Here is a 57,671-nt window from a genome sequence, read left to right on the forward strand (position 1 = left end):
CGACTGGCCAATCTGGAGGGAAATGTTTCCGAACTATATCGCGCAGTTATAGGTTCAAAAAGCCGGTAAAACAAATAACCGTTTAAGCAGTTACTCCATTAACACATAGCACCTTTAAAAACAAAACTGATGAAAAAAATAGGCATTTTGTATGGCCAGGAACGTTCTTTTCCTGAAGCACTAGTAGCGCGAATTAACGAAAAAGCAGAAAAAGACATCACAGCTGAACCAGTCAAAATAGAAAAGATCCTCCAAAACCAGCCCCTGGATTATGCGGTAATCATCGATCGTATTTCTCAGGATGTTCCATTTTACCGTGCATCGTTAAAAAATGCTGCAATTACCGGGACGGCAATCATTAACAATCCTTTTTGGTGGAGTGCAGATGAAAAATTCTTTAACAATGTACTTGCCGAACAAATTGGTGTTCCTGTCCCTAAAACTGCGCTGATTCCATCACGTCAGCATCCTACAGGTACAACTTCAGAATCATTTTCTAACCTGGCCATGCCGTTAAACTGGGATGAAATTTTCGAATACGTGGGATTTCCTGCCTATATGAAGCCTTATGATGGTGGCGGCTGGAGAGATGTTTATAAGCTGCATGATAAAGAGGATTTCTTTGATAAGCATAGCGGAACCGATCAACTGGTAATGCTGCTGCAGGAGGAGATTATTTTTGATGAGTATTTCAGGTGCTATTGTATTGGCGGCAAGCATGTACGCATTATGCAATATGAACCACGCAACCCACACCATCTGCGTTATGCAACAGATGGCAAAACCCCTGATGCCAAATTGCTTAAAACTGTTGAAGAGTACACCATAAAACTTTGCACTTATCTGGGTTATGATTTTAATACCGTAGAATTTGCAGTAAGAGATGGTATACCCATTGCAATTGATTTTTGCAACCCGGCCCCCGATGCGGATATTAAAAGTGTGGGTGCAGAGAATTTCGAATGGGTAGTGGAAACGACTGCGAACTATGCTATTGAACGTGCAAAAGCACAAAAACCTGGACAGGATAACCTTACCTGGGGCGAATATATCAGAGCTTCAGTTGCTGGCACCCCTTTAGTAAGTAAAAGTGTAATAAAAAAATCAGCCAAAGCTGTTGCCCCAGCGAAAGCAAAACCAGCAGCGAAAGCTAAGAAGGCGGCTCCTGAAAAATAACGGGATTAAAATAAATACGATGAAGATGAATGAATTTACCTTGGGTGTAGAGGAAGAGTATATGGTAGTTGATCCCGTGACCAGAGAACTTACCTCGCATGATCAGAAAATTGTTGAAGCAGCCCAAAAAATCCACAAAGATCAGGTAAAGGCAGAAATGCACCAGGCTGTTGTAGAAGTAGGCACTGGTATTTGCAGAACCACAACTGAGGCTAGAAAAGAGATCTCGCAGTTGCGATATACCGTATCGCAACTTGCAGGAGAACAGGGTTTAAGAATTGGTGCAGCCGGTACACATCCTTTTTCACACTGGGAAAAGCAACTGATCACAGAGCATCCACGCTACAATGAAATTGTTAATGAATTACAGGAAGCAGCCCGGTCTAACCTCATTTTCGGATTACACGTTCATGTAGGCTTTCAATCCAGGGAACTGGCCATTCACATCGCAAATCAGGTGAGGTATTTTCTGCCCCATGTATTTGCCTTGTCAACCAATTCACCTTTTTGGGAGGGAAGAAATACAGGTTATAAGTCTTTTCGTACGAAAATCTTTGATAAATTCCCCAGAACGGGGATTCCTGACATCTTTAATAGTATTGAAGATTACGACAGCTACGTAAAGCTGCTCATCAAAACAAACTGCATGGATAATGCAAAAAAAATCTGGTGGGACATCCGCGTACATCCGTTTTTTGATACTGTAGAATTTCGCATCTGTGATTGCCCGATGTTAATTGATGAAACCATGGCCTTTACAGCGCTTTTTCAGGCACTTTGTGCAAAACTTTATAAACTGAGGCTTCAAAATATGACCTTCATCAGCTATTCAAGAGCACTTATCAATGAAAATAAATGGCGGGCAGCCCGTTATGGCATTGACGGGAACCTGATTGACTTTGGAAAAGAAATGGAAGTAAACTGCCGCAACCTTGTGTTGGAGTTACTTGATTTTGTAGATGATGTAGTTGACGAACTTGGATGCCGGGAAGACATTAACTATGTTCATAAGATATTGGAACATGGCACAGGTGCCGACCGGCAACTGGCGGTTTACCAGCAAACCGGCAGCTTTGAATCGGTAATTGATTATATTACCACCCAAACGCTGATAGGCGCAAAGTAATTAGGAATGGATAAAAAAAGAGATTTAAGAGTAGCTGTTATTGACCTGAACAATGGTGCACCCAATCAGGGCATGCGGGGCATTGGGGAAATTTTACTACGTTTCAAAAATGACCATAACATCAACCTGAGCTTTGATATTTTTGATTTGAGACAGAAGGGAGAAATACCCGACTTATCTTATCACGCCTATATCTCAAGCGGTGGCCCTGGTAGCCCTATTGAAAGTGAAGGAGAGAAATGGGAAAACGACTTTTACAACCTGCTGGATCAAATTGAAATTTTCAACACATCTCACGAAGTAGAGAAAAAATATGCCTTTCTGATTTGCCATTCTTTTCAATTGGCTTGCAGAAAGTACAAACTGGGCAATGTAACCGAACGGCGGTCTAACGCGTTTGGAATTTTTCCTATTACATTAACCGGTGATGGCGAGACAGATGAGATTTTTTCCGGAATACGCAACCCGTTCTTTTCTGTAGATAGCAGGGACTGGCAAGTCATAGAACCGGATCCTGATGCCTTTGCAGCCAAAGGAGCAAAGCTGCTGGCCATTGAGAAAGAACGCAAGCATGTAAACCTGGAGCGCTGTATGATGTCTATCCGCTTTTCTCCCGAAATTATTGGTACCCAATTCCATCCGGAGGCAGATCCAGTAGGAATGAAGATGTACTTACTTCAGGAGGAAAAGAAAAAGGTGATTATTGATACACACGGCGAACAGAAATATTCTGATATGCTTAATAGTCTGGACGATCCAGCGAGGATTGTGTTGACTCAAAGTGTGATTCTTCCCAATTTCCTGAAACAGGCTTTAGGATATTTGTAAAAAATTCTGACAAATGATACTAGCATTCAGGGAGAAATTTAATAAGCAATTTAGCAAGGAACAATACGAAAATTTCCTGGCTGAATTGCAAAAAGGCTATCCGGAAATTCCTTTTCGGGTAGCAGAGACGCCAATTTTTGTACCCGCGGCTTTGAAAGAAAAACTCATCGCCGCGGGTGAAGAGATTATCAATGTGATTAAGCAGCCGGATTTTAAGCAACTCACTGAAGCATCCATTCCTCCTGAATGGAACGTGCCAAATGAAAATAAGCAGCCACATTTTTTAACTTTTGATTTCGGCATTTGCAAAAATGAGGATGGTGAATTGTCGCCCATGCTTATTGAAATGCAGGGCTTTCCTTCCCTTTACGGCTTCCAGCATCACCTGGCTGACACATTTAAAAAAAGCTATGATATTGATCCCAAGGTTGACTATTTTTTAAATGGATTTGATCAGGAACAATATGTTACCCTTCTGAAAACAGTGATTATTGGTGATCATGAAGTACATGAGGTAGCCCTGATGGACGTGGATGCACCTAACCAGAAAACGGCTATCGACTTTCTTGTGACTCAAAAACTACTGGGTATTAAAATTTTAGCATTAGAAGATATTAAACGGGTTGGACGCCAACTGTTCTATGAAGAAAACGGTAAACAGATTCAACTCAAAAGAATTTACAACCGGTTAATTTTCGATGAGGTTGCCAATAGGACTGACCTTTTCGGTAGCAGCTTTGATCCCAGAGCTGAGCTTGATGTGGAATGGGTAACACATCCAAACTGGTTCTATAGGATCAGTAAATACACCATACCCTTTTTAAAAAGTGAATTTGTTCCTGAAACGCATTTTTTACACGAGCTAAAATCTATACCGGCTGATTTAGAACACTACGTGCTGAAGCCCTTGTTTTCGTTTGCTGGAATGGGCGTAATTATTGATGTAACTAAAAAGGATATCGAAAACGTTACCGATCCACACAACTGGATTTTACAACGAAAAGTACAATATGAACCTGCGGTACAATCTCCAACCGGAGGTGTAAAGGCAGAAATCAGAATGATGTACTTATGGCCTGATGATGGAGAACCTCAACTTTGCATGAATCTGGCCCGATTAAGCAGGGGCAAAATGATTGGTGTTCGCTACAATGCCGACTTCGACTGGGTTGGGGGTACGGTTGCATTTATGGAAAAATAGTATGTAGTTTAAAGAGCAGAAAAACGATACATTAAATGAAAGCCTTTTTACATTAAACTGAAGCCCTCACGGCAAAACCTGCTTATATTTGTATTATGGATACTCAAACGATTTTAGTCTTTCTACTTTTTGCGGTTGCATTGGTATATGTTGGCCGTTTGGTTTTTAAATCTTTACAGGTGAAAAAGGATGGCTGTGGAGGTAATTGCAAGTGTGGTGTTGATTTTTCCGACATTTCTGCCAAAAAGTAACCCGCTCATCTTATGAATGATCAGTTCAAAAATTATCTTAAAGAAAAAATACAAATCACGGATGAGCAATTCGATAGTATTTCGGGTAACTTAAAAATCAAAAAGTTCGACAAGAACGAAATCATTCAATATACAGGAGATATCTCTAAACATGGCTTTTTTGTTTGCAAAGGACTATTAAGGGCCTACTCTATAGATTCAAAAGGTAAAGAACACATCCTGCAGTTTGCACCAGAAAACTGGTTAATTTCTGACAGAAACAATATGAACAATGAGGCGTCTGTATTTTTTATAGATGCCATTGAAGCTACCGAGGTTGTTTTGATGCCGAACGATTTCATGGAACAGGCTGCGATACAAGTGCCATGTTTACAGCCTATGCACACCCGGCTGCTTAATAATTCTATCCGCTTTATGCAGAAAAGGATTAATATGCTTTTAAGCGCTACAGCAGAAGAGCGGTATCTCGACTTCATCAAACTTTACCCTAATCTCACTTTGCGCGTGCCGCAATGGATGATCGCATCATACCTTGGAATTACCCCTGAGTCACTTAGTCGCGTGAGAAAAGAACTGGCCAATAAACATTTTAAACCAAATTAATGTAAGCCCCACATTAATTATCATACATCAATTCTCATTCTAAACCAGCGAGTTACTTTTGTGTTGTAAATATTAAAAATCAAAACACAAAAGATATGGCAACTACAAAATGGACTTTAGATCCAACCCACAGCGAATTGCAGTTTAAAGTAAAACACTTAATGATCACTACCGTTACTGGTAGCTTGAAATCTTTCTCAGCAGAACTTTCATCTGAAGGTGATGAGTTTGAAAACGCAGAAATTTCTTTCAAAGGAGATATCTCTTCCATTGATACGGGAAATACTGATCGTGATAACCACTTAAAAAGCGGCGACTTTTTCGATGCAGAGAAATTTGCTCACATTGAATTCAAATCTTCGTCAGTTGAAAAAGACGGAGGTGATTATATTGTGAAAGGTGACCTAACCATTAAAGGAGAAACTAAACCGGTAAAATTGACTGCAGAATTTGGTGGCATTGCGACCGATCCATGGGGTAACACCAAAGCTGGTTTTACTTTAAGTGGTAAAATTAACCGCTCTGAATTTGGCTTAACCTGGAATGCAGCATTGGAAACTGGTGGTGTAATGGTAAGTGAAGAAGTTCGATTATTGGGCGAATTGCAGTTCGTTAAACAAGCATAATTTCGCCGAGCGCTTTGAGCTTTGGGTATAAAAATGTTATGCCCAAAGTCCCATGCCTCAATTAATTTAAAGGTAATGGAAACAAAACAAGTATCAGCTGTGCTAAAATCACCTGCACCGCATATGGTTGGCGACGGCTTTAGGGTACATAACTTTTTCCCTGGCGGATATACCATAAATATGAGTCCGTTCTTTTTACTGGACTATGGTTCAAAAATTCAATTCTCTGCCAGGAGAATCCCCCGTGGTGTTGGGATTCATCCACACAGGGGTTTCGAAACGGTTACTATAGCCTACCACGGCGCCGTCGCGCATCATGATAGTTCAGGAAATAGCGGCGTAATTTATCCTGGCGATGTACAATGGATGACAGCAGCTGCGGGAATACTCCATAAAGAGTACCATGAAGAGAATTACAGCCTTAGAGGGGGACCATTTCAAATGGTACAGTTATGGGTAAACCTTCCTGCAAAAGATAAAATGGGTAAACCAGGATATCAGGCCATTAAACAACAAGCCATGGCCTTTGTTAACCTGCCAGACAATGGAGGGAAAATTGAAATCATTGCCGGAAATTACAAAGGACAAAATGGAAATGCCCAAACATTTACGCCAATACACCTGTATAATGTAAGATTAAATAAGCAAGGCAAGGCAAACTTTAGCTTCCCTGCCAACTACAATACTGGTTTCATGGTTATTGAAGGGGCAGTGAAAATTAATCAGAAAGAAATTGCACCCGTCGATAGTTTCGTACACTTTAAAAACCAGGGAGAGCAGATTGACGTAGAAGCGTTGGAAGACAGCATTATACTCGTACTGAGCGGAGAGCCAATTGATGAACCCGTTGTTCAGTATGGTCCTTTTTTGATGAACACCCAGGAAGAAATAAACCAGGCACTGGAAGATTATAACCAGGGAAGATTTGGTTACATAGAAGAATAGAACAGCTTCAATACATAAATCCTGAAGCCGGCAGATGTAAAACCTGCCGGCTTTCTATATGTAGATTTTCATCCAATCTTCACCTTCGTTACTGACATTTGATTAAAAATCAGAACAGAAAAATGTCCGGAAAACAAATATTTCAAACTGAGACTAAAAAACGCTGGTATACTTTTACCTGGGTTAGCCGAACCTTATTTTTAGTTTTCATTGTAGCAATCCTTTGCGTGGCTTATACTTTATCATCGGTTCAGGAGCCAGATTTACCTTTCCTAAACACCAACTCGCCCCTTACGCAAAAGCAGTTGGATAAGCTAAAAAAATCTCAGCAGTACAAAGCATTCGTAATCGAAAAATCCCGGCTTGAGAAAATCAGAAAAGACAGAGCGCTACGTATTTTAACCAAACATGGAGATAAAAAACGCATCAACATGGCCTTTTATGTAAGCTGGGCTGCAACTAAAGATAAATCACTCGCAGATTTAAAAAGGAATATTGGCCATTTAGATATGGTTGCCACTGAATCTTTCTTTTTAAATGGCGACTCAATAGTTGATAAGGCAGATACCGCGGCTTTAAATGTTATACATGCAGGAAAAAAATCTGCTATTGCAGTAGTATCCAACTTCAACAAAGATCACTGGGATGGTAATGCGGTAAAGCGGCTACTTGATGACCACCCTGCTCAACAGAAACTGATTTACAACTTAATATCAATCACAAAAAAACATGGCTATAAAGGGATAAACATCGACTTCGAAGAATTGAATCTGGAAAACAATCAAAGTTTCAATGCTTTCATGAAAAATCTATATGATCAGTTTCATGCAGATAACCTGATCATCTCTCAGGATATTTCTCCGGAAAATGACGACTATCAACCGGAGGTACTCCAGAAATATAACGACTATATAGTTTTAATGGCCTATGATCAGCATACTGATCAAAGTAATGCCGGCGATATTTCCCATCAGGAATGGGTAGAAGAAAAATTAGATGACATCTGTGCAAAAGTAGATCCTGGAAAAGTAATTCTGGCTTTAGCCTGTTATGGATATGACTGGCCCGATAAAAGTATTGGAAAATCGGTAACTTACGAGGAGGCCATGACTACTGCGGTTACCTTCAAAAGTAAGGTAAACTACGATCCCAACTCGGCCAATTTAAATTACAGTTATAATGATGGTAGCGGTATTAAACATGAAGTTTATTTTACAGATGCTGCAACTTATTTCAACCTGATCCGCAAGGCGGATGACTGGAATATTGCCGGGGTAGCACTGTGGAGATTAGGCTCAGAAGATAAACGCTTATGGTCTTTCATCTCAAATGATTTAAGTCTGGATACGCTTCAAAAAAAACCATTCGACCTGCGTAAAATCTCTTTCCTCAACATGGGCGGGATTTCATACATAGGGGATGGGGAAATTCTGGACCTGGTTTCAACACCGCGGCTTGGGGCGGTTAGATTTACCCTTAACAAGGACAACTTTACCATTGCCGATCAAAAGTACATGCGCTTACCGGAACAATATGTGATTAAACGTTTTGGCGAAGCTGATAAAAAAATTGCGTTGACATTTGATGACGGACCAGATCCGGTTTATACCCCACAGGTACTGAATATTCTTAAACAGGAACAGGTACCCGGATGCTTTTTTGTTGTAGGCATCATGGCCGAAAAAAACATGGAGTTGCTGAGACAGGAGTATGACTCCGGATACGAAATTGGCAATCATACTTTTTTTCATCCTGATATGTCTGCTATAGGCCCCCGGAGGGTGAAATTCGAGTTGAACGCCACGAGAAGGCTCATCGAAGCCGTAACAGGACACAGTACCATTCTGTTCCGTGCCCCTTTTAATGCTGATGCCGAGCCTCAGAATATTTCGGAAATCTTGCCAGTGGCACAAAGCCGCAAAGAAAACTATATTAACATTGGTGAATACATTGATCCTGAGGACTGGGAACCAGGCAAAACGGCAGATCAGATTTTTAATGAGGTAGTGAAACAGCACGAAAACGGTAATATCCTCTTGTTGCACGATGCCGGAGGAAACCGTGAAGCAACTGTTGCTGCGCTACCCAGAATTATTAAGTACTTTAAATCACAGGGATATACTTTTACAACAGTAGGAGATTTGATGGGCAAAAAAAGAGCTGAACTGATGCCTGCTGTAAAATCTGATGCGAACAGCGGGTTCAGCGGATCTGGAGATTATTTTTTCATCAGCTTCTTCTATTATGCCAATATTGTTTTAGATATCGTATTCACAGTGGCCATTGTGCTGGCGATCTTAAGAACAATCTTCATTGCCTATCTGGCAATTAAACAGCGCAAAAAGGCAAAGAAATACGCACATCAGCTCATTGAAAACCCATCGGTAAAAGTGAGCGTTATTATTCCAGCATACAATGAAGAGGTAACAGCGGTACAAACCATTAATAGCCTGCTTAAAACTACCTATCCTGATTTTGAGCTGATATTCATTGATGACGGATCGAAGGACAAAACATTTGACATGGTTCAATCCAGATTCGGCGACCATCCTCAGGTAAAAGTTTACCGGAAAGAAAATGGTGGAAAAGCTTCAGCATTGAACTATGGTATCGCAAAGGCCGCTTCAGATTTTGTAATCTGCATAGATGCCGATACGCAGCTTAAAACGGATGCGGTTAATGAACTGATGCGCTATTTTTATAGCGATAAGGTAGCAGCTGTTGCAGGCACAGTTAAAGTAGGAAACGCCAATAACATCATTACAAAATGGCAGTCTATTGAGTATATAACGGCTCAAAATATGGATCGGAGAGCATTTGATTTACTCAATACCATTACTGTTGTACCCGGAGCTATCGGCGCATTCAGAAAATCAGTAATCCTCGAGGTTGGTGGCTTTACCATCGACACCCTTGCTGAAGACTGTGATCTGACTATGCGGATCCTAAGAGCGGGTTATCGGGTAAAAAATTGCGACACCGCAATTGCTTACACTGAAGCTCCTGAGACAGTTAACATGCTTTTAAAACAACGTTTTCGCTGGAGCTTTGGCGTATTACAAAGTTTCTGGAAAAACCGTAAAACACTTCTGAATAAAAAATACGGGTATTTTGGAATGGTGGGAATGCCGAACATTTTGGTCTATCAAATCATTTTGCCACTCTTTTCGCCGCTTGCAGATTTCTTTATGTTTTTATCCCTTATCAGCGGACTATTTTCCTTAAGTACCATAAACAATCTGACCCTTACCGGTTTTTCAGGAATACTGAGCCTGCACAATGGTTTCGGTCAGGTATTATTTTACTACATTATTTTTATTCTGGTAGATATGCTTTTCGCTGGTATCGCGTTCAGAATGGAAAATGAAAAACTAAAAAACCTGCTATACATTTTTCCGCAAAGGTTTTTCTGGAGACAATTAATGTATATCGTATTATTTCGCTCATTTAGAAAAGCCATTAAAGGTGAACTTGAAACATGGGGAACTTTAAAAAGGACAGGAAATGTTAAAGAAGCTAATGCCTAGCTACATAAAAAAGCCCGCTCACCATTTAAAATGTTGAGCGGGCTTTTTTAATTTATTCGGTCAAATACGCTGCAGATATTAAACTACCTCATTCTTTTCAATCAGGCAAACTGCATAGGCAACTACGCCCTCTTCCCGCCCCACAAAACCCATTGTTTCATTTGTGGTGGCCTTGATGGAGATGTCTTCAACAGAGATACCGATAGCATGAGCAATATTCTCCTGCATAGCAGGAATATGAGGATTGATCTTTGGTGCTTCCAGACATAACATTGCATCGATGTTTCCAATCTGCCAGCCTTTTTCCGACAACAGTTTTACCGTTTCTTTAAGCAATATTAAACTGCTGATTCCGCGCCATCTTTCATCCGTATTTTTAAAGTGGAAACCAATGTCACGAAGATTGGCAGCTCCCAGCAGCGCATCACAAATCGCATGAAGCAATACATCCGCGTCTGAATGCCCAAAGGCACCTTTATGGTGTTCAAGATTTACCCCACCTACTACAAAAGGGTGCTGGTCTTTCAACTGGTGTACGTCGAAGCCAAAGCCTACTCTGATTTTCATGAAAAATGTGTTTTATGAGTTGCAAACAAAACTGCAAGTTAATTCTTTACGATTTTCTTGTCGCCAAAGTTAAACAAAAGACCGAACCGCAAGGTATTGGCAAGGGGACTGGTTTGAGCATTAGCCAGTAAATAAGAGAAATCAATATTAAAAACATTGTATTTTAGTCCTAAACCCATTGTAAAATAACGGCTGTCACCCTTCATCGGACTTTGATAGTTATAGCCTGCTCTAACGGCAAACTGCTGATTGTACCAATACTCTACACCTGTTGAAATGCCAACCTCTTTCAATTCCTCACTAAAGCCCCCTGGTGCATCGCTAAACGACCCGAATATTCCCGCAGGAACTGATCGGTTAGGATCCTTGCCGCTGATAATCTGACCATTTGAATCATAAATAGGCTGAGTTGGAACCAATAGTTTATTAAAGTCAAGGGCTAAAGTAAAAGTACTGAACTCATCCACAATTATGGTTGACGCCCCGCCCAGTTTAAAATTTGTTGGCAGGAAATAATTTACCCCGCCATCACTGTAACTCATTTTTGTACCAATGTTGGATATATTTGCTCCAGCTGATAAAACAGCGTCTTTTCCAAACATGTGTGTATTGGTTTTATACAAACCAGATATGTCTACCGCAACCGCATTGCCACTTTTTACCTGCCCTGAAGAAACAAACTGACCGGATGCCAGATTGGAATAAACATACCTAAGAGACGACCCCAGTGAAAACTCTTCTCCAAACTTTCTGGCAAAGGTAAAATCGAGCGCAAATTCGTTCGGGTTTGAAATTCCCAGGTCTTGTTGATTAATGTCTGTTAGCTGAATTGAACCCAAAGAAAAGTAACGTAAGGAAGCACCAATGACATTACGATTATCTAAACGATAAAATCCACTCAGGTAAGCAAGGTTGATATCAGGCACCAGACTTTTCAACCAGGGACTGTAGGACACTGAAAAGCCATAAGGCTTATCTAAAAAAGCAAGTTTAGATGCATTAATACTGGATGAATTCACATCACCCGAAACAGCAACCCCTGCATCTCCCATAGATCCGGAACGTGCATCGGGAGTAATTAAAAGAAACGGAACTGAAGTAACAACGTTATTAGATTCACTGCCGTTTGTTTGAGTATTGCCTATAGTAACCTGTGCATTTGTTTTAGCAAACACAAAGGCCAAAATTGATACAGAAAAAACAAGCTTACTAATATACTTGGGATTCATTCTTTAAAGGTACGTAATTTTAGAACTTCAGGAACTTAATTCGAAGAGATTAACGTCTTAACGTAAAACCCAAAGTTATATTTTACCAAATTACGAATAAACTAATAATTTACTAAGTAAACCTACAGTTTTTACATATGAATGTAATACACAAAATTTTAATGATATAGATACTAGGCATTTACGTAAACGTTTCTCTGATAAAATTTTCCGGACAGCATCATACAACTTGATGTTCCACCCGGAAGTCGACACCATATTACTCATTAATTTGGGATTAAATTCTGTATATTGGAAATCGTTAAGCATCATTTACTGTGCATTAGTTTTTACGCAAAGAAAAAACTAGGGGCTTAATTTATAGCGTTTTACCAAAAAACAATAATAAAAATTAAACAGACACAATACGACATAAAATAATACGTTATGGCTTAAAAATATATTCAGTATTTTATTGTCACAATATTTATATATTCATTTAAATTTGTTTAATTTTATCGGTTGAAACCCCATTGGGCGGCAATCCCTAAGTATTTATATGAAAAAACTTATACTATATTCTTTAACTTGTTTGTCTTTAGCCGTTATTTTCACCGGTTGCAGTTCCAAAGGCGGAAACAGTTCCAGCAAAACAGGTATCCCTTATGCAGATAGGAAGAGCAAGAAGAACCAGTCTGGTGCATTCGCTGTTGCATCCCAATATAAGAGAGCACCTGGCCCTGGCTTAATCCCAATTGAAGGTGGTGTTTTAGTTGTTGGGGGTAGCGCCATTGAGGTACCCGGTGTTGAACCTAATATCTACAATTACAAAAGACAAGTAACGGTTCCATCATTTTATATGGATGAGACTGAAGTGTCTAACACCGATTGGTTAGAATACTTACACTGGATCAGATATAATTTTCCTGAAGACCAGGAGTTTTATTACAATGAACTTCCTGATACGCTGGTTTGGCGCCGTGCTTTATCGTATAACGAACCATATGTAGATAACTACCTCCGTCACCCTGCCTACCGCGATTATCCGGTAGTTGGTGTTTCCTGGGAGCAAGCTTCCCGTTATTGCGAATGGAGAACTTCCCGTGCAAACGAATTCATATTACGTGAAAAAGGAATCTTGACTGATTATAAAACACTAGCAGGCGGTGGCAGTGGCAGAAACAATAACACAACAGCTGCGGCAACACCAAAACCAACCAATCCATTTAATACTGACGCTTATTTAAACGGTCAGTATGATGATAAAGGTAAAAATGCTCCTGTTGATTATAACACTAAATCTGGTGCAGCAACTACAACCGCTGGTGCAGCAGCAGGTGGCAGGGGAAATGCTCAGCCAAGAAGAACAGCAACTTTGGAAGATGGTGTAATTATGCAGCCATACCGTTTGCCAACAGAGGCAGAGTGGGAATACGCAGCATTGGGCTTAATTGGAAATACCGAATACGAGAATATTAATCAGAATAAAATTTATCCATGGAACGGCCTTGGTGTAAGTTCAGCCAAAAAGAAAACCAGGGGTATGATTCAGGCCAACTTTAAAAGAGCGCCTGGTGATTACATGGGAGTTGGTGGTTCACTGAACGATAAAGGAGATTTAACCGTCCCTGTTATTCAGTATACACCTAACGACTTTGGCTTATACAATATGGCGGGTAACGTTAACGAGTGGGTAAATGATGTTTACAGAACCGGAACTTTTACTGATGCTGATGCCTTTAATCCTTACCGCGGTAACTACTTCACCAATAAAAAACTTGAAGACAGCCAGAGTGGTAAAATTTCCTTAGATAAGTATGGTAATCCAATTAAGGAAAATGCTTATTCAGGAAGAAAACAAACATGGGCTGAAAAACAGGCACAGGCGAAACGTAGTGATTCCATTTCTAAATCGACTGATCCTCAGGCGCCGATTGCAGCAGCTGCTTATCAGGCAGATCAGCGGGGTTATCGCGACAGACAAAATACCATTCTTAACGAAGAAGGTGTAACCCTGGTAAATGATAAATCAAGAGTATATAAAGGTGGTTCATGGAATGATATGGCTTACTGGTTAAATCCGGCAACCCGTCGATTCATGCAGCAAGATGAATCATCTGCCGAAGTTGGTTTCCGTTGCGCAATGACCATGCTCGGTGCTCCTGAAATCAGTACAGCAGGTAAAAGAAGCTTTAAAAACCCACCCTCAAAACCTTATAGGGTGAGCAAAGGAAAATAAAAGTCAATAAAAAAAGTCCCAATTTGCATTGGGACTTTTTTTATGCGCCATAGTTCACATGCAGATAGCGTAAATATTACAAGAACTGAATCAGCACCTGATTTTTTTCGACTTTATCTCCAGGTTTAACGTTAATTTTTTTGGCAACACCATCTGCAGGTGATTTTAAGATATTCTCCATTTTCATTGCTTCCAGAACAACCAGACTGTCTCCCTTTTTTACCTCACTCCCATCACTGATCAGCACTTTTAATACCAGTCCCGGCATTGGCGCCTTAACTTCTGAAACTTTGTTTGCAGCCAGGTTATCCAATCCGAGCTGCTTCAATAGCTGGTCAAATCGATCCTCGAGAAAAACTTCGTAAACGTTCCCGTTAACTTTGATTTTACAGGATTTCTCAACACGGTTAAGTTCTACAAGCTCTGTGTTAAAAGATTGCTTATTATGTAGTACATGTATCGAAGACCCGCTGATTTTACTTAAATCGATCTGAATCTCCTTGCCATCCACGAGAAGTTGATTGCTGTTATTTTCAATTTCATAGCTAAAATTCCCGTTAACTTTTACTTTATACATATTTATCGAGTTAATGCATATTGAACTAAATTAGCGCCCATTTTCAAGGCTTTTGTTCTTGTATCCTGCGAATCTTCAGGATAGGTTCCGAAATCCTCCCACCCGTTGCCTAAATCACATTCATAAGTATAATAACAAACTACGCGTCCCTTGTAAATTAATGCAAAGCCTTGTGGCCGCTTGTTATCATGTTCATGAATCTTTGGTAATCCATTTGGGAATTTAAATTTCTGGTTATAAATGGCATGATTGGCCGGCAATTCAACAAAGCTCAATTCCGGAAAAACCTTCTTCATCTGAGGCCGTATAAACTTATCTAAGCCATAGTTATCGTCAATGTGCAGAAAACCTCCTTTAGTTAGATAAAGTCTTAGATTTTTAACCTCCTGATCGCTAAACACCACATTCCCATGGCCGGTCATGTACACAAAGGGATAATTGAACAGTTCCTTCGAACCTACTTCGACAATACTTTCTTCAGGGTAGAAATTAGTTTTAAGATTGGTATTGCAGTAAGCAATCAGATTACCAAGTGCAGTGCGGTCAGCATACCAGTCGCCGCCTCCATTGTATTTAAGCTTAGCCATTCGGTAAGATGGAGGAACCTTGGTAAAAGCAAAACCTATAAAAAGAGAACAAGCTAAGCCAATTACACAAAAAGGCCTGAACAATCTGGAAAACTGAAAGTGAAATAGTGAAAATTTCAAACTGACTATCGGTTAAGGTAATTGATTTCAAAACAAACAGCGAGCGCAGCAGTTTCTGTACGCAACCTGTTATCACCTAAAGTTAATGGTTTAAAGCCTTTATTCAAAGCTAAATTAACCTCATCAGGTGTGAAATCTCCTTCAGGACCGATTAATATTAAATATTTCTGTTGAGGTTGGACCAGATCTGTGATATACGATTTTTCATCCCCATCTATACAATGTGCAATAAGTTTATCCCCCTCAAAAGCAAGATTCATAAAAGCATGATAGGAAATGGCTTCATTCAGCTTCGGATGATAGGCCTTTATAGATTGCTTAACTGCAGACGTAATTACTTTATTTAATCTGTCGTCTTTTACCACTTTCCTTTCTGAGCGATCTGTAATGATGGGTGTAATTTCATCAATCCCCAGTTCAGTGGCCTTTTCCAGAAACCACTCAATGCGATCGATATTTTTAGTGGGTGCTACAGCTATATGCAGATGGTGATTACGTTTATGAAACTCAAGCTTCACGTCGGTAATCAGCAATCCTACTTTTTTGGGATTATCAGAAGTAATTTCTGCAGTGTAGAAACCACCTTTCCCATCAACCAGATTAACCACTGCACCAACACCTAAGCGCAAAACGCGAACACAATGCTTACTCTCCTCTTCACTAAGCGTATAGGTACCTTGTGTAATGTCAGGTGTGTAGAAAATATGCATAGTTGAAATTAGTGATTATCAACCTGATCTTCTTTATTAATAACCAGTTCTAATTTGATGGTTTCAATATTCTGCTCCGTCTTTTTCAAAATCGTAAACAAATACCCGTAAGATTCATTGCTTTCGCCAACCTCGGGAATCCGTTCAAAAACGTGAGATACCAAACCACCAACAGTATCGAAGTCTTCGTCTTCTGGTAAATCATGTGGTAAATATTCATTTACATCATAAACCGTTGCAAATGCATTTACAATAAATTCGTTGTCTGAAACCTTTTCAACCAATGGTTTTTCCTCATCATACTCATCCTGAATTTCACCAACCAGCTCTTCCACTATATCTTCTAAAGTTACCATACCGGCTGTACCACCGAATTCATCCAATACGATGGCAATCTGAATACGGTTACTTTGCAGCTCACTCATCAAATCGTTAATCTTTTTGGTTTCAGTAACAAAATATGGTTTGCGTATGATATCATTTAAGGTCCATACCTGATTACCTGCGGCCACTAAAGGCAACACATCTTTTGCATGGATGATCCCCACAATTTTATCCATTACATCATCGTAAACAGGAAGCCTGGAATATCCTTCCTTGATGATAATGTCGATCACTTCCTCTTTAGGAGAGGTTAGCTCAATACCCGAGATTTTGGTTCTAGGAACCATAATATTCTTAACTACACGCTCATTAAAATCAAATACATTTTTGATCAGCTCATGCTCATTATTATCGAGTGCTCCGCTTTCTTTACCCTGATCGAGCAGGTATTGTAATTCTTCGGTACTGTGAATGGACTCATGGCCTGCAGAGGTATCGATACCAAAAGGTTTCAGAATAATAGCCGCAAGACTATTTAATGTCCAGATTGCAGGCCGGAATACAACATAAAAAAGCTGTAAGGGAATAGCAATGAATAACGTTGTAGCTACAGGGCGCTGAATAGCGAACGACTTAGGCGCCAGTTCACCAAATACAATGTGCATAATTGTAATTAGCGAGAAGGCAACAATTGTAGAGGCCGTATGAATAGTCGCATCACTTAAGCCCCATTGTAAGCTGTCAAAAAGATTTTTAAAAATAGTGTGCATAACACCTTCACCAACCCAACCTAAGCCAAGCGAAGCAAGTGTTATGCCCAACTGTGTAGCTGCCAGATAACCATCCAGATTATGGATGATAGACTTGGCCATTCTACCTACACGACTTCCTGTTTTTGCTTTAATTTCAATTTGCGATGCCCGGACTTTTACAATTGCAAACTCTGCCGCAACAAAAAATCCGTTTAATAACACCAAAAATAATGCGAGAAATAAACGCCAGCCAATTCCTTCTGTGTCGGTATCTTGTATAGCAACCAAAAGGGTACTTTGTGGCAGAATTGTACTCAGTTCAAAATTCGACAGTAAACAGACCGTGGGTAAATCCATTAAGCTAATTCTCTAAATGTTGTATTATAAAGTTCTATACTCTCTTTAATAACCTTGTGAGCATAGCGAACACCAAGTAAGTGTTCAATCGTTACGTTTTTACCTTCCAATGCTTTATAATCCTGAAAGAAACGTACAATTTCTTTCATCTGGTGCGGTGGCAATTCATCCAAATCGTTGATGTAGTTAACTGACATGTCGTGAGCGGCTACAGCAATGATTTTATCATCCTGCTCACCATTGTCAACCATGTGCATTACGCCAACAACTTTTGCTTCGATCAATGTCATAGGGTAAACATCAACAGAACAAAGTACCAGAATGTCTAACGGGTCTTTATCATCGCAATAAGTTTGCGGAATAAAACCATAGTTTGCAGGATACATTACTGATGAGAAAAGAACCCTGTCTAACTTAATTAAACCAGATTCCTTATCTATCTCGTATTTTGCTTTGGATCCTTTTGGAATTTCAATAATTGCATTAACCGTTTCTGGTAAGTTGCTACCAGGTGATACGCTATGCCATGCGTGGTGATCGTCTTTTATCATTTTTAATTTAAATCTGTCTTTTCCTCCTCGGAGCTGTTAACTTTACTTTTTACAAAGGTAATCAATAAAGGGATAGTTGTGATAAGGATAAAGCCAATAATAATATATAATAAGTAATCGTTAATTTGCTTTTCAAATCTTCGGCCTAAAAAATAGCCAAGTAAAGTTAATGAACAGATCCAAAGTACTCCCCCTACAACATTGTAGAAAGCAAATCGTTTGAAATCTAATTTAACTACACCAGCAAAAATCGGTGCAAACGTTCTTACAATTGGTACAAAACGCCCCATAATCAAAGCAAACGCGCCTTGTTTGTTGTAATAAGCTTCTGCAGCTTTAAGATAACGTTTTTTAAAGAAGAAACTATCCTTCCTGGTATACAATAACGGACCAGTCCGTCTACCAAACCAATAGCCGGTAAAGTTTCCTGATATTGCTGCAACGCATAATCCGGCAAGCAGAAGTGCGATATTTACATCGAGCTTTCCTGTTGCCACAAACATGCCAGCCAAAAACAGGAGATAATCTCCCGGAAGAAAAAACCCAAAGAAAAGTCCTGTCTCCGCAAAGATCACGAACACGACCAGATAGAAACCACCTTCCCTCAATAGCTTTTCGGGAGAAATAAGATGCTGAAGGTTAGTCCAAAAATCGTGCATATTTAATTATTCGTAAAACTACAAATAATTATCTAACAAGTGTATACCTATATCAGGTTTAAAATAATTGCCGGATAAATACCTAAAATCAGCGTAATTGCTACCGAAACGAGTAAAACAATTTTGTATTGCCCTGGTGTAGAAAGCTCTGTTTCTCCTCCATCTCTGAACCATACAGCCACAATAACCTTAAAGTAATAGTAGAAACCAACCAGCGCATTTAGTATCGCAAAGGCAACCAATAGTGTCTGGTACTCGCCCATCACATTTAGAAACATCAGGTATTTACCAATGAAACCTGCCGTTAGAGGTATACCTGCTAACGAGAGCATGGCAACAGTTAAGGCCAGTGCCACCAGAGGATTTTTCTTTCCTAAACCATTAAAACTCTCAAAACTGTCACTGCCCGTTTTCTGCTTAACTAAGATTAATACGGCAAAAGCAATAATTGAGGCGAATGTGTAAGCAGCAGCATATACCAGCACATTATTCTGAGATTGTGCACTGACTACCACTAATGAAAATAACAAATAACCAGCATGAGAAATACTCGAATAAGCAAGCATTCTTTTGAAGTTTTTTTGAAACAAGGCAGTAACGTTACCAATAAATAGTGTAAGGCACACAATTACAATTAATGGCTGAACCCAGAAATCATGAAGTGGTTTGAAAGCATCACCAAATAATCTTAAGAAAGCGGCAAATCCAGCAGTTTTGACAACTGTACTCATGAAGGTGGTAATTAATGTAGGCGCACCTTCATAAACATCCGGAGTCCAGAAGTGAAAAGGAGCAGCACCAACTTTAAAACACAAACCAATCATCATCAGGATTACGCCAGGGTAAAAGATCGGCGAAATTGAGGTACTATTATCCACCAGGTAACTTTGAATTTTATCCAGATCGAATGATCCCGCAGCACCATAAATTAAGGTGATCCCGAATAAGAGAAAACCTGTAGAGAAGGCACCCATCAAAAAATACTTAAGTGATGCTTCATTAGAGGCAAAATCCTTTTTACGAATACCCGCAAGGATATATAAACTTACCGACATGATTTCCAATCCTACAAATAACATCGCCATGTTTTTGTAAGATACCATCATAATCATTCCAGCCAGTGCAAAAAGAATCAGTGTATAGTATTCAGCAATATTCTCACTTTTGGAATTAAAGTAGTTTTGTGTCAACAAGAAAATTAAAAGTGTTCCAACAATACAAACACCCGAAAATGCCAGAGCAAAATTATCAGTCTGCATCATTCCGAAATGAACAGCATTGCCATTCCATGCACTAAAAGTAAATCCTAATGCAGTAAGTAAGCCAACAACGGTAAGTGGTAATAATGCTTTATTTGCTTTAAACAAACCTGCATAAAGCACAATGAAAGCGGTTATACTAATAGTTATTATAATATTCATTGCTTATTTTACTGATGTTAATTTTTGATTTACCTGTTCTAATAAATGTTGTACAGATGCCTCTGTTAAGTGCAATAATGGCTTTGGATAAACTCCAAGTACAATGATTAATGCACATATAATATAAAGAACCAATTTTTCTGTTCCCTGGATATCTGTGAAATTGATGGTAAGCGAATTGGTTTTGCCAAGCATTACATTCTGGTAGGTACGCAACATATATACCGCCCCAAAAATAATGGTTAATCCTGCAATCGCCGCCGCCCAGATTCCGTATTGATAAACGCCCATTAATAATAAGAACTCACCGATAAAGCCATTCGTACCCGGTAAAGCAATGGTTCCTAAAACAATGATCAGGAAGGTAATAGCTAATTGAGGTGCAACTTTGGCAATACCACCTAATTCTTCAATCTTATTGGTTTTAACTCTGGAGAAAATGATATCCAGCACAAAGAATAATCCCACCACATTAATCCCATGACTTAACATCTGAACCATGGCGCCCTGTAAACCTTGCTGGTTTAAAGCAAAAATACCCGCTGCAATTAATCCAACGTGGGCAATTGATGAGTAGGCAACCAAGCGCTTGGCATCTTTTTGTGTGAAGGCAATAATGGATGCGTAAACAATACCAACAATTGAAAGTATCATGGCTAAACACTTCCAATCCTGAACACCTGCCGGTACGATTGGCAATAACCACCTGATTACGCCGTATATACCCATTTTCAGCATAATGCCGGATAATAGCATTGTTCCCTGAGTAGGGGCTGCCGTATAGGTATCAGGCTGCCAGGTGTGGAAGGGAAAAATCGGCATTTTAATTGCAAATGCAATAAAGAAAGCCCAGAAAATCCAGCCTTGTTGTGCGTTGTCTAAATTTAAAGCATAAAAAGCCTGAATGTCGAAATTATGAGCAGGATTTTGTAGGTACAGATAAATGATACCCATTAACATGAACAATGAACCTGCAATCGTGTATACAAAGAATTTCATATTGATGCGGATTCTGTCTTTACCACCCCAGAAAGCACAGATGAAATAAATTGGAATCAATGCAGCTTCCCAGCCAATGTAAAATAGAAAAGCATCCATTGCTGTAAATACCAATAACAATCCGGTTTGCATGAATAGCACTAGTGCATAAAATGCTGACGGATGCTGATAATCATGCTTATAGCTGGACAAGATGATAATCGGAATTAATAAGTTAGTTAACAACACCACTAACATGCTAATGCCGTCAATTCCTGCATGGAAACGGATCCCAAGATCAGCAATCCATGGTAAGTTGGCTTCAAACTGTGTGCTGGCATTCGGAATGAAGTTACAAGCGATAAACAAAGCCAGCAATAAAGAAGCAACCGAGAATACAGTTGAAATTATTTTGGCCGACTTACCCGAAAATGCCGTAATAATAGCACCTGCCAAGGGAAGAAATATAAGTAGTAAAAGTTGTTCCATTATATAATTTTGAACCCTTTTTATATGTAATAAAATGTATATGCAAGCAATGCGATGATACCAAATACCATCATAAATATGTAGAAACCAACATTTCCGCTTTGTAATAAACGAACACCTTTACTGGCCTCATTGGTACTCCATCCTAATCCGTTTACAATTCCATCGATGAATTTAGTATCAATAATTCTGTAAAAGAATCTCGAAAAAGCATCTAAAGGCTTGATGATGATAAAATCATAAATCTCATCCAGGTAAAATTTATTGTATGATAATTTCGCCAATGGTGAGCGTGGCGCTTCATCAGCAACCGGTACACGTGCACCCTTTACATATTTGATATATGCATAGAGTAAAGCCACAATTGCAGCTACTACTGAAATACCCATTAAAGTGTATTCTGTAGCATGACTTAATTCTAACTCGTGTTGCGCAACCCCTGCTCCGCTTAACCAATGTGCTAACCATTCGTTTCCACCGAAAACGTGTGGAACGTTAATGGCCCCGCCAATTGCAGCTAAAACTGCAAGGATAATTAAAGGGAGCGTCATCGCTGTTGGCGACTCGTGCACATGACTTTCTTCGTGGTGTGTTCCTCTATATTTACCTGAGAAAGTCAGGAACATCATTCTGAACATGTAGAATGAGGTCAGGAAAGCCGTCAACACGCCAACTCCCCAAAGAATCGGACTAGCCTGATAAGCATTAGCTAAGATCTCGTCTTTCGAAAAGAATCCTGAAAATGGCGGCAAGCCTGCAATAGCAATCGTACCGATCATCATGGTTAGAAAAGTTACCGGAAGTTTCTTTCTCAATCCACCCATGTGGCGCATATCCTGCTCATGGTGCATAGCATGAATCACCGAACCGGCACCTAAAAACAACAAAGCTTTAAAGAATGCGTGAGTCAGTACATGGAAAAAAGAACCAGTATAAGCACCAACGCCTAATCCTAAAAACATATATCCCAATTGAGAAACAGTAGAATAAGCCAATACTTTTTTAATATCCGTTTGGGTCAATGCAATAATCGCTGCAACCAGCGCCGTAGTGATACCCACAATTGCAATGATGTGTTGCGTAAGCGGAGCTAAATCAAATAATACACTTGAACGTGCAATCATATAGATACCTGCAGTTACCATTGTCGCTGCGTGAATCAATGCAGATACTGGTGTAGGTCCGGCCATCGCATCAGGTAACCAGGTAAATAATGGCAGTTGAGCCGATTTACCGCAGGCGCCTATAAATAGTAATATTGTAATCAGAAATAATGTATTCTGGCCCGGCAGCATCGTTGCCGCCTGAGGGAAAACTTTAGCAAATTCAACACTGCCAAAAGTGCTGAAAATCAAAAATACGCCCAACAGGAAGCCAAGGTCCCCGATACGGTTCATTACAAAAGCTTTTTTAGCAGCCGATGCATATGCAGTATTGGTATACCAGAACCCGATTAACAGGTATGAACACAAACCAACGCCTTCCCAACCGATAAACATCACAATGTAGTTCGATCCCAAAACCAATAAAAGCATGAAGAATACAAATAGGTTCAAGTAAGCGAAAAACTTTCCGAAACCTTCATCATCGTGCATATAGCTGGTAGAATACAGGTGGATTAAAAATCCGATACCTGTAATGATCAAAAGCATAATAGCGCTTAAGGGATCAACAAGGAATGATAAAGGAATATGGAGTGCTCCGGCACTAATCCAGTCAAATAAAAATACTTCGTGAGATTTTTGTGTATCGCCCTGTAAACTAAAGAAAATAACTACACTGATAATGAACGAGGCGAGGATGACTCCACTCCCAATCATTCCAACAAGTCCTTTAGATAAAGATTTTTTGCCCAGTCCATTAATTACAAATCCTAAAAAAGGAAGTAACGGAACCAACCAAATCAATTGTTCTATGCTCATTCTTAATATATATTTACCACTTAAGGCGATTTAAAACATTAATATCTATCGATTTCGTATTTCGGTAAACCATTACTATGATGGCTAACCCCACAGCAACCTCAGCGGCAGCAAGTGCCATAATAAAAAATACGAATACCTGTCCCGATGGATCGTTGCTGTGTACTGAAAAGGCGGTTAAAAGCAGGTTCACTGCGTTCAACATCAACTCAACCGACATAAAAATTACGATTGCATTTCTACGGGTCAATACGCCAATTACACCGATTGTGAAAATAATTGCACATAAATAGATGTAGTGATTTAGCGGTACGCCTGCCATTTGTGTAGTTAAATTTTCCATTATGCTTCTACCTCATCTCTTTTAGATAATAAAACTGCTCCAACCATTGCTGCCAACAGTAAAAGAGATGATAATTCAAACGGTAATAAGAAAGGGCCAAATAATTCTTTTCCTAAATTCTCCACCAAACCTAAACCTGGATTTTTCAGGATTAACGGGCTTGTAATGGTAGCTGCTTTAAATGAACCAACCAGGGTTACAATTAAACAGCATCCGGCTATAACACCAACAATTTTGATAAGGGGCGATTTTACCGGCTCAGTTTCCTTATTTAGGTTGAGTAACATCAATACAAATAAGAATAATACCATAATGGCACCCATGTAAACGATAAAGTTTACAACAGCTAAAAACTGAGCATTCAGCAGTACATAGTGTACAGTGAATGTAAAAAAGGTAAGAATTAAGTACAATACGCTATGAATGGGATTTTTTGCAAAAATCACCAAAAGCGAAAAAAGGATACTTAATGTGGCTACGAAATAGAATACTTGTGTACTCATTAATTTGTTTTTTGTTTGTATTCCCCGTCATTGCGAGGCACGAAGCAATCTCATTTTTATTGTCATTGCTTTAGGATTGCTTCGTTCCTCGCAATAACGTATTGTGTAAAATTATTTTTTCATCTCCAGTGGAGCTTCTACCAGTTTATCTTTTCCGTAAATAAAATCCTTACGTAAATAATCAGCTGGTACAATTGGCCCATCTAAATAAATTGCTTCTTTAGGGCAGGCTTCTTCACATAAGCCACAAAAAATACAGCGAAGCATGTTAATTTCATAGGTAGCAGCATATTTTTCTTCACGGTATAAATCCTTCTCTTCTGGTTTGCGTTCTGCCGCAATCATGGTAATGGCCTCTGCCGGGCAAGATAATGCACATAAGCCACAAGCTGTACAACGCTCTTTGCCATTTTCATCACGCTTTAGCGAATGCATTCCCCTGAAGTTGGTTGAAAACTCACGTTCAACTTCCGGATATCTTACCGTAGCCTCTTTTTTGAATAAGTGACTTATAGTAATTCCCATACCTTTAGCAATGGCAGGCAGGTACATACGCTCCATAAAGCTCAAAGGCTTTTGTTCCAGTACTTTTTTCTTATTACTTAATGATTCCATAGTTAAAACTTCTCTATAATCGCAATCACAACTCCGGTTATTATAATATTGGCAATGGCTAAAGGTATTAAGCCTTTCCAGCCCAAATTCATCAGCTGATCGTAACGGAAACGAGGAATTGTCCAGCGAACCCACATGAAGAAAAAGATGAAGAAAAATATTTTCGCAAATAGAATGGCTGTACCAAATAAAGGTGCCCAGGTTGGACCCAGTAATGTCGCCATGTAATCCATTCCAGGATAATTATACCCACCGAAATATAGTGTAGCCATTACCGCCGATGAAACAAACATGTTGATGTATTCAGCAAAAAGGTAAAAACCCAGTTTCATTGAAGAATATTCTGTATGGTATCCACCAATTAATTCCGTTTCACACTCTGGTAAATCAAAGGGCGCACGGTTGGTTTCTGCGAATGAGCATACCATGAAGATGATAAAACCAAGCGGCTGATACAACACGTTCCAGTGCCAGCCATGTTGTTGATTTACAATTTCTTTTAAACTCAAGGTATTAGTCATTAAAAGCAATGCGATAATGGATAATCCCATCGCAATCTCATAACTGATATTTTGTGAGGCCGCACGGATAGCACTCAATAACGAATACTTATTGTTGGATGCCCAGCCACCGATCATTACACCATACACGCCTAATGAAACTACGCCGAAGATATATAACACACCAACGTTTATATCAGTAACCTGTAACGGAACAATTTTACCACCAATCTCCATCGGACTTCCCCATGGAATCACCGCGGTTCCGATACAAGCACATAATAATGCCAAACCAGGCCCAATGATAAACAACCACTTGTTGGAAGTTGTAGGAATGATTTCCTCCTTCATGAACATCTTCACACCATCAGCCAAAGGCTGCAAAATTCCAAAAGGACCGGCTCTGTCAGGACCTAAACGATCCTGAAGGTAAGCTGCAACCTTACGCTCAGCATAGGTAGAATACATGGCTATTACCAAACTGATGCCGAAAATAACAGCAACCAGTATAAATTTTTCAATGATAAAAGCTATATCCATTAGTATTTAACTGTTTTATGAAATTCAACTTCATTTGCAGCCTGCAATGCAGCATTTGGATTAATTACAGGAAGCGGTTTTAATGTTTCGTAGTGGTTAGATGCAATAACAGAAGTATCATCTATGTGTGTTGGATGTTCAATGGTCCAGTCAGCCGTGGCTTTTTTATCAAAACGGCAAGTATTACAAATGAATTCTTCAACTTCGCCAAACTGATCTTTACGTGCAGTAACACGAATCACATCTGCACCTTTATACCAAAGCGTCACTTTACCGTTACATTTTTCGTGATCGCAATTGCGGTGTGCATCTACTGGTTTAGTAAACCACACACGGTTTTTAAAACGGAATGTTTTATCGGTTAATGCACCAACCGGACATACATCAATTACGTTTCCAGAGAAATCGTTATCAACGGCTGTTTGAATGTAAGTAGAAATCTCAGAGTGATCTCCACGGTTTAAGATACCGTGAACACGCTTATTTGTAATCTGGTCAGCTGTAAACACACAACGGTAACACAAAATACAGCGGTTCATGTGTAATTGGATTTTATCACCTATATCTATACGATCGAAAGTACGGCGCTCAAACTCGTAACGTGTTTTTTGTAAACCGTGCTCATAGCCCAGATTCTGCAGGTCGCATTCACCAGCCTGGTCGCAAACCGGGCAATCTAACGGGTGATTGATCAGCAGAATCTCTACTACACCTGCACGTGCTTCTAAAACTTCCGGTGAAGTGATATTCAACACCTCCATACCATCCATCACCGTTGTACGGCACGATGCTACCAGCTTTGGCATTGGCCGTGGATCTTTTTCCGAACCTTTTGTTACCTTAACAATACAGGTACGGCATTTTCCACCACTGCCTTCCAACTTAGAATAATAGCACATCGCTGGCGGAACTATATCACCACCTATCTGCCTTGCAGCATTCAGGATGGTTGTACCGTTATCAACCTCTACTGTTATCCCGTCTATCGTAACCTTAACTTTTTCACTCATGGTTAATGATAATCTATTTTTCTTCCGTTACCGGAGCTTTTTCAATTGGAGTAGCATAATTTGCTAAACCATAATTCTGTTGTTGACTCTTTACTGGCTCTTTAATGTGCCACTCAAATTCATCTCTGAAATGACGTATTGCACTGGCTACTGGCCAGGCCGCTGCGTCACCTAACGGGCAAATGGTATTACCTTCTATTTTACGTTGCACATCCCATAACAAATCAACGTCGTCCATTGTACCATGACCATGCTCAATCTTATGCAGGATTTTTTCCATCCAGCCCGTACCTTCACGGCAAGGAGAACATTGTCCACAACTCTCATGATGATAAAAACGTGCAAAATTCCAGGTATTGCGTACGATACACTGGTCTTCGTCAAATGCGATAAATCCACCAGAACCCATCATGGTTCCAGTTGCAAATCCACCCTCAGACAGTGATTCATAACTCATCAAACGAGGTTCGCCATTGGCGTACTTTAGTGTTAAGTTAGCTGGTAAAACCGGAACAGATGAGCCACCTGCAACAGTAGCTTTCAGGCGTTTACCATTTGCAATACCACCACAGTATTCATCAGAATAAATGAACTCTTCAACAGGTAAACCCAACTCAATTTCATAAACCCCTGGTTTAACCAGATTCCCAGAAGCAGATATTAACTTGGTACCAGTACTTCTACCAATACCGATTTTAGCATACTCATCACCCCCATCGTTGATAATTGGCACTACAGCAGCAATCGATTCAACATTGTTTACAACTGTAGGACAACCATATAAACCGGCAATAGCAGGAAATGGTGGTTTGATCCGCGGATTTCCCCGCTTACCTTCCAATGACTCTAACAAAGCCGTTTCTTCACCGCAAATATAAGCACCACCACCTGGCTGAACATATAATTCCAGATCATAACCTGATCCTAAAATATTTTTACCTAACCATCCGGCAGCTTTTGCTTCAGCAATTGCACGCTCCAGAATACGGATTTGAGGCATCATTTCACCACGCACATAGATGTATGAAACATGCGCACCCAAAGCAAAACTCGAAACTATCATTCCCTCAATTAATGCATGTGGAATGTATGTCATCAAATAACGGTCTTTAAAAGTGCCAGGCTCAGATTCATCAGCATTGCATACCAGATATCGTGCAACACCTTCAGGTTTAGCCAAAAAGCTCCATTTCATTCCCGTTGGGAAACCCGCACCACCACGACCGCGTAAGCCTGACTTCTTAACCTCTTCAACGATCTCTTCAGGTGTTAAAGTCTTAAGTGCCTTTTCCACAGCACGGTACCCACCTTTCTGGCGATAGACCTCAAGTGTATTGATGCCTGGTACGTTTATATGCTCAAGTAATAATTTGCGACTCATTATTTTTTAGATGTGAGATCCTCAATTAATTTATCTACGCTATCAGTAGTTAAGTTTTCATAGAAAGTGTATTCCGGACTAATTTGTAAAACCGGACCAAATCCGCAGGCAGCTAAACATTCAACTCCTCTAAAGCTGAATAAACCATCTGCAGTAACTTCACCTTCTTTAACGCCTAACTTCGTTTCCAGGTGGCTCAATATCTTTTCAGCACCAACCAGGCAGCAAGGTCCTGTACGGCAAACCTCCAAAGCATATTTACCTTGGGGTTTCAAAAAGTACATGGTATAAAACGTCGCTACCTCATAAACTTCGATTGGCTGAATATTCAAATATGCAGCAACCTGGTCCATAGCTGATGTCGGAACCCATAGAAACTCTGCCTGTACCAAATGTAGTAACGGCAGCAAAGCTGATTTTTGTTTTCCCTCAGGATAACGGCTTTTGATATCATCAAATTTGGCCAGCAATTCTGATGAAAAGGTTACAGGTGTTTGTTCTTCTACTTTAAGCATCTAATTCTCCTGCAATAATATTCATACTACTCATGTTGATAATGGCATCAGACAATAACATGCCTTCGCTCATTGGTGCAAACATCTGGTAATTCACAAAACTCGGTCTGCGGAAGTGTAAGCGGTAAGGGGTACGTCCACCGTCATTAATCAGGTAGAAACCCAGTTCGCCATTTCCGCCTTCTACCGCATGATAAACTTCTGCTTTTGGTGCATCAATTTCACCCATCACAATTTTAAAGTGATAAATCAAGGCCTCCATGTTATTATAAACCTCTTGTTTTGGAGGAAGATAAAACTCAGGAACATCAGCATGAAAAATGCCCTTTTCCTCAGTCTTCAGTTTTACCATTGCCTGCTCGATAATCCGTACACTTTGCCACATCTCCTCATTACGTACAAGATAGCGGTCATAAATATCCCCGCTGGTTCCTACAGGTACGTCAAAATCAAAATCCTGATAAGAAGAATATGGATCACTTACCCTGACATCATAATCTACACCGGTAGCACGCAATAACGGGCCAGTCCAACTATATTCCAGAGCCGTTTCCTTAGTTACCTCAGCTACACCGGCAGTTCTGTCGATGAAAATCCGGTTGCGTGTCAAAAGGTTTTCAAACTCCTTTAACGCGATTGGAAATTCCTTTAAAAATTTATTAATTTTAGTAAAGGCAATATCATTGAAATCTCTTTCGAAACCACCAATACGGCCGATGTTAGTGGTTAATCGAGCACCACACACCTCCTCGAAAATCTCGTAAATATGTTCACGGAACTGAAAAAGATATAGGAAAGTCGTAGTTGCACCTGTATCCTGCCCAATGATCGTATTACAGATAATATGATCGGCGATACGAGAAAGCTCCATAATGATTACGCGAAGATAATCAACACGCTTAGGCATCTGAATATTTAGCAACTTCTCAACCGTCATGTGCCACCCCATATTGTTAATAGGCGAAGAGCAATAGTTTAAACGATCGGTTAAAGGGGTGATTTGGTAAAATGGGCGATGTTCGGCAATCTTTTCAAAAGCACGGTGAATATACCCTATTGTAGAAACGCCGCTCACAATACGCTCCCCATCTAACTGCAAAACGTTCTGAAAAACGCCGTGAGTAGCAGGGTGTGTTGGCCCCAAGTTTAAGGTTACCAGCTCGCTTTGCGGGTCATTATCTGTAAATACCGGATGGTTATGATTCATATAGTTTTACCTTCCAAAAAATTCGTCTTTTTTATCCACTCTGTTTGGGTCTTCCAATGGATATTGTTTTAACATCGGGTGAACACCCAAATCGTCCATATTTAAAATACGTCGTAAATCAGGATGCCCCTCAAACTTAACCCCAAATAAATCATAAGTTTCGCGTTCCATCCAGTTAGCGCCTTTCCATACTGTTGTAGCTGTTGGAATAGTTGGATCTTGTTCAGAAATGAAGACCTTAATTCTGATTCTTACACGTTCAACCATGTTATTCAAATGGTAAACAACAGCAATACCATGATCTTTACCAGGGTAATGAACTGCAGTGATATCAGTTAGGAAATTAAACTTTAATTCATTCTTAAGATGCAAAAGCACGTTTACGATAACATCCTTATAGGTTACAAAAGTCAGTAAACCATAAGGCTCAGAAACAGCGGTAACCTTCTCGCCAAACTTTTCAGTCAGCTTAACATGTATGTCATTATTTATCGTCGTTTCTTCCATTATTTAATGCCGTATTGACCTAAAAGATCTTTGTAATAATCAGAGTTTCTTCTTCTGCCAGATTCGTTTTTAACCAAATCCTGAATACGCTGAAAACCGTCAAGAATAGCTTCAGGTCTTGGCGGACAACCTGGAACATAAACATCCACAGGAATAACCTCATCAATACCTTGCAAAACAGAATAGGTATCGAAAATACCACCACTACTTGCGCAGGCACCTACAGCCATCACCCAGCGTGGCTCAGCCATTTGGATGTATACCTGTTTTAATACCGGAGCCATTTTCTTTGCGATAGTGCCCATTACCATTAACACATCGGCCTGACGGGGAGAAAAGCTTAAACGCTCAGCGCCAAAACGACCTAAATCGTAGTGAGAACCCATTGTTGCCATGAATTCGATACCGCAACATGAAGTTGCAAATGGCAGTGGCCATAACGAATTTGATCGTGCCAGCCCGATCACCTTATCCAAAGAAGTGGCGAAATAGCCAGGTCCCTCGGTTCCTGGTGGCGCATCAACTATATTAATTTCACTCATGTTTATAAACGAAAAATGCTCATTCCTTTCAAGAATGAGCAACAAATTTACAATATTTAAAAGGCAATTAAAGTAGCTGAACTCGATTTAGAACCTTTCTAAATAATTAAATGTCTTGTAACTAAGTGTAAATAATACACCAGAAGTTAAGGCAGTTATTCTAAAGTTTTCCAGTGGAAGAATTAATTCGAAAACGGCGAGTCTTTGAAAGAAACTAATTCCAATCTAGGACCTTTTTCTTGATTACATAGATAAATCCTAAAAGAAGTGTTCCCATGAAAATGAACATTTCAATCATACCGTCCATTTTCAGAGCCCTGAAATTTACAGCCCATGGATACATGAAAATTACCTCCACGTCAAACAATACAAACAAAATTGCAACAACAAAATACTTAATGGAGAACGGCTGGCGGGCATTACCAACTGATTTAACCCCAGCCTCGAAGGTTTCTAATTTATCTGCAGTTTTACGTTTTGGTCCCAAAAAGTGTGTTGCCACCAATGTTGTAACCACAAAACCTAAAGCAACTAATACCTGAAATATAATGGGTAAAAAATCTACTGATGAACTTGTCGCTTGCATAATATCTATTTTCTGATGCAAAAGTAAAAGAAAAAGGCAGAGTAACAAAACTCTGCCTTTTCTAAATTATTTAAACTTTAAGATTATTTACTTTTTCCTTTTGCTGGTGTTGCAGGAGCAGAAAGTTCTTTCAGCTTCGCAGCAGCGAATGTACCAGTAGGGTAAACAGCTACACTTTTATCGAAATACTCTTTTGCTTTAGCTTTATCAGTATTGAAATAAAAACCACCTAGGTTATCATAAGCTTCTGATAACTTTTTAGCATTAGGAGTTACCAGTTCAGGTTTTGCTGTTACTTTCGCAATAAACGCTTCAAAGTGAGGAACCATTAAACCTTTAGGTGCTTTTTCATCATCAAGTAAGCTATTAACACGTGCTCTGTATAAATAAGCATCCGTAGTTTCAGGAGCCAGCTGCGCAACTTTAGCAATCGCAGTATCTGCTTTTACCAATAGATCTTTTGATGGGTTTTTCTTCGCAGAATATTGTGTTGCATATTCGAAATAATAAGCTAAACCATCATAAAAATAGCTATATAAAACACCTTTTCCGTTAGGATTAGCTGCAATCACTTTGTCATAAACTTCCGCAGATTTTGCATATTTTTTCGCGTCGAAATAAGCTTTCGCAACTTCAGCTAGTGCATCGGTATTCGCTGAATCTTTTTCAACGGCTTTAGTAATGTTGATAAGCGCTAAACTATCCTGTCCTGATTTTAATTGCGCTTTACCTAAGTAAAGGTAATCCAAACCAAGAATTTTATTTTGATCTTTCTCTTTAGCAAAAAACTCTTCTAAGCTCTTAAGCGCCAGAGGATAGTTTTTATTCTCATAAGCAGACCAACCTTTCAACCTCAACACAACAAGTCCTTTCGGATCATTAGCTGGAACCTGTAAACTTGTAGCTACCTGCTCTAGTGTTGGATAATCTTTTGCATAAAATAAGAACTGAGCGTAACGTAGCTGAGACTCGAGTGACTTGTCAGTTAGGTCGAGATATTTTTTATAGTTTTCAATCCCTTTTGCAGCTCTCTCTTTGTTTACACCAAAGCTACTCCACAACAAGTATAACTCACCTAACTCACGGTAAGCTGGACCGTAATTTGCATCAGCAGCAATTACATCTTCCAATTCTTTTTTACCTTCTTCAAAAGCTTTAGACTCTTTGTACATCCGGCCAATTTGAGTTTTTGCTCTTCTGTTGTTAGGATCAATATCGTTAACACGCATGTACGGACCTAATGCCTCAGAATTTTTCTTTTGCAATGCATAAGCATCACCTTGAGCTAAAAACACTTCAGCATCTTTGTCTTTAGAATCCAGCTCATCAGCTTTTGTAATGTTAGCTAAAGCTGAAGTGAAGTCAGGTTTAGATACATCATCACTTGGCTTGTCCTGAGCTAAATAAGCTTTACCGATATATAAATAGGTTTTATAATCTTTCGGAGCGATAGCTACTGCTTTATCAAAATTCGTTTTTGCAGAGGTTGGATCGTTTGATAACATGTCTGCTTCACCTAAACCAATTAAGTTCAGGTTATTTTTCGGTTCAGCCGCTACCCCTTTCGTAAATATAGCTCTCGCTGAATCGATGTAGCCAGTTTTTAGATAAACTAAACCAAGATTGTAATAGTTATCCCCATCACTCGCTTTTGAGCTTACCAATGATTTAAGCATTGATGAAGCTTTCTGGTACTGTTCAGCGTCAATGGCTTTTTTTGCTTCATTTAAATCCTGAGCAAAAACTGCAGTCCCCATCAACACCAAACCTACATTTAAGGTTATTGCTTTCTTTAAAATTTTCATCGGATATTCTGTTTGTTTAAAAAAAATGAAGTATCTCTTCAGATAACTTCGTGGTTCAATTATAATTATTTTAATTTTTACTTAGTGAGATTAATCTCTCTAGGCATCAACTTATGAGGCCCCAGTCCAGATTTAAGTACAATTAACTGACCTCTCTGACTTCTTAACCATGTTGCAAATCCTGTGCCTAAACCATCCCTGCCTTCGCAGTCAATAATATTGATATTCCTTAAGAAGGGATAAACGCCATTAATCAGGTTGTTTTGCGTTGGCTTGTAGAATTGATCATCACCAACCAGGCCTTTTAAATTCTTAACCCCTAAAGTTTTGACCTTTGCCAGCGATGCAGCCATTTCTGTGTTCCGTTCCGATACCCAATTAACGCCTAAAATACCAATAAAATTTTTATCTTCTGCAATAAACTTTATCACTTCATTACTCGAATTTTTGGAATAAACGCCACCGGCAGGAAATTGGCTGATATGAGCCAAGTCTTTAAAATATTGAAAGGTACTGGAATAAGCGTTATCAAAAACCAATTTCTTATCTGATTTCTTACCTTGTAAAATATCTATAACCTCTTTAACGGTAATTGTACTATCAATATTGTCTTTGTTTGTAATTAGCGCAATGCCATCGATAGCAAATCTTGAAGTGTTTATTTTAATTTTTCGCTGACTGTAATATTTCTCCTCCTGCTTGCTTAAGAGCCTTGGCAATACGATTACCCTGATACTATCATTCAAAAAAGCAGGTAATAATTTTTCCTCAGGTTTAACGGTCGTTTTGAATGTAGCCTGTGGATAGTCAAGACTGAAAATATCAATCTGTTGCTGCACAATAGGGCTAACACTTTCGTCAACAAGTAATTTTAAAGTCCCACTGGTACGTGTTTCCTTAATTTCGCTGGTCTTGTTTTTTCTTTTACAAGCAACTAGTGCGAAAATACAGCAGATAAAGAGGATTTTTTTCATTAATGATTAGTCACGCCCTCCAAGGCTGATAAGTCTAACAAAAGCATAGATAATTAAAAAAATTCCTATTGCAATTCTTCCCCAGTTTGGGATCACGCTAAACTGAAGCGCTAGTGGTTTCCAGAACATGAATGCTAGCCCCATAACGAGATACAAAACAAACATGACTAGGCCTAAAATGAGCAAAAACCGCTGTTTAGGCGATTTTTGCTTAAAAATATCAAAATTTAACATTAACAATTAGTTCAATGTAAAGTTAACGTTGATGTTATATTTTACCCTTACCGGCTTTCCGTTCTGGATACCTGGGTTCCAGCGTGGACTCGCTTTTAGTACGCGGATAGCTTCTTCATCTGTACCACTGCCCAAACCACGGGTTACAGTAATATCAGTTAGTTTACCATCTTTTTCCACAACGAACGATAAAAATACTTTACCTTGAACGTTGTTTTCCTGCGCCATTGGTGGGTATTTAATTGCACCACTCAGGTATTTGTAAAATTTAGGTAAACCTCCCGGAAACTCTGGTTGTTTCTCAATACTAACGAAGTCATAAACCTGGTTATCATCAACAGCAACTGCAGCTTCTCTTTTTGGCCCTTCACCCACTGGCTCGTTAATTACGATATCAGCAGTAGGATCACCTTTAATATCACGTTGACCTGGATCCGCTTCCTTCAGTTTTTCTACTGTAGGTGGTTCATCACGAACCTCGATATCCGGTTTTACAATCGGAGGTGGCATTTTTACCTGATCCACTTTTGGTGGCGGTGGCTCTACCGGTGGCGGCGGAGGTGTTTCCGGGTTTACCGGTGGTGGTGGAGCTAAAATTACTTCCTGTGCTTTTACCTGCTCTTCCTCTTGTTCCATAGATCCTTTTACAAGGCTATAGATTTTAGGAGAGAAAAATAATACAAGAAATAAAACAGATCCAATAATTAATGCTCGGGTAGTGTTTGATCCGTTGGTTTTACGCAACTGGTAAGCACCATAGCTTTTGTTTTTACCATCAAAAACCACTTCAAGCCATTCTTTTCTTAATATATCTAACTTCGACATAACTACTGGTTTTTATTGATTATAAAATTCCCTGATCTCTCATGGCTTGTTTTTCATTATCAAGGATATTATCGTCATCAATCTGACGAACTTTAACCTTTAATATTTCCAACTCGTCCATCATATCTACGAAATTCTGAAAGGTTGATGCTGATGTCGGTTTAACCAATACAACAAAATCACCTGCTACACCTGATGCATCAGCGGTCTTCCTATTTTTCACAATTGCGTCACCTACCTGACCTACAGATTCAATTGTTGGTGCTGTTTCACCTGCAACTCCCATGTACCATGCCACTTTGTTGTTTTTTCCCAACAAGATGGTCATCGTTTTACTCGCTTTAAGTTCTAATCTGTTCTCAGGTAGTTTCTCATTCTTATCTGGCTTTGCAATATCCATAGCTTGTGGCGTAGAGATTACTGTTGTTAAGATAAAGAAAGTTACCAGTAAGAACATGAGATCCACCATCGGGGTCATATCTACCCTTGGGGTGGCTTTCTTCCCGCCTGTATTTAATTCTGCCATTTCTTATTTCTTTTTAGCTTCAGAGTTGGTTACCAACAAGAATTTGTTAACACTTTGTTTCTGAAGAATATCAATAATCTTTTTAACCACAGGATATTCTTCCTTAGCATCACCTTTAATACTGATGCGCATGTCCTGATTGTTGATTTCCTTTGTTGCTTTACGGGCATTAAGTACCCAGGCATTTAATTGGTTGTCGGTTGAATCTGCAGGAATTCCTGGTTGTGCACCTGGCTTCATCCTATCCCCCGCATTCATTGCAATTAATTGCTTCAGGCTTTGAACAGGAACACCAAAGCTTCCGATTCCTGAGAATCTCACAGTCTCTTCTGGTGTAAATGTCAACTTATACTGTTCGCCCATAAGCTGTAATGTTCTTTCTCTTACTTTAGGGCCTGCTACTTCAAAGAAAACTTTACCCTGACCAATGGTTAATATTGCATTGTTTTCTACTGGCACCTTGAACTCATATGTAGAGGACGGGGTAGCAACAGCTAGGGGTTCTGGTTGTCTTGCCGTAGCAGTTAAGATGAAGAACGTAAGCAACAGTGCCGCCACGTCGCACATGGCCGTCATATCTGTTATCGTACTTGTTCTTTTTACTTTAATTCTAGGCATAATATTTTACTAGTTTTTAATAATGATGATCTTTTTTCCGGTTTTCCATAAAGCCGGTAAAAATTTTTTCAAAATTCTTATTTATGCGAACTAGCGTATGTTTGAACGATGCTGAAACCAGCCTCATCGATAGCATAAGTTAACTTGTCAATTTTAGAAGTTAAGATGTTGTACATAATGATCGCTAAAGTTGATACCGAGATACCCGTCATCGTATTGATTAACGCCTCAGAGATACCTACCGCTAATGCAGCCTGATCCGGAGCACCAGAATTTGCCAAACCGGCGAATGCACGGATCATACCTGTTACTGTACCCAATAAACCAATCAAAGTACCAATTGATACCAAAGTAGCAATGATGGTTAAGTTTTGCTCTAACATTGGCATTTCTAAAGCTGTTGCTTCTTCAACTTCTTTCTGGATAGCCACGATAGATTGCTCAACGTCTAAGTTAGAATCAGCTTCAACTTCGCTATATTTTTTCAAACCTGATTTAATTACCGCAGCAACTGAACCTTGTTGTTTGTCACACTCCGCTTTTGCAGCTTCGATGTTACCTGAATTTAATAATCCTTTTACTTTAATGATAAAAGTATCTAAGCTTGATTTACCGCTCGCTTTACCAATTACGATAATACGCTCAATAGAGAAAACGATAGTTGTTAATAATAAACCGATTAAAACGGCTACGATTGGACCACCTTTGTAAGCTGTACCTGGATAGTTGTTTGGTAATGGTAAGTTTTCGTTGTTGTTATCGATAAAGTTTGAAGGATCTCCTAATACGAATTTCCAGATAACAAATCCAATAACGATGCAGATAGGAATAACCAATGTTGCGAAAACATTTGAAGCACTAGACGAGCTCTCTTTTTTAACAGTTGTTGGTTTTGGTGCGTTTGCCATTTTTTTTTAATTTTTAGTTTTAGTTCTTGTTTTTAATTTTTAGCTGTTTTGTTCTTTTGTATTACACACAACGTTTGTCATCAGATATTGTTGCGAAAAACAAATTTATAAATTGATTTTAAATTACAAATTAATAAATCGATAAACAATCAAATCGTTACTTAAGATTTAGTTTACGGTAACCAACTAGTGTATATAACAAAAAAATTGCCTCAGCCGGAGGCAATTCTTTCACAATAAAAACTAAAAAAAATTCCATTTGCAAATTTTTAGCACAAAAAATGCATTTTAAAGTGCTTTTAACACAATTTTAACGCTTCATCGTATCTTTTTGATACTTTGGCATTCTCAAATTGAGTAAAATTCTCCGCAAAGGCCTTATGCAACTCATAAGCTTTTAAGAAGTATTCTTCTTCACTGTTCCATGTTTTCGAGGGGTCTAAAATTTCCTTCGGCACGTTAGGGCAATGTAAAGGAATCATTAAATTAAAAACATGGTGCTTTTTATAGTGAAGATGATCGAGTTCGCCACTCAGCGCGGCAGCGATCATTGCCCGGGTATAGCCTAGCTTTATACGTGAACCAACTCCATAACCACCCCCGCTCCAGCCTGTATTTACCAACCATACCTTTACATCATTTTTCCTCATCTTCTCTCCCAGCAATTCGGCATACTTTGTAGGATGAAGCGGTAAAAAGGCCTTACCAAAGCACGCTGAAAAAGTAACCTGAGGCTGGGTAATTCCTGTCTCGGTGCCCGCCACTTTCGCGGTGTAACCACTCATAAAATGAAACATAGCCTGTTCTACATCTAACCTTGAAATAGGTGGTAATACACCAAAGGCATCGGCGGTAAGAAAGAAAATGTTTTTAGGGGCTGCGGCTACAGATGGTAAAACTGCATTGTCTATAAAATCTAACGGGTAAGCCACACGGGTATTCTCCGTTTTCTCCACATTGCTGTAATCAACATCTTTCGTTGAAGGAAAGAAATTAATATTTTCCAGCAGTGCACCGAATTTTATCGCATTAAAGATTTGCGGTTCCTTCTCTATGGTTAAATCAACACATTTAGCATAACATCCGCCTTCAAAATTAAATACAGCATCGTCTGCCCAGCCATGTTCATCGTCGCCCACCAGCATCCGTTCCGGGTCGGCCGAAAGGGTGGTTTTACCTGTCCCGGATAAACCAAAAAATATAGCTGTATCTCCGCTCTTACCAACATTAGCTGAGCAATGCATGGATAAAGTATTTTTATACATAGGGAGAATAAAGTTTAATACCGAAAAAATTCCTTTCTTAATTTCGCCTGTATAACCGGTTCCACCAATCAATATCATCTTCTTTGTGAAATTAATAACAGAGAAGTTTTCCTGACGCGTACCGTCAATTGCAGGAATGGCTTTAAAGCCCGGAGCAGCAATAACGGTCCATTCCGGAACAAAACCCAGCGATTCCTTTTCAGGGCGGATAAAGAGGTTATTTGCAAAAAGATTCTGATAGGCGGTTTCGGTGATTACCCTTAATGAAAGTGAATGATCCGGATGTGCACAGGCAAAGCAATCTCTCACGTAGATTTTTTGATCGCGAAGGTAATAGGTTATTCTTTCGAATAGGCTCTCGAAGTGCTGCTGGCTCAACTTAATGTTGATATCGCCCCACCAAACCGAATCTGCAGTAACCGCATCTTCAACAATGAATTTATCTTTGGGCGAACGGCCGGTAAACTTTCCGGTATCAACCGCCAAAGCTCCCGAAGAGGCTAGTGTACCCTCCTTGTTCAACAACGCTTCATCAATTAGCTCCATATGAGATAATTGGTACTTTACAGCAACGTTTCTACCAAGATTTAGGTAAGCTAAATCCGGCGCTTGCAGTTTCTTTTTGCTCATAACAATAAGTTAGTTAGTGAGACAAATGTAGCGCCTTAAAAAGCTAAAAAACAAATAAAAACCAACAATAATTTACATATTGTAGCAATTACACTAACATTAAAACAACTGATTATCAGCCACATAAATTGATTTATTAACACATTTAAAATCAATAAAAATACACTAAGTAAATTTAGCCTCCGGCCTTTTTGACCTTATACCCCTCTTTTTGGAGAATCCCCATTACCTTATCACGAACATCACCCTGAATCATAATTTCTCCATCTTTCACTGATCCGCCAACCCCACATTTGGTTTTAAGCGTTTTACCCAGCACATCCAGATCCTCTGACCGCCCACGGAAACCAGTAATAAGTGTTACGGCTTTACCGCCCCTGTTCTTCTTATCCAGCATTACCCTTAAATCCTGCTGATTATTCGGTAAGGTCGTGGCATCATCCACTTCTTCTTCGTATTCAAAATCCGGATTGGTAGAAAACATAATTCCCCCCAAATCACTTAAACTGTTTTTTTTCTGTTTCATAAAATTAAATGAAATGCTTATGGAACGATAATATTCAATGAAAGTGGGTTAATGTGCGTTTCGATGATTTCGCCCATCTCCAAAGGCTCTCCGTCAACATGCACAGCACCTGCTTTCTCTCTTGTTATTTTAACCTTTTTACCTTTGATAATTTCGATCATGTCCGATGTTTCAGCCTTACCACTTAACATTACATAACCTAAAACAGGCAGTTTTATTATTGGAAAAGGTTTGATTATGCATATATCCAGCAAACCATCTTTTATCGAGGCGTTCGGTGCTACATAAACATTGTTGCCGTACTGAGATGAATTGGCCACACTAACAGCAAATGCTTCCCGTTTAAATGTTACACCATCAATGTTCAGTATATACTTTTCGGCCTTGTAATTAAACACTTCCTGAAATCCAAGTTTTACATAGCCAGACAGCCCTCTTTTTTTATCTTTTGAAAACACAGCGCTAAGGTGTGCATCGAAGCCGATACCGGCAAGATTAAAAAAGCATTTACCATTAAATTCGGCCGAATCAATCTGATCAACCTGGAAGTTGTTAATGATATTCAGGGCATAGCGAATATTATTGGGGATTTTTAAAAAGCGGGCCAGTCCGTTTCCTGAACCCAGAGGTAAAATACCAAGTATTTTGTTGTGCTTTAAAACCTGTGTTGCCACCTCATTAATGGTACCATCACCTCCTGCAGCAACAATAACGTCAAAGTTTTTAACTGAAGCTTCATCAGCCAGCTCGCCTGCATGTCCGGGGTATTCTGTAAAAACAAAATTCGGACTAAATTTCTCCTTGTCGAGGTATTTGTCAATGAAATCAGGGATAGCCTGCTTTCCCCTTCCACCCGAGATGGGGTTAATGATAAATAGGATATTGATCTTTGTATGCAAAGTGTAAGAATGAACGCACAAAATAATCTATAATTTTTGAAATAAAGAAAATATGCTAATTTTGCACACGTTAAAAGTGGATTGATTTGCTATCCCGAATCATCGGGACCGGATTGCAACCACTTAAAAAAATTGCTAATACCTCCTTTCAACCCGTTTACTACCTGTTTAAATAAGGGGTTTGGCAATTACAATAATTTTATTAATCACTAATAATATATAATAAATGTCGTATTTATTTACATCAGAATCTGTTTCTGAGGGGCACCCAGATAAAATAGCCGATCAAATTTCGGATGCATTAATTGATAACTTTTTAGCATTCGACCCTGAATCGAAGGTGGCATGCGAAACCTTGGTTACAACTGGTCAGGTTATTTTAGCAGGTGAAGTGAAATCTAAAACTTATCTTGACGTTCAGCAAATTGCACGTGATGTAATTAAAAAAATTGGCTACACCAAAAGCGAGTATATGTTCGAGGCAAATTCTTGCGGCATTTTATCTGCTATTCATGAGCAATCGCAAGATATCAATCAGGGAGTAGACAGAAGCAGCAAAGAAGAGCAAGGTGCAGGTGACCAGGGTATGATGTTTGGTTACGCCACCAATGAAACCGAAGACTACATGCCATTGGCTTTAGACCTTTCACATAAATTATTACAGGAACTTGCTGTTTTAAGACGCGAGGACGACGAAATTAAATACTTACGCCCGGATGCAAAAAGCCAGGTGACTTTAGAATACGATAACGATAACAAACCTGTTCGCATCGATGCAATCGTAATCTCTACACAGCACGATGATTTTGATGAGGAAGCAACAATGCTTGCTAAAATCAAATCAGATTTAGTAAATATCTTAATTCCGAGAATTATTAAAAACAATCCGCAGTATGCGCATTTGTTTAACGATAAAATCCAGTACCACATCAACCCTACCGGAAAATTTGTAATTGGTGGCCCACACGGCGATACCGGTTTAACAGGTAGAAAAATTATTGTTGATACTTACGGCGGAAAAGGTGCACACGGTGGCGGGGCTTTCTCAGGTAAAGACCCTAGTAAAGTAGACAGAAGTGCAGCTTATGCCACCCGTCACATTGCAAAAAACTTAGTTGCAGCCGGTGTTGCTGAAGAAATTCTTGTTCAGGTATCTTACGCAATTGGTGTTGCAAAACCAATGGGTATCTATATCAATACCTACGGAACAGGAAAAGTTGGTAAAACTGATGGTGAAATTGCAAAGATTGTAGAATCTGTTTTTGATATGCGTCCGTATTTTATTGAGCAACGCTTAAAACTCAGAAATCCGATTTATAGCGAAACTGCTGCTTATGGTCACATGGGCCGTACACCAGAAACCGTTAACAAAACCTTCAGAACCCCTAACGGAGAAGAAAAAACCGTAACGGTAGAACTTTTTACCTGGGAGAAATTAGATTATGTAGATCAGGTTAAAACTGCTTTCAGCATTTAATCTTTCAACTTATAATAATTAAGGCCCTTTCGTTAATACCGGAAGGGCCTTTTCATTTGATTGAGGTTTGTTAATTAGCACAAATTATATTTCAACTCCTGATGCCTACCCTGTTCGATCACCGTCCCCTTTTCAATCACAATAATTTTATCAGCATGACTCATTTCCGTAGTGTTCATTTCTTGAACGTTAAGGTTTTTTAAACCTAAACTTTTCATAATAGGAATTTTGTGATTTTTTAGGTTCTCACTCTGTTGGTGGGCTTTTCAAGTTTGGCCCACGCTTGGCCAGGCATTAAAACGAATGTAACCATATCCGTGATAGATTTGTAGTATTAAACATATCCATATGCTTCAATCGAATTAGAAAAGAAAATAAAAACAGCTTAAAATAACTGCCGGGGCGTATTTTCTCGAAATTAACAAGTCGGGGAAATTGTATTCAAGTTATTCATTGAAATTTCAGCGTTTGTTATTCTTTTTATTCGCATCAAAAAACCATTCAACACCTGTTACAGCGCTTTTTCCTTTAAAAATGCTTCCTCCTGCGGCTGAAGATTTTTATCATCAATCGTATAAGATTTAATGTTGTTAATCTTCATCTCATCAACTAAGTCCACAAAATCTTTAAATACCGAATGTTTAGTCGGCTTGATGATCACAATCAGATGTTTCGAGGCCTGGATACTGGCAACAAGAGTTTTATACTTCCTAATCTCCTGGTCAATTTCCCCAACCGCGCTAATTTTCATATTAGCCGTAGCTGGCAAACCAATGTATGATACCGCACGGTTATTTTTACCAAGCAAAATGGTCATCGTCCTTGATTCGGGATAAGGTTCATTACAGTCATCGCAATCCACAGGCTTGGCCACGTCTGCAGCATTTAATTGCCCTAATGTAGTCGTGAGCATGAAAAATGTAGTAAGAAGAAACATCAAATCCACCATTGCTGTCAGGTCTACACGGGGAGATGATTTTTTTGTTCTCCCTTTAACGGCCTTGCCGCCTTGAGATTCATTTAAATTTGCCATAATGTTCAGGTTTTTTAGAGATGATGACAACCCACACGAAATTGCATAAAAAAGGGCAACTAAATTTTAGCTGCCCTTTTTTCCAATGTTAAATCGATCTATTTTATGGCCTCAATTACCCCGCAACCAACTCGCGGACCTGAATTTCCCGTTGGCTGTGTAACATAATCATCTGTTCCACCATGAACAATGATCCCACGGCCAATAATATTTTTGATATCGCCCTCCTGAGTACTCCACCGGTCTGTGGTAACAGAAATTTTTCCTTCACCTTTTTTGTCGAGCATAATGTTTCCGATGTCGCCACTATGGTAGGCCGCTGAACCCCATTTACCATGGTTCTCTTTTGTTGGGTTCCAGTGCCCATGGGTATTTTCGCCCATATCGCCGCAGTCACCATGTTCATGAAAATGAACAGCAACGTTGCTATCTGCCCTGGCCGCAAACTTAAGTTCCAGATCCATTTTTATTTTTCCATCGCTAAGTTCGTAAAACTTAACAGTACCAATAGATTTAGTGGGGTCAGCCGTTTCCGCAAGGTTTGCCGTAGCAATCTCTTTATCCGCTTTTGTACATGCACCAAAAAATGTGACGCCAGCAGCAGCTAAAATTAGAAGATATTTTTTCATACGATTATAATTAGTTTAATATCAAACACATTGATGTTCATTTGGTTTGATATTTAATGACCTACATTAAAACCATTTAAGAAACCACTTGTTTACTCAGTATAAAATCATATAACTATGGAACAGCCAATTGCAATGAACACTTTGAGCCAGATTTTGGAGAAATTGAGGCTGAAAGGAAATGATAATGAGTTAAAATTAACCGATCACGGTAAGATGCAAAGCAAAACGCTAAGCAAGATCTATAAACCTGAAGATTTAACGATTGTGAAAACTTATCGTTTTGAAGGTGATTCAGATCCTGCCGACAATTCTGTACTGTACCTTGTGGAGGATCAGGAAAAAAATATAGGATATATTCTGGATGCCTATGGCATTTACTCTGATAACCTCGGATCAGGATTTGACGATTTTTTAAAGAAAATCCCTACCGAGAATAGAGATGAACAGGAATTGTTCTGCTAAAAAGTGAAAAACAATTTTAAAGCGTAATGGATACCCCATTGCGCTTTTTTGTGCAATCTGGAATTAGATTTGCGTAAGTTTGCCGCTCATTTACGAGCCCAAATGAAAACCAGATTTAATATCCCTCCAATTCCGGCAGTGTTATTGTCGATTTTGAGTGTGCAATGCGGAGCAGCCATAGCCAAAGGTCTGTTTCCAGGCATCGGACCAATTGCTACCGCATCCCTCCGGATCGGTTTGTCTGCCATAATTTTATTGATTGCTTTCAGGCCGAACATATCGAAACTGAGCCATAAACAGTGGAAATATGTAACCCTCTATGGTCTGTGCCTGGGCGCCATGAATATGGTTTTCTACATGGCAATTGCCCGTATTCCTATCGGCCTGGGCGTTACCCTGGAATTTATCGGCCCCTTAGTTGTGGCAATATTCGGATCAAAGAAATTGGTTGATTTTGTATGGGTTGCGCTTGCTGCAACAGGAATAGTTTTAATTACCCCCCTAACCAATAATGGGCTGGATCCCATAGGAATTTTACTGGCTTTGCTAGCGGCGGCATTTTGGGGGGCGTACATCGTACTTGGTGGACGAATCTCAAAAATCATGAGTGGAGGCCAGGCCGTTTCCATTGGAATGGTATTTGCCTCAGTGCTTATCATCCCGTTTGTATTTTTAGACGGTGGACTGGCGCGCTTAAATCCCCATTTACTTACATTGGGCCTGGCGCTTGCTTTACTATCCAGCGCCATCCCATTTACCCTGGAAATCCGGGCTTTGAAACAGTTACCAGCCCGGACTTTTAGTATTTTAATGAGCCTGGAACCCGCAGTTGCCTCTATTACAGCTTTTGTATTTTTGCAGGAACGGTTATCACTGAAAGAATGTTTATCCGTTGCATTCGTAGTTATTGCTTCTGCTGGTTCATCCCTAACTGCAAGAAGAGCGAAGCTGTAGCTATGCTCAGAAAGACACAAATTTCCTATTTCTGATAAACCCGTACATAATCTATTTCAAAACGATTAGGAAAATGTGTCTTTGTAGGGTCACCCCCATTATCACCACCGATGGCCAGATCCAGCAAAATATAATGCTTCTGTTTAAAAGGATGCAAGCCAGCACGGTCGTCATTATCCAGATCACGTTGCTGAACTTTGTTCAAGAGCATATCGTCAACAAATAAACTAATCGATTCCTCATCCCAATCCATACGCCAAACGTGAAATTGCTTTGCCCACTTTTCGCTTCCTAACTCCGCTACAGGTTTAGTTTTGCTAAACCATTTTTGCTTGCCATCCTTAGCGGTACTGACCATGTTAGCCAGGATTTTACCTTTATAATATTCCATAATATCAATCTCACCATTGGCCGGCCAGCTCCCTTTCTCTCCCAGCGTCCAAAAAGCAGGCCAAAGGCCATCACTGATATTGATACGCGCACGCATTTCAAAACGGCCATACTGAAAATGTTGGAGCCCACGGGTAATCAGGCAGGCTGAGGTGTAATCGATATCTTTTCTGGATTTACGCCAGTCACGGCTCCCCGCAACAAAGTTCGGATTAGCCTTCTGTTCCTTTCTGGCCTCAATCACCAGAAAACCACCTTTACAAAAAGCATTCTCTGGCTGGTACCATTGATATTCATGGTTTCGCACAAAACCTTTCTCATAAGTCCAGTTGGGGGGGTTCGGAACTCCATCTTTCTCAAATTCATCAGCCCAAACCAGTTGGTATCCGTCAGTCGCAGAATTTACAACCTGCGCCTTTTTAATGGCGCAGGATTGTAATGCTAAAACTAAACTAATAAAGATGATGTGAAAGCGCGTGTTATTTTGCATCAGCCTGTGCATTGCCTAATAATGAAATGGTATAACTGTAGGTATATTTCTGATCTGTTAACCGATATTGTGCATGCGGATAGGCTCCCCAGCTGTCATCACCGCCTACTCCTCTTTGCTTCAGGTCAATATTCAGGAACAAATTATTCCTCACAGGTAAATCTGTCGGATGCTGTTGTTTTTTGGTTAAACCCGGATCCAAATCCTCAGTAGAGTGATTAATAGCTGTAAACGAAAGCGGTTGAGTACCCTCAATTTTAATTCCGTTTCCTTTATCATCTGTTAAGCTTAACCAGCGTACATCAGTTTTATTGCCACTTTCCTGCGGACGGATATATCCTTTATAATACTGATTCTCTACCTTATCCTCGTAAACACCTACAAAAGAGGCAAAATTACGGTCACTGTAATTTTCGTGAGGGCCTCTGCCATAGTATTTCAGATTATCGTACCATTTAGGAAGCTCCGTACGCATACCAAAACGTGGCAGCTCAGGTAATTCTCTACCAGCCAAATCCATAGTAGCCGTTACTTTTACCGACCCATCATTATTAATCAGATAATTAATCACGTAAGGAACTGCAACGCTATTCAGCACATAATTTACTTTAATTACCAACCCGCTATCGGCTTGTTTTGCCACGTCAACTGAAACCAGCTTACGGCTTTCATGGGCCGAACGCCAGATCCCTAATCTTTGAGGCATGTTATTGCCAAAATCATTATCGGTTGGCGCCCTCCAGAAATATGGCTCGGGAAAGCGGTTGAAGTCTCTACCTTTATTAATATTGTAATGAACAAATCGACCGGATTTGATATCAAACTCCCCACTTACGCCGCCGGCTGTAAAAGAAAGTTTGTTGCCTTCTGTTTTTACCTTTAAATCTGCAGAAGATCTTATTTCTTTAGCAAAGAAATTACCGGCATACCCGAACTGCTCTTTAGCCACTTCAAATCCGGCAGGAAGCATTGCTGTTGCTTTTTTGCTATATGCAAATACATTCAGAAAGTATTCTGTGCCGGCAACAGATTTAAACATTGGCAGGTTCAGCTGAACATCCTTTTTTGCATGCGGACTTAAACTTACGGCAAAAGCTCCTTCTTTAACTACTTTCCCATTGCTCAGTAGTTCCCATTTGAAACTATACTGATCAAGATTAGTAAAGTCAAATAAGTTTTCTACCGTAATATTCCCCTTTGAGGCAGTATTTGAAGTAAACAAAATGTTCTGATAAATTTTCTTGATTTCATAAGCTCCCGGATCAGGAATACGATCTGAGCTGATCATACCATCTGCCACGCCATTCTCATCGTTTTGCCAGTAAAACCCTCCTAAATCACCACCATAGGCCCAAAAAGTTTTTCCATTGGCATCTTTAGTTTTAATACCCTGATCTACCCAATCCCAGATGAAGCCACCCTGCATGTGTTTACTGCTTCTGATGATATCAAAATATTCCTGAAAATTACCATTGCTGTTTCCCATGGCATGGGCATACTCACACATAATATATGGACGGGTTTTGCTAGCATCGTTGGCATATTTCTTCATTGAACCGATACTTGGATACATCGGGCATACGATATCGGTGTTCCAGTCTTCACCAGCCTGCTCAAATTGTACCGGCCTGCTATTATCACGTTGTTTAATCCATTTGTAGTTATCGTGAAAAACCGGACCGTTACCGCATTCATTACCTAAAGACCAGATAATGATTGAAGCATGGTTCTTATCCCGCTCCACCATGCGCACCGTACGATCCACATGTGCCGCAGCCCATTCAGGCATATATGCCGGATGTTTAGCCTTATCGAACCAGCTTTGCCATTCAGCCCCCATTCCGTGTGTTTCAATGTTCGCTTCATCCACCAGATATAAACCATATTCATCGCATAATTTATACCATAGCGGATCGTTAGGATAGTGAGATAAGCGCACAGCATTGATGTTGAGCTCCTTCATTAAACGGATATCTTTCAACATCAGTTCTTTAGTAGTGGTGTGTCCTGTTACATCATCGTGTTCATGGCGGTTAACGCCGTGTACAAACGTAGCAACGCCATTAATCAAAAGCTGAGCATCTTTAATTTCAACTTTTCTGAAGCCGACTTTTGCACCAGTTACACTTACCTGTTTCCCTTTTGCATCATCTAAGGTTATAATACAATCATATAGGTTTGGCTGCTCAGCATTCCATTTTAAAGGATTTTTGATCGTGCCGCCAACTCTTACGGTTTGGATAGAATCTGTATTACTATTAAATGTTTGCTTTCTAGTGAAAACGGTTTTCCCGGTTTTATCCAGCAAGCTAACGGTAACAGCCCCTGTTGAAGGCGCATTTTTGGCGAATTTGCGAATATCAACATCCGCACTGAACAAGCCATCTGTATAAGTTTTATCTAAGTCGCCCTTTAAATAGAAATCCCAAACGGTTTGTTTTGGCATTGCATACAGATATACATTACGCTCAATACCACTTAACCGCCAGAAGTCCTGATCCTCAAGGTAACTCCCATCCGACCAGCGGAAAACCTGAACAGCCAGCACGTTATTGCCCGGTTTTAAGAAGTTGGTAATATCGAACTCGGCCGGTGTTTTAGAAGCCTTGGTCATGCCTACCTTTTTACCATTTACGTAGATAAAGGCGCAACCCGAAATTGATCCGAAATGAATTATCGTTTCTTTACCCGACCAGTTTTCGGGCACCGTAAATGTTTTCCTGTAAGTTCCAACCGGATTGTTTTCGCCAATAAAGGGTGGATTCTTTGGGTGTGGATAAGTAATATTTGTATAGATTGGAATACCAAAACCATTCAGCTCCCAGTTCGATGGAACAATTAAATTTGCCCAGCCACTATCGTCCAGTTCAGGCTTATAAAAGTCTAATCTTCTATCGGCATATTTATCTACATAAAGGAACTTCCAGTTGCCGTTTAAAGATTTAAAGTACGGAGATTTTGTATAGTCATCGTCAAGTACATCTTTTTGCTTATCAAAAAGCATAAAGGCAACATGCGGTTTTTCCTTTCCCTGGTCAACTAAAGCAGGATTTTCCCAGTCGTTCTTCTGCGCCATGAGAGGCTGCATAAACAATAACGAAAGGAGTGAGAGGGGAATAAAATTTTTAAGGTTCATGGTGTAGAAAATTGTAATGGCTACAGGTTTCACAAAACCTGCAGCCAGAAAATATTAAAGTCCTGTAGGTATTGAGCCACCTGCGGTAGACCAACCTGGATTCTGATAAATAGGAGAAGTTGCAAAATTGCCTCCTGTTGAGGTAATATTAAAATGCTGCGTGGCAATAGGACTAAGGTAATGAGCCATCGTCCATCTTGCCCCTTTATACGAGTCAGCATTTGAACGAATTTCCTGTGGCCTCAAATACAGACTCAATGCCGGATCCGAAACAATTGCTTTGGTATCGGTCGCGCCATAAATGATCTGAGCAGCGGTATACCATGATCTCATCGGGCCCCACAATTTGAAACCTTCAAAATGATAAGGAGTAGTGATCATTTGATCCATAGCTCTCCAGCGTTTTAAATCCATGAAGCGAAGCCCTTCAGCCATTAACTCACTCCTTCTTTCCCGGCGAATATTATAGAGCGTTGGAGATACCAGTGCATTAGCTGAATAGGCACCCCAATCCTGGGTTTCTCTCGACATCACAGTTGCAGATATCGTTTGTTGGAAATCAATATTCACCTTTGCTCTCGCCCTTAGCTGCTGCCAGTATCTGGTTGCATCAGCATCAATCAGTCCATTTTTTTCGTAACTCGCTTCAATATAATTGAGATAAGCTTCGGAGGCCCTAAAGGTAATGCTGCCAGTATACCCCTGGCCGTTATTTGCCTGTGCAGCATCATAACTTAAGCCTTTTCTAATGGTATAACCTGTGGTATACTTCTGCTCATAACCAGGTTCATAAATCCTTGGGGTAGGTTCAATTGCCGTTGCATGTGTACCTTGACCGGCATTTAATAATACGTTCTTTTGACCAGGTTCCTTCAAAAATAAAGTTAACCTTCCATCTCTGTTTTTTCTTACATCCGCAATGTAATCGTCACCCTGGTAATTACTTCCTGTAGCATAAATGGGTAGGCCATTATCCATAAGGAAGCTCTCCACCATACTTCTTGATAATCCAACGGCATAATTACCCGCTTGGGCATACACCGGTACATTGTGCGTAACTAATCCCGCAGCATATTGCCTCCATAATAAAACCTCACTATAACCTGACATGTTAGTAGCACTGAACATATTGAAATAAGGGTTCTCATTATTTGGCGATTCAATGGTACCTGTATTTGAAACCAGTGCTATAGCGTCAGCAACAACCTTGGCAGATGCCATGGCCTGAGTTAAAAAGTAGTCAATTTCTGATTCAATTGTCCCCGATGGAAATTGATAGCTCGCGTTATAATCTTTAGCTTTACCAGGCCAGTTCTGTCCATTAGGCACAAAAGCTGTTCCTTTGAAATATTTCAGCCAAGTGCCTTCAAAAAGGGCAACACGCGACTTCAATAATTGAGCACATTCCTTGGAAATTCTGTTTTTTGATGATACCGGAGAAGCTTTTAAAAGCAAAGCTGCAGAATCAAGATCGGATATAATAAACCTTGCAACTTCATTGCAGGGTTGCCTTTTACTAATTTGCGTTAGAATTTCCTTTTCGTCAGGATACACTCCTCTCACTATTGGAAAATCACCCAGCGTTTGCAGCTTTTTAAAATATTCATATGCCCTCAAAAAATAAATCTCACCAATGTATTGTTTAATGTTGTCGGCATTTCCTACAATTTGCCCTGCTTTCCAACGGGGCAGCACTGTATTCAAAAAATAATTTGTTTGGTAAATATTGGTGAAACTCCAATCCCCACCAGTTGCTTCGACACGCCATAGCCCTGGAATAAACTTATTATCTAATGCCGGAATCACCATATTGTCGGTATTTCCATCAGTACCAAAAGTTCCAAATGACCAGTTTCCATGTGATGGAAGAATATCGGGATACCGGGCAACGGCATACGCAGCAAGCTGGCCTTCTTCCTGAAGATATTTTTCAGGAGTAATGTTTGACATGGGTTCCTTATCTAACGCTTTTTTGCAAGCCCCAAATAAAAGGATAGTAGCAACTAAAGCTGCTAAACGAATATGTATTTTAACTTTATAAAAATTCATGTTGTTCGATTAAAAGGTTAAACTTAAACCAAATGAAAGCACTTTAGATAACGGATATACACTTCCGTTCGCTCCTCCATCAATCGTTTCCGGATCAAACATTTCAGCCAGATTTGTCCAGGTAACCAGGTTTTCCCCAGAGGCAAATACCCTGAGTTTCTGGGCACCGATTTTTTTGATCAGCTTATTGGGCAAAGAATAGCCCAACTGAATATTTTTCAATCTGATGTAAGATGCATCCTGTAGATATCCTGTTTGGGTTTGCTGGTTTTTACCTGAACCGAATGTTGGTCTTGGATAATAAGAATCTAAGTTTAAACCAAGCGGACTATTCGGATCGTTCCTGAAATAATCCTCATGTTGAACTAAACCTGTCGACCACCATTTATCAGATGTTGCTCCCCAGAAGAAGTAACTGCTCTGCCAGTAATCCCGCTTTAAAACACCCTGGAAAAATGCCCTGAAGTCGAAACCTTTATAATCCAGATTGATATCTAAACCTACACGGTAACGCGGGGTATTATTACCAATCAGGTGAGCATCTCCGGAATCACCCTGAGTCCAACTTCCCCAATCTAGTTTTCCATCCTTGTTGTAATCAGCATACATGATATCACCTGCAGCCCATTGTGAGCCAAATACAGACTGACCATTACTTAGTGTTGCCAGATGGGCATTCATTTCTGCCTGAGTTTTCGCAATACCTATTGTACTATATCCCCATATCTCACCAAGCTTCTGACCGGTTCTGTAAGTATTGAGCGACATGGTAGCATTTGGATAACGTGTAACAGTTGTTTGATAATCGGATAATAAGAATTTCACATTATAGCCCAGTCCATTTTTCAAACGGTCATTCCATCCGATTTCAAATTCGAAACCCAATGATTTTAAATCTGTGTTATTGGTTTGTGGTACAGGTGTTCCGAGGATTACCGGAAGCTCTGGAGCCGGGCCAACCATATTTAGGGTTTTACGATTGTACCAGTCAAATGATCCGGTTAATCTGTTTTTCAGAAATCCGAAATCTAACCCAATATTGTAACTTTTAATGGTTTCCCATGTTAAAGTAGAACTTACTATGCCAGGTGCACTTGCTGTATTTGGCCTTGCACCATCAATTAACCAGGCACCGTTAGCAGTACCAACTGGCATGGTCAAATAAGTAGGGTACCAATTGTTCGTATTCTGATTACCTAAGTTACCATAAGAGGCCCGTATTTTGAAAGTATTGGCAAACTCAAACCGGTCTTTCCAGAAACTCTCCCGGGCAATATTCCACCCTGCCGATACTGAAGGAAACCATCCCCAACGCTTATCAGAACGAAAACGCGATGATCCGTCATAGCGAAGGTTTGCCTCCAATAAATAAATTCCGTCGTAATCGTAATTTAAACGGCTGAATAAGCCTGCTGTAGCCCAATTCTGATATTGACCATTAACCACAGGAGCAATTACCTTACCATCAGCATCAAGACCGGAAGTGGTATTCAGGGTGGCGATATCAGAAACAATGATGCCATTTCGCTGGGCACTAAAATCGCGATATCTGGTATCCTCATACTGGAAACCAGCCATAATTTTGAAGTTATGCTTAGCTAGGCTTTTTGAATACTCAGAGTAAATATTGGTATTAAAATAATTTTCTTTAAATCCGTATTCGTATACATTTGAGGTTCTTTTATATAAATAAGGTACCCCATTAACGTCGTGATTATAGGTTTGTTGCGAATCCCAATGGCGGAACTGTGTTTGTGTACGGTAGTTGGCTTCTGCAAAAGTCTTCCAGCCTTTAACAGGTTCAAATACCAGTTGAATTTGCTGATACATCCAATCTTTTGCCTGATTATCCTCTCCCCCTTCTGCCATCTCTAATGCTGGAGATGGTGAACTATATAGATATCCATTAGGATCATATAATGGTAAAGTGGGCCATCCCTGCCTTCCTATTGCTTCGTAAAACCCGTCTGTTAACGCCGAGGGACGATGGTAAGTTTCCCGTAAAAAACGATTACTATAATTCGCCGTTAAATTATCTGCTATTTTCGTATTTACCTTAACAGTGGCGCCATAACGATTATAACCATCCTGATTAAATTTCATCATTCCGGTTTGATCCAGATAGTTTCCTGAAAGAAAGTAAGAAGTCGCTTCAGTTCCTCCGGTTAGGCTGATGTTGTGCTCCTGGGAGAAACTATTGTCGCGGTACATCACTTTATACCAATCATTATTATCATTACCGAAGTCATAACCATCAGCCCAGCGTGAAGCATTATTTGGACTCGGAATGATTGTCGAAGTGATTTTCCCATCCTGAAAATCTTTAATCCGCTTTAATTTAGCGGCATCAAAATGCGGTGCATTACCACCATTCACACTAGCATCATTGAAATAAAGTGCAAAAGTATAAGAGTCCATCATTTCAGGTAACAAAACCGGACTTGTAATCCTGAAGCTGTTGTTATAATTTACCTGAACCTTGCCTGCTTTACCCCTTTTCGTAGTTACAAGTATCACCCCAAACGCAGCTCTTGAGCCATAAATGGATGAAGCAGATGCATCCTTCAAAACGGAAATACTTTCAACATCTTGTGGATTCAATGCATTCAAAGATCCCTCCATTCCATCAATTAAAATTAAAGGGCTTGAGGATGAACTTCCGATAGTGCCTGTTCCACGAATATTGATACTTGCTGTGCTTTCAAGAGAGCCATTATTCTGCCCAATATTTAATCCGGGTATTAAGCCCTGAAGTGCCTGCGTTACGTTTTGAACCGGACGGCTTTCCAATGCCTTGGCATCAACCGTACCCACCGCTCCGGTTAGGTTAACCTTTTTTTGTTTACCGAACCCTACTACCACTACATCGTCTAAACTCTTAGCCTCGTCATCCGATAAGGTTATGTTAATCTGGGTTTGGTCTGCAACAGTTATGCTTTTGGTTTGGTAACCAATGAATGCAAACTCCAGCACCGCCCCTTTGGAAACGGAGATTTTGTAAACGCCGTTATTATCGCTCATGGTAACATTAGCTGTTCCCTTTTCTTTTACTGTTGCACCAGGGATCGTATTGGATTGACTGTCTGCAATACGTCCCGTGATCGTTACTTTGCTGCTCTGCGCACTTGCTTTTTCTGTACCAAAACCATAAAGAAATATGGCAATGAGAAACATCAAAAAGCACTTTTGCATCTGTAATGGATTTCGACTCATTTTTAGGAATTTATTAGTTGATTAGTTTTCTTATAGAAGTACTTAATAGAGCCGTGAGGTAAACCTTTTAAGGTAACATGAACGTCATTAACATAATAAATCTATCTGCCCTTGACTACCTACTGCACAGCTCATTATCCAGTCCTTATACTTGATTAATACAAAGTAACTACTAAATTACCCACCTTAACAGGGGGTAATATGGTATTAAAAAGGGGCTAAACTGTTAAATTATGTAACAAAAGTGTTGATTCACCCCTTATTTTAATTTTTAAAGCGTCAAATGAACGTTTAAATATGAAGAAGTAATTCATCATCAAAACCTAATCGTTTCTGCTATTTATTAGCTCTTCTTAACCCTGATCAATACTGTAAAATTACCCGAATCCCATTATAGAAAATAAACCTATTTTAACAGATACAACCCTCATCTTAATCAAAAATAAGTTCATAAAAAAGGGCATATAAAGTCGGAAACTTTATATGCCCTTTACAAATATTAAGCTGAAGGTTATTAACTAAAATCTTAAAAGCTGAACCGTAAAATCATCTTATAATGATAGGTTATAACCAATGTTCTGGTTATGCTACCTATTGAGCCGCCCCGCAAAATTGAATACGTTTTAATCATTATCATTGACTATATTTTTCATTATCGCGGCATTAAACTGCCGGCGGTACTGTAGCCGTAAATGTTCCTTTAAACTGATAGGTAACCCCGCTGACCACGTAATTATACCAGGCATTAAATGTTTTCGTATCCGGGTTATATGTTCCACCTCCGGCGGTAACATTCAGTGTTCCCCATGCACTAATTGTCAATGTATTATCAACGGCAACCTGCATTTTAACGCCAAAAGGAGCTATGTTGGCATATTCTTCTTTATTATCCAAATGATAAAAACGCACCGTATTGTAATTTGTGGCCTTTAGTTGTCTGGCAGTAAGAGATACAGATGTAACATTTGTTGGAGTATTAAGCGGATAATAGGTACCTACCACTTTGTAAGTATAATCTGAATAAGCATTAATAAGGTTTAGAGACACCATCAATACAGTATCCGTTTTTCGTATTGAAATGTAATCAGGTTCCGATACGGAGGCTATCTTTACTGAAAAGGCATATAATGAATCTGGTTGCAGACCTGCCGTTTTAACGTATACGGGAGTTGTACCATTTACTTCGTTTGCTTTGATCAAGACATTTTTACTCGGAATTCTATAAAAAAGATCATTTAGTTTACGAATCTTGATATCCGTAGACCTGTATAAATACAAGCTATTATATCTGGTGATCTGTGCGAGCCCTGCATCGGCAATAGTTGCAGTTACATCTCTGTCTATATTTAAGCTTCCGCCAGTAGCCACAGATAAGTTGAAAGAAGCTTCAGCATCGGCCCCATTCAAATAATTCGCTTTTATTATTGTCCGTCCCTCGTTATTGGAACTATTTGCTCCCACAAGATAAACCTGTTTGATATACTGCTCTTTATCTAGTGGATTATCTTTCTTCTTACAACCACCAAACACTACAGTAAGGGTTATAAACGAGTATAATATAAATTTTAATTTCTTCATCAGTTTAAATTATTTATCATCTCAAATAAATTATCTCTTTAATTTCAATTACTACCAACTTGGATTTTGCACCAGCTTGGAATTTTTATTCATGGAATTTAGCGGAATAGGCCAGAAAAACATCTTAAAGCTCCAAACCCGCGTAGTTAAAGGTTCAACAAGCGTGGTACGTGTATAAAACAAATCTTTCTGACCTGTTGTTGCCTTCACATTCATACCAACTACAGGTTTACTCATAGCATCGGGTGCATCAAGCCAACGGCGTAAATCGTGGTATCTGCGCCCTTCGCAGGCAAATTCTATTTTACGCTCCAACTTAATGGCTTCCCTTATTGTTGCCTGACTTGCCAGTTCCTGTACAGATAAACCCGGCATACCTGCCCTAAACCTTACGCGGTTAAAGGCATTTTGTATTTCTGATAAGTCTCTGGTCACTACGGTTCCTGTAGCTGCATCAGTATACGACCCGTTCATTTCGTTTAACGCCTCAGCATAGTTCAACAACACTTCGGCATATCTAAAGATCGGAAATGTCTTGGCCCTTATAGCTGATGAGGCTTGTATATTATCGGTGTGGTGATTGTACTTAATGCAAGTATAGCCGGTATGGTTGTAATCATTCGGACTATTGATTGTAGGGGTAGCATTTCCATTGGAATAATAGGTAACTTCAAGATTGGTATAGGGACTGCTTCCAGTGTAAGAGGTACCTTTCCAATACGAATGATTAAATCCAATTGTTGCGTAGAAGCGCGGCTCACGATTGTTGTACATCCGAGCGGTATTGGCTGTTAATTGGACATCCGAATAGGTTTTAGCTGCCGGAATGGAGAGATAGGCTTCAGAATTACTAGGGTAAGGATAAGCAGTACTTGAACGGCTGATGCTATTTCCATCTTTCATTCTGTAAGAATCCACCAGATCTTGTGTTAGATTAAGACCATTCCAACCGCCCAAAAGTGCAATAGTAGACAAGTTTAAAGAAGAACCACTACCTAGTGGGTTAACATTTGTACACCATATGACTTCACGATTGGCATTCGCCGGAATTTCT

The 57,671-nt window shown here is 39.6% G+C and carries 54 protein-coding genes (2 of these 54 running past the window's edge); 14 read left to right on the top strand and 40 right to left on the bottom strand.

What is annotated here, in order from left to right; genetic code table 11:
• The 10 genes from AB669_RS18685 to AB669_RS18725 form a co-directional block, all read left to right on the top strand.
• On the top strand, window positions 1-52 hold the 3' end of the coding sequence (locus AB669_RS18685) for an esterase family protein (RefSeq protein WP_082120732.1). Its footprint begins 656 nt before the window's first position; the window shows 52 of its 708 coding nt (coding positions 657-708); its start codon lies beyond the left edge, outside the window; it ends in the stop codon at window positions 50-52.
• Window positions 53-129: 77 nt separating this feature from the next.
• Window positions 130-1,176, top strand: coding sequence for a RimK family alpha-L-glutamate ligase (locus AB669_RS18690; protein WP_047800880.1), 1,047 nt, complete (start codon window positions 130-132; stop codon window positions 1,174-1,176).
• A 25-nt stretch (window positions 1,177-1,201) separates the two neighbouring features.
• Window positions 1,202-2,302 (top strand): carboxylate-amine ligase, encoded by a 1,101-nt coding sequence (locus AB669_RS18695; RefSeq protein ID WP_047800881.1) that lies wholly within the window; start codon window positions 1,202-1,204, stop codon window positions 2,300-2,302.
• 6 nt (window positions 2,303-2,308) lie between these two features.
• A complete protein-coding gene (locus AB669_RS18700; RefSeq protein ID WP_047800882.1) occupies window positions 2,309-3,130 on the top strand; it encodes a type 1 glutamine amidotransferase in 822 nt (273 codons plus the stop codon).
• 13 nt (window positions 3,131-3,143) lie between these two features.
• The gene (locus AB669_RS18705; RefSeq protein ID WP_047800883.1) at window positions 3,144-4,331 is read left to right on the top strand and encodes a hypothetical protein; all 1,188 of its coding nucleotides are present in this window, start codon (window positions 3,144-3,146) and stop codon (window positions 4,329-4,331) included.
• 95 nt (window positions 4,332-4,426) lie between these two features.
• Window positions 4,427-4,582 carry a FeoB-associated Cys-rich membrane protein gene (locus AB669_RS21850; RefSeq protein ID WP_082120733.1) on the top strand — a complete coding sequence of 52 codons (156 nt, stop codon included), beginning with the start codon at window positions 4,427-4,429 and terminating at the stop codon, window positions 4,580-4,582.
• 12 nt (window positions 4,583-4,594) lie between these two features.
• Window positions 4,595-5,185: a Crp/Fnr family transcriptional regulator gene (locus AB669_RS18710; RefSeq protein ID WP_047800884.1), complete on the top strand. Its 591-nt coding sequence runs from the start codon at window positions 4,595-4,597 to the stop codon at window positions 5,183-5,185.
• Between the two features lie 95 nt (window positions 5,186-5,280).
• Entirely contained in the window at window positions 5,281-5,811 is a 531-nt protein-coding gene (locus AB669_RS18715) for a YceI family protein (RefSeq protein WP_047800885.1), read from the top strand.
• Between the two features lie 75 nt (window positions 5,812-5,886).
• Window positions 5,887-6,756: a pirin family protein gene (locus AB669_RS18720; RefSeq protein WP_047800886.1), complete on the top strand. Its 870-nt coding sequence runs from the start codon at window positions 5,887-5,889 to the stop codon at window positions 6,754-6,756.
• Window positions 6,757-6,878: 122 nt separating this feature from the next.
• A complete protein-coding gene (locus tag AB669_RS18725) occupies window positions 6,879-10,283 on the top strand; it encodes a glycosyltransferase (protein WP_047800887.1) in 3,405 nt (1,134 codons plus the stop codon).
• Between the two features lie 78 nt (window positions 10,284-10,361).
• On the opposite strand, the gene ispF is transcribed toward AB669_RS18725, so the two are convergent.
• Complete coding sequence (ispF, locus tag AB669_RS18730; protein WP_047800888.1) at window positions 10,362-10,850, bottom strand: 2-C-methyl-D-erythritol 2,4-cyclodiphosphate synthase; 489 nt, start codon at window positions 10,848-10,850, stop codon at window positions 10,362-10,364.
• 38 nt (window positions 10,851-10,888) lie between these two features.
• On the bottom strand, window positions 10,889-12,025 hold the full coding sequence (porV, locus tag AB669_RS18735) for a type IX secretion system outer membrane channel protein PorV (RefSeq protein ID WP_369799783.1): 1,137 nt from the start codon (window positions 12,023-12,025) through the stop codon (window positions 10,889-10,891).
• 592 nt (window positions 12,026-12,617) lie between these two features.
• Between porV and AB669_RS18740 the strand changes: the two genes are divergently transcribed.
• On the top strand, window positions 12,618-14,297 hold the full coding sequence (locus AB669_RS18740) for an SUMF1/EgtB/PvdO family nonheme iron enzyme (protein WP_047800890.1): 1,680 nt from the start codon (window positions 12,618-12,620) through the stop codon (window positions 14,295-14,297).
• A 76-nt stretch (window positions 14,298-14,373) separates the two neighbouring features.
• Here the strand turns inward: AB669_RS18740 and AB669_RS18745 are convergent, their stop codons facing one another.
• From AB669_RS18745 to AB669_RS18890, 29 genes are all read right to left on the bottom strand, one after another.
• Window positions 14,374-14,874, bottom strand: a complete 501-nt coding sequence (locus AB669_RS18745) for an acetyl-CoA carboxylase biotin carboxyl carrier protein subunit (protein WP_047800891.1) — start codon at window positions 14,872-14,874, stop codon at window positions 14,374-14,376.
• 2 nt (window positions 14,875-14,876) lie between these two features.
• Entirely contained in the window at window positions 14,877-15,461 is a 585-nt protein-coding gene (locus tag AB669_RS18750; protein WP_082120735.1) for a DUF4159 domain-containing protein, read from the bottom strand.
• 125 nt (window positions 15,462-15,586) lie between these two features.
• Window positions 15,587-16,291, bottom strand: coding sequence for a 16S rRNA (uracil(1498)-N(3))-methyltransferase (locus tag AB669_RS18755; RefSeq protein ID WP_047800892.1), 705 nt, complete (start codon window positions 16,289-16,291; stop codon window positions 15,587-15,589).
• 8 nt (window positions 16,292-16,299) lie between these two features.
• Window positions 16,300-17,724: a hemolysin family protein gene (locus tag AB669_RS18760; RefSeq protein WP_231582716.1), complete on the bottom strand. Its 1,425-nt coding sequence runs from the start codon at window positions 17,722-17,724 to the stop codon at window positions 16,300-16,302.
• Window positions 17,724-18,275 carry an inorganic diphosphatase gene (locus AB669_RS18765; RefSeq protein WP_047800893.1) on the bottom strand — a complete coding sequence of 184 codons (552 nt, stop codon included), beginning with the start codon at window positions 18,273-18,275 and terminating at the stop codon, window positions 17,724-17,726. The genes AB669_RS18760 and AB669_RS18765 overlap by 1 nt, the downstream gene beginning before the upstream one ends.
• A gap of 2 nt (window positions 18,276-18,277) precedes the next feature.
• Entirely contained in the window at window positions 18,278-18,934 is a 657-nt protein-coding gene (locus tag AB669_RS18770) for a DedA family protein (protein WP_047800894.1), read from the bottom strand.
• Between the two features lie 47 nt (window positions 18,935-18,981).
• A complete protein-coding gene (locus AB669_RS18775) occupies window positions 18,982-20,355 on the bottom strand; it encodes an NADH-quinone oxidoreductase subunit N (protein ID WP_047800895.1) in 1,374 nt (457 codons plus the stop codon).
• A gap of 3 nt (window positions 20,356-20,358) precedes the next feature.
• A complete protein-coding gene (locus tag AB669_RS18780) occupies window positions 20,359-21,822 on the bottom strand; it encodes a NuoM family protein (protein WP_047800896.1) in 1,464 nt (487 codons plus the stop codon).
• 20 nt (window positions 21,823-21,842) lie between these two features.
• Window positions 21,843-23,744 carry an NADH-quinone oxidoreductase subunit L gene (gene nuoL / locus AB669_RS18785; protein ID WP_047800897.1) on the bottom strand — a complete coding sequence of 634 codons (1,902 nt, stop codon included), beginning with the start codon at window positions 23,742-23,744 and terminating at the stop codon, window positions 21,843-21,845.
• Between the two features lie 13 nt (window positions 23,745-23,757).
• Window positions 23,758-24,087 carry an NADH-quinone oxidoreductase subunit NuoK gene (gene nuoK, locus AB669_RS18790; protein ID WP_010601897.1) on the bottom strand — a complete coding sequence of 110 codons (330 nt, stop codon included), beginning with the start codon at window positions 24,085-24,087 and terminating at the stop codon, window positions 23,758-23,760.
• Window positions 24,087-24,590 carry an NADH-quinone oxidoreductase subunit J gene (locus tag AB669_RS18795; protein ID WP_047800898.1) on the bottom strand — a complete coding sequence of 168 codons (504 nt, stop codon included), beginning with the start codon at window positions 24,588-24,590 and terminating at the stop codon, window positions 24,087-24,089. The genes nuoK and AB669_RS18795 overlap by 1 nt, the downstream gene beginning before the upstream one ends.
• 111 nt (window positions 24,591-24,701) lie before the next feature.
• A complete protein-coding gene (locus AB669_RS18800) occupies window positions 24,702-25,205 on the bottom strand; it encodes an NADH-quinone oxidoreductase subunit I (RefSeq protein WP_047800899.1) in 504 nt (167 codons plus the stop codon).
• A gap of 2 nt (window positions 25,206-25,207) precedes the next feature.
• Window positions 25,208-26,245, bottom strand: a complete 1,038-nt coding sequence (gene nuoH / locus AB669_RS18805) for an NADH-quinone oxidoreductase subunit NuoH (RefSeq protein ID WP_047800900.1) — start codon at window positions 26,243-26,245, stop codon at window positions 25,208-25,210.
• Window positions 26,245-27,255, bottom strand: coding sequence for a 2Fe-2S iron-sulfur cluster-binding protein (locus AB669_RS18810; protein ID WP_047800901.1), 1,011 nt, complete (start codon window positions 27,253-27,255; stop codon window positions 26,245-26,247). Before AB669_RS18810 ends, nuoH begins: the two co-directional genes overlap by 1 nt.
• A gap of 13 nt (window positions 27,256-27,268) precedes the next feature.
• Entirely contained in the window at window positions 27,269-28,636 is a 1,368-nt protein-coding gene (gene nuoF / locus AB669_RS18815) for an NADH-quinone oxidoreductase subunit NuoF (protein WP_047800902.1), read from the bottom strand.
• The gene (gene nuoE / locus AB669_RS18820) at window positions 28,636-29,151 is read right to left on the bottom strand and encodes an NAD(P)H-dependent oxidoreductase subunit E (RefSeq protein WP_047800903.1); all 516 of its coding nucleotides are present in this window, start codon (window positions 29,149-29,151) and stop codon (window positions 28,636-28,638) included. Before nuoE ends, nuoF begins: the two co-directional genes overlap by 1 nt.
• Window positions 29,144-30,358 carry an NADH-quinone oxidoreductase subunit D gene (locus AB669_RS18825; RefSeq protein ID WP_047800904.1) on the bottom strand — a complete coding sequence of 405 codons (1,215 nt, stop codon included), beginning with the start codon at window positions 30,356-30,358 and terminating at the stop codon, window positions 29,144-29,146. Before AB669_RS18825 ends, nuoE begins: the two co-directional genes overlap by 8 nt.
• A 6-nt stretch (window positions 30,359-30,364) precedes the next feature.
• On the bottom strand, window positions 30,365-30,865 hold the full coding sequence (locus AB669_RS18830; RefSeq protein WP_047800905.1) for an NADH-quinone oxidoreductase subunit C: 501 nt from the start codon (window positions 30,863-30,865) through the stop codon (window positions 30,365-30,367).
• The gene (locus AB669_RS18835) at window positions 30,865-31,407 is read right to left on the bottom strand and encodes an NADH-quinone oxidoreductase subunit B (RefSeq protein WP_047800906.1); all 543 of its coding nucleotides are present in this window, start codon (window positions 31,405-31,407) and stop codon (window positions 30,865-30,867) included. The genes AB669_RS18830 and AB669_RS18835 overlap by 1 nt, the downstream gene beginning before the upstream one ends.
• 214 nt (window positions 31,408-31,621) lie before the next feature.
• Window positions 31,622-31,993, bottom strand: coding sequence for an NADH-quinone oxidoreductase subunit A (locus tag AB669_RS18840; protein WP_047800907.1), 372 nt, complete (start codon window positions 31,991-31,993; stop codon window positions 31,622-31,624).
• Window positions 31,994-32,076: 83 nt separating this feature from the next.
• Window positions 32,077-33,798: a hypothetical protein gene (locus tag AB669_RS18845; RefSeq protein ID WP_047800908.1), complete on the bottom strand. Its 1,722-nt coding sequence runs from the start codon at window positions 33,796-33,798 to the stop codon at window positions 32,077-32,079.
• Window positions 33,799-33,875: 77 nt separating this feature from the next.
• The gene (locus tag AB669_RS18850) at window positions 33,876-34,772 is read right to left on the bottom strand and encodes a PstS family phosphate ABC transporter substrate-binding protein (RefSeq protein ID WP_047800909.1); all 897 of its coding nucleotides are present in this window, start codon (window positions 34,770-34,772) and stop codon (window positions 33,876-33,878) included.
• A 240-nt stretch (window positions 34,773-35,012) separates the two neighbouring features.
• Window positions 35,013-35,831, bottom strand: a complete 819-nt coding sequence (locus AB669_RS18860; protein ID WP_047800911.1) for an energy transducer TonB — start codon at window positions 35,829-35,831, stop codon at window positions 35,013-35,015.
• A 19-nt stretch (window positions 35,832-35,850) separates the two neighbouring features.
• Window positions 35,851-36,357, bottom strand: coding sequence for a biopolymer transporter ExbD (locus AB669_RS18865; protein WP_047800912.1), 507 nt, complete (start codon window positions 36,355-36,357; stop codon window positions 35,851-35,853).
• Between the two features lie 3 nt (window positions 36,358-36,360).
• Entirely contained in the window at window positions 36,361-36,975 is a 615-nt protein-coding gene (locus tag AB669_RS18870) for a biopolymer transporter ExbD (RefSeq protein WP_047800913.1), read from the bottom strand.
• Window positions 36,976-37,052: 77 nt separating this feature from the next.
• Complete coding sequence (locus AB669_RS18875) at window positions 37,053-37,883, bottom strand: MotA/TolQ/ExbB proton channel family protein (protein ID WP_047800914.1); 831 nt, start codon at window positions 37,881-37,883, stop codon at window positions 37,053-37,055.
• A gap of 299 nt (window positions 37,884-38,182) precedes the next feature.
• Complete coding sequence (pckA, locus tag AB669_RS18880; protein ID WP_047800915.1) at window positions 38,183-39,778, bottom strand: phosphoenolpyruvate carboxykinase (ATP); 1,596 nt, start codon at window positions 39,776-39,778, stop codon at window positions 38,183-38,185.
• A gap of 175 nt (window positions 39,779-39,953) precedes the next feature.
• Window positions 39,954-40,304, bottom strand: a complete 351-nt coding sequence (locus AB669_RS18885; RefSeq protein ID WP_047800916.1) for a translation initiation factor — start codon at window positions 40,302-40,304, stop codon at window positions 39,954-39,956.
• A 17-nt stretch (window positions 40,305-40,321) separates the two neighbouring features.
• Window positions 40,322-41,203, bottom strand: coding sequence for a diacylglycerol kinase family protein (locus tag AB669_RS18890; protein WP_047800917.1), 882 nt, complete (start codon window positions 41,201-41,203; stop codon window positions 40,322-40,324).
• A gap of 226 nt (window positions 41,204-41,429) precedes the next feature.
• Between AB669_RS18890 and metK the strand changes: the two genes are divergently transcribed.
• Window positions 41,430-42,680, top strand: a complete 1,251-nt coding sequence (gene metK / locus AB669_RS18895) for a methionine adenosyltransferase (protein WP_047800918.1) — start codon at window positions 41,430-41,432, stop codon at window positions 42,678-42,680.
• 74 nt (window positions 42,681-42,754) lie between these two features.
• Here the strand turns inward: metK and AB669_RS22230 are convergent, their stop codons facing one another.
• From AB669_RS22230 to AB669_RS18905, 3 genes are all read right to left on the bottom strand, one after another.
• Window positions 42,755-42,898, bottom strand: coding sequence for a hypothetical protein (locus AB669_RS22230; RefSeq protein WP_156166787.1), 144 nt, complete (start codon window positions 42,896-42,898; stop codon window positions 42,755-42,757).
• A 293-nt stretch (window positions 42,899-43,191) separates the two neighbouring features.
• Window positions 43,192-43,713 (bottom strand): biopolymer transporter ExbD, encoded by a 522-nt coding sequence (locus tag AB669_RS18900; protein WP_047800919.1) that lies wholly within the window; start codon window positions 43,711-43,713, stop codon window positions 43,192-43,194.
• 98 nt (window positions 43,714-43,811) lie between these two features.
• Window positions 43,812-44,342, bottom strand: a complete 531-nt coding sequence (locus tag AB669_RS18905) for a superoxide dismutase family protein (protein ID WP_047800920.1) — start codon at window positions 44,340-44,342, stop codon at window positions 43,812-43,814.
• A gap of 117 nt (window positions 44,343-44,459) precedes the next feature.
• Between AB669_RS18905 and AB669_RS18910 the strand changes: the two genes are divergently transcribed.
• Complete coding sequence (locus tag AB669_RS18910) at window positions 44,460-44,807, top strand: hypothetical protein (RefSeq protein WP_047800921.1); 348 nt, start codon at window positions 44,460-44,462, stop codon at window positions 44,805-44,807.
• Between the two features lie 102 nt (window positions 44,808-44,909).
• On the top strand, window positions 44,910-45,761 hold the full coding sequence (locus AB669_RS18915; RefSeq protein WP_047800922.1) for a DMT family transporter: 852 nt from the start codon (window positions 44,910-44,912) through the stop codon (window positions 45,759-45,761).
• 25 nt (window positions 45,762-45,786) lie between these two features.
• Here AB669_RS18915 and AB669_RS18920 read toward each other — a convergent pair whose 3' ends face one another.
• The 6 genes from AB669_RS18920 to AB669_RS18945 form a co-directional block, all read right to left on the bottom strand.
• Window positions 45,787-46,641, bottom strand: coding sequence for a family 16 glycosylhydrolase (locus tag AB669_RS18920; protein WP_156166788.1), 855 nt, complete (start codon window positions 46,639-46,641; stop codon window positions 45,787-45,789).
• A complete protein-coding gene (locus AB669_RS18925) occupies window positions 46,631-49,777 on the bottom strand; it encodes a glycoside hydrolase family 2 TIM barrel-domain containing protein (RefSeq protein WP_047800924.1) in 3,147 nt (1,048 codons plus the stop codon). Before AB669_RS18925 ends, AB669_RS18920 begins: the two co-directional genes overlap by 11 nt.
• A 54-nt stretch (window positions 49,778-49,831) precedes the next feature.
• Window positions 49,832-51,826: a RagB/SusD family nutrient uptake outer membrane protein gene (locus tag AB669_RS18930; protein WP_047800925.1), complete on the bottom strand. Its 1,995-nt coding sequence runs from the start codon at window positions 51,824-51,826 to the stop codon at window positions 49,832-49,834.
• A 9-nt stretch (window positions 51,827-51,835) separates the two neighbouring features.
• On the bottom strand, window positions 51,836-55,018 hold the full coding sequence (locus AB669_RS18935) for a TonB-dependent receptor (RefSeq protein WP_082120736.1): 3,183 nt from the start codon (window positions 55,016-55,018) through the stop codon (window positions 51,836-51,838).
• A gap of 684 nt (window positions 55,019-55,702) precedes the next feature.
• A complete protein-coding gene (locus AB669_RS18940; protein ID WP_047800927.1) occupies window positions 55,703-56,617 on the bottom strand; it encodes a BT_3044 domain-containing protein in 915 nt (304 codons plus the stop codon).
• Window positions 56,618-56,668: 51 nt separating this feature from the next.
• A protein-coding gene (locus tag AB669_RS18945) for a RagB/SusD family nutrient uptake outer membrane protein (RefSeq protein WP_047800928.1) crosses the window boundary here: on the bottom strand, window positions 56,669-57,671 show its 3' portion. Its footprint extends 983 nt past the window's final position; the window shows 1,003 of its 1,986 coding nt (coding positions 984-1,986); its start codon lies beyond the right edge, outside the window; its stop codon occupies window positions 56,669-56,671.

It is taken from the genome of Pedobacter sp. BMA, assembly GCF_001027745.1.
In the GTDB taxonomy this organism is placed as follows: Bacteria; Bacteroidota; Bacteroidia; order Sphingobacteriales; family Sphingobacteriaceae; genus Pedobacter.

Bases quoted from the DNA above. Each gene is read 5' to 3' on its own strand.
- AB669_RS18835 (WP_047800906.1), bottom strand. From the start codon at position 31,407: ATGAGTGAAATTAATATAGTTGATGCGCCACCAGGAACCGAGGGACCT.
- AB669_RS18840 (WP_047800907.1), bottom strand. From the start codon at position 31,993: ATGCAAGCGACAAGTTCATCAGTAGATTTTTTACCCATTATATTTCAG.
- nuoE (WP_047800903.1), bottom strand. From the start codon at position 29,151: ATGCTTAAAGTAGAAGAACAAACACCTGTAACCTTTTCATCAGAATTG.
- AB669_RS18700 (WP_047800882.1), top strand. From the start codon at position 2,309: ATGGATAAAAAAAGAGATTTAAGAGTAGCTGTTATTGACCTGAACAAT.
- AB669_RS18705 (WP_047800883.1), top strand. From the start codon at position 3,144: ATGATACTAGCATTCAGGGAGAAATTTAATAAGCAATTTAGCAAGGAA.
- nuoF (WP_047800902.1), bottom strand. From the start codon at position 28,636: ATGAGTCGCAAATTATTACTTGAGCATATAAACGTACCAGGCATCAAT.
- AB669_RS18780 (WP_047800896.1), bottom strand. From the start codon at position 21,822: ATGGAACAACTTTTACTACTTATATTTCTTCCCTTGGCAGGTGCTATT.
- AB669_RS18795 (WP_047800898.1), bottom strand. From the start codon at position 24,590: ATGAGTACACAAGTATTCTATTTCGTAGCCACATTAAGTATCCTTTTT.
- AB669_RS18825 (WP_047800904.1), bottom strand. From the start codon at position 30,358: ATGAATCATAACCATCCGGTATTTACAGATAATGACCCGCAAAGCGAG.
- AB669_RS18770 (WP_047800894.1), bottom strand. From the start codon at position 18,934: ATGCACGATTTTTGGACTAACCTTCAGCATCTTATTTCTCCCGAAAAG.
- nuoL (WP_047800897.1), bottom strand. From the start codon at position 23,744: ATGAGCATAGAACAATTGATTTGGTTGGTTCCGTTACTTCCTTTTTTA.
- nuoH (WP_047800900.1), bottom strand. From the start codon at position 26,245: ATGGATATAGCTTTTATCATTGAAAAATTTATACTGGTTGCTGTTATT.
- AB669_RS18930 (WP_047800925.1), bottom strand. From the start codon at position 51,826: ATGAATTTTTATAAAGTTAAAATACATATTCGTTTAGCAGCTTTAGTT.
- AB669_RS18940 (WP_047800927.1), bottom strand. From the start codon at position 56,617: ATGAAGAAATTAAAATTTATATTATACTCGTTTATAACCCTTACTGTA.
- nuoK (WP_010601897.1), bottom strand. From the start codon at position 24,087: ATGGAAAATTTAACTACACAAATGGCAGGCGTACCGCTAAATCACTAC.
- AB669_RS18905 (WP_047800920.1), bottom strand. From the start codon at position 44,342: ATGAAAAAATATCTTCTAATTTTAGCTGCTGCTGGCGTCACATTTTTT.
- AB669_RS18885 (WP_047800916.1), bottom strand. From the start codon at position 40,304: ATGAAACAGAAAAAAAACAGTTTAAGTGATTTGGGGGGAATTATGTTT.
- AB669_RS18725 (WP_047800887.1), top strand. From the start codon at position 6,879: ATGTCCGGAAAACAAATATTTCAAACTGAGACTAAAAAACGCTGGTAT.
- AB669_RS21850 (WP_082120733.1), top strand. From the start codon at position 4,427: ATGGATACTCAAACGATTTTAGTCTTTCTACTTTTTGCGGTTGCATTG.
- AB669_RS18710 (WP_047800884.1), top strand. From the start codon at position 4,595: ATGAATGATCAGTTCAAAAATTATCTTAAAGAAAAAATACAAATCACG.
- AB669_RS18810 (WP_047800901.1), bottom strand. From the start codon at position 27,255: ATGAGTGAAAAAGTTAAGGTTACGATAGACGGGATAACAGTAGAGGTT.
- AB669_RS18695 (WP_047800881.1), top strand. From the start codon at position 1,202: ATGAATGAATTTACCTTGGGTGTAGAGGAAGAGTATATGGTAGTTGAT.
- AB669_RS18745 (WP_047800891.1), bottom strand. From the start codon at position 14,874: ATGTATAAAGTAAAAGTTAACGGGAATTTTAGCTATGAAATTGAAAAT.
- AB669_RS18690 (WP_047800880.1), top strand. From the start codon at position 130: ATGAAAAAAATAGGCATTTTGTATGGCCAGGAACGTTCTTTTCCTGAA.
- AB669_RS18935 (WP_082120736.1), bottom strand. From the start codon at position 55,018: ATGCAAAAGTGCTTTTTGATGTTTCTCATTGCCATATTTCTTTATGGT.
- AB669_RS18845 (WP_047800908.1), bottom strand. From the start codon at position 33,798: ATGAAAATTTTAAAGAAAGCAATAACCTTAAATGTAGGTTTGGTGTTG.
- AB669_RS18915 (WP_047800922.1), top strand. From the start codon at position 44,910: ATGAAAACCAGATTTAATATCCCTCCAATTCCGGCAGTGTTATTGTCG.
- AB669_RS18765 (WP_047800893.1), bottom strand. From the start codon at position 18,275: ATGATAAAAGACGATCACCACGCATGGCATAGCGTATCACCTGGTAGC.
- AB669_RS18925 (WP_047800924.1), bottom strand. From the start codon at position 49,777: ATGAACCTTAAAAATTTTATTCCCCTCTCACTCCTTTCGTTATTGTTT.
- AB669_RS18900 (WP_047800919.1), bottom strand. From the start codon at position 43,713: ATGGCAAATTTAAATGAATCTCAAGGCGGCAAGGCCGTTAAAGGGAGA.
- AB669_RS18875 (WP_047800914.1), bottom strand. From the start codon at position 37,883: ATGGCAAACGCACCAAAACCAACAACTGTTAAAAAAGAGAGCTCGTCT.
- AB669_RS18750 (WP_082120735.1), bottom strand. From the start codon at position 15,461: ATGGCTAAGCTTAAATACAATGGAGGCGGCGACTGGTATGCTGACCGC.
- AB669_RS18740 (WP_047800890.1), top strand. From the start codon at position 12,618: ATGAAAAAACTTATACTATATTCTTTAACTTGTTTGTCTTTAGCCGTT.
- AB669_RS18715 (WP_047800885.1), top strand. From the start codon at position 5,281: ATGGCAACTACAAAATGGACTTTAGATCCAACCCACAGCGAATTGCAG.
- AB669_RS18720 (WP_047800886.1), top strand. From the start codon at position 5,887: ATGGAAACAAAACAAGTATCAGCTGTGCTAAAATCACCTGCACCGCAT.
- AB669_RS18760 (WP_231582716.1), bottom strand. From the start codon at position 17,724: ATGGATTTACCCACGGTCTGTTTACTGTCGAATTTTGAACTGAGTACA.
- AB669_RS18850 (WP_047800909.1), bottom strand. From the start codon at position 34,772: ATGAAAAAAATCCTCTTTATCTGCTGTATTTTCGCACTAGTTGCTTGT.
- AB669_RS18870 (WP_047800913.1), bottom strand. From the start codon at position 36,975: ATGCCTAGAATTAAAGTAAAAAGAACAAGTACGATAACAGATATGACG.
- pckA (WP_047800915.1), bottom strand. From the start codon at position 39,778: ATGAGCAAAAAGAAACTGCAAGCGCCGGATTTAGCTTACCTAAATCTT.
- metK (WP_047800918.1), top strand. From the start codon at position 41,430: ATGTCGTATTTATTTACATCAGAATCTGTTTCTGAGGGGCACCCAGAT.
- AB669_RS18775 (WP_047800895.1), bottom strand. From the start codon at position 20,355: ATGAATATTATAATAACTATTAGTATAACCGCTTTCATTGTGCTTTAT.
- AB669_RS18910 (WP_047800921.1), top strand. From the start codon at position 44,460: ATGGAACAGCCAATTGCAATGAACACTTTGAGCCAGATTTTGGAGAAA.
- AB669_RS22230 (WP_156166787.1), bottom strand. From the start codon at position 42,898: ATGAAAAGTTTAGGTTTAAAAAACCTTAACGTTCAAGAAATGAACACT.
- AB669_RS18800 (WP_047800899.1), bottom strand. From the start codon at position 25,205: ATGGAATCATTAAGTAATAAGAAAAAAGTACTGGAACAAAAGCCTTTG.
- AB669_RS18830 (WP_047800905.1), bottom strand. From the start codon at position 30,865: ATGGAAGAAACGACGATAAATAATGACATACATGTTAAGCTGACTGAA.
- AB669_RS18860 (WP_047800911.1), bottom strand. From the start codon at position 35,831: ATGTCGAAGTTAGATATATTAAGAAAAGAATGGCTTGAAGTGGTTTTT.
- ispF (WP_047800888.1), bottom strand. From the start codon at position 10,850: ATGAAAATCAGAGTAGGCTTTGGCTTCGACGTACACCAGTTGAAAGAC.
- AB669_RS18755 (WP_047800892.1), bottom strand. From the start codon at position 16,291: ATGCATATTTTCTACACACCTGACATTACACAAGGTACCTATACGCTT.
- AB669_RS18865 (WP_047800912.1), bottom strand. From the start codon at position 36,357: ATGGCAGAATTAAATACAGGCGGGAAGAAAGCCACCCCAAGGGTAGAT.
- AB669_RS18920 (WP_156166788.1), bottom strand. From the start codon at position 46,641: ATGCAAAATAACACGCGCTTTCACATCATCTTTATTAGTTTAGTTTTA.